The sequence below is a fragment of the Vallitalea maricola genome, assembly GCF_036985595.1.
Taxonomy (GTDB): domain Bacteria; phylum Bacillota; class Clostridia; order Lachnospirales; family Vallitaleaceae; genus Vallitalea; species Vallitalea maricola.
The window spans coordinates 1-57,671 of sequence record NZ_BTPU01000084.1 but is presented as its reverse complement, the minus strand read 5'-3'; the positions used below and the strand labels follow the sequence as shown (position 1 = coordinate 57,671).

At 29.2% G+C, this 57,671-nt stretch carries 59 protein-coding genes and 1 other annotated feature (1 of these 60 running past the window's edge); of the genes, 24 read left to right on the top strand and 35 right to left on the bottom strand.

Annotation, left to right across the window (positions count from 1 at the left end):
• Nucleotides 1–355 carry the 5' end (the start) of a family 20 glycosylhydrolase gene (locus AACQ14_RS20760; protein WP_339365491.1) on the bottom strand. Its footprint begins 1,550 nt before the window's first position, so the window shows 355 of its 1,905 coding nt (coding positions 1–355); it begins with the start codon at nt 353–355; its stop codon lies beyond the left edge, outside the window.
• Between the two features lie 340 nt (nt 356–695).
• Nucleotides 696–1,922: a tyrosine--tRNA ligase gene (gene tyrS / locus AACQ14_RS20755; RefSeq protein WP_339365490.1), complete on the bottom strand. Its 1,227-nt coding sequence runs from the start codon at nt 1,920–1,922 to the stop codon at nt 696–698.
• Between the two features lie 221 nt (nt 1,923–2,143).
• On the opposite strand from tyrS, the gene asnB reads away from it, so the two are divergent.
• From asnB to AACQ14_RS20730, 5 genes are all read left to right on the top strand, one after another.
• Nucleotides 2,144–3,985, top strand: coding sequence for an asparagine synthase (glutamine-hydrolyzing) (asnB, locus tag AACQ14_RS20750; RefSeq protein ID WP_339365489.1), 1,842 nt, complete (start codon nt 2,144–2,146; stop codon nt 3,983–3,985).
• 56 nt (nt 3,986–4,041) lie between these two features.
• Nucleotides 4,042–4,317 (top strand): hypothetical protein, encoded by a 276-nt coding sequence (locus AACQ14_RS20745; protein ID WP_113675011.1) that lies wholly within the window; start codon nt 4,042–4,044, stop codon nt 4,315–4,317.
• 193 nt (nt 4,318–4,510) lie between these two features.
• Complete coding sequence (locus tag AACQ14_RS20740; protein WP_339365488.1) at nt 4,511–6,364, top strand: TIGR03960 family B12-binding radical SAM protein; 1,854 nt, start codon at nt 4,511–4,513, stop codon at nt 6,362–6,364.
• Nucleotides 6,354–7,028 (top strand): TIGR03936 family radical SAM-associated protein, encoded by a 675-nt coding sequence (locus tag AACQ14_RS20735; RefSeq protein ID WP_339365487.1) that lies wholly within the window; start codon nt 6,354–6,356, stop codon nt 7,026–7,028. The genes AACQ14_RS20740 and AACQ14_RS20735 overlap by 11 nt, the downstream gene beginning before the upstream one ends.
• Nucleotides 7,029–7,038: 10 nt before the next feature.
• Entirely contained in the window at nt 7,039–8,229 is a 1,191-nt protein-coding gene (locus AACQ14_RS20730; protein WP_339365486.1) for a ribonuclease E/G, read from the top strand.
• A gap of 105 nt (nt 8,230–8,334) precedes the next feature.
• Here AACQ14_RS20730 and AACQ14_RS20725 read toward each other — a convergent pair whose 3' ends face one another.
• Complete coding sequence (locus AACQ14_RS20725; RefSeq protein WP_339365485.1) at nt 8,335–9,018, bottom strand: metal-dependent hydrolase; 684 nt, start codon at nt 9,016–9,018, stop codon at nt 8,335–8,337.
• Between the two features lie 152 nt (nt 9,019–9,170).
• Nucleotides 9,171–9,244, top strand: a sequence feature (ribosomal protein L21 leader region).
• Between the two features lie 10 nt (nt 9,245–9,254).
• On the opposite strand from AACQ14_RS20725, the gene rplU reads away from it, so the two are divergent.
• The 9 genes from rplU to AACQ14_RS20680 all read left to right on the top strand — a co-directional run bounded on the left by rplU (nt 9,255) and on the right by AACQ14_RS20680 (nt 16,032).
• Nucleotides 9,255–9,566: a 50S ribosomal protein L21 gene (gene rplU / locus AACQ14_RS20720; protein WP_113675016.1), complete on the top strand. Its 312-nt coding sequence runs from the start codon at nt 9,255–9,257 to the stop codon at nt 9,564–9,566.
• Nucleotides 9,567–9,574: 8 nt separating this feature from the next.
• Nucleotides 9,575–9,901, top strand: coding sequence for a ribosomal-processing cysteine protease Prp (locus AACQ14_RS20715; protein ID WP_339365484.1), 327 nt, complete (start codon nt 9,575–9,577; stop codon nt 9,899–9,901).
• A gap of 2 nt (nt 9,902–9,903) precedes the next feature.
• On the top strand, nt 9,904–10,188 hold the full coding sequence (gene rpmA / locus AACQ14_RS20710) for a 50S ribosomal protein L27 (RefSeq protein WP_113675018.1): 285 nt from the start codon (nt 9,904–9,906) through the stop codon (nt 10,186–10,188).
• A gap of 318 nt (nt 10,189–10,506) precedes the next feature.
• Nucleotides 10,507–11,784, top strand: a complete 1,278-nt coding sequence (gene obgE, locus AACQ14_RS20705; protein ID WP_339365493.1) for a GTPase ObgE — start codon at nt 10,507–10,509, stop codon at nt 11,782–11,784.
• 35 nt (nt 11,785–11,819) lie between these two features.
• The gene (yhbY, locus tag AACQ14_RS20700; protein ID WP_339365492.1) at nt 11,820–12,107 is read left to right on the top strand and encodes a ribosome assembly RNA-binding protein YhbY; all 288 of its coding nucleotides are present in this window, start codon (nt 11,820–11,822) and stop codon (nt 12,105–12,107) included.
• Between the two features lie 54 nt (nt 12,108–12,161).
• Nucleotides 12,162–13,880: a helix-hairpin-helix domain-containing protein gene (locus tag AACQ14_RS20695; protein ID WP_339365483.1), complete on the top strand. Its 1,719-nt coding sequence runs from the start codon at nt 12,162–12,164 to the stop codon at nt 13,878–13,880.
• A gap of 30 nt (nt 13,881–13,910) precedes the next feature.
• Nucleotides 13,911–14,522 carry a nicotinate-nucleotide adenylyltransferase gene (gene nadD / locus AACQ14_RS20690; protein ID WP_339365482.1) on the top strand — a complete coding sequence of 204 codons (612 nt, stop codon included), beginning with the start codon at nt 13,911–13,913 and terminating at the stop codon, nt 14,520–14,522.
• 40 nt (nt 14,523–14,562) lie between these two features.
• Nucleotides 14,563–15,531, top strand: a complete 969-nt coding sequence (gene yqeK, locus AACQ14_RS20685; RefSeq protein ID WP_339365481.1) for a bis(5'-nucleosyl)-tetraphosphatase (symmetrical) YqeK — start codon at nt 14,563–14,565, stop codon at nt 15,529–15,531.
• A 111-nt stretch (nt 15,532–15,642) separates the two neighbouring features.
• Nucleotides 15,643–16,032 (top strand): ACT domain-containing protein, encoded by a 390-nt coding sequence (locus AACQ14_RS20680; protein ID WP_339365480.1) that lies wholly within the window; start codon nt 15,643–15,645, stop codon nt 16,030–16,032.
• Nucleotides 16,033–16,177: 145 nt separating this feature from the next.
• Here the strand turns inward: AACQ14_RS20680 and lexA are convergent, their stop codons facing one another.
• Nucleotides 16,178–16,789: a transcriptional repressor LexA gene (lexA, locus tag AACQ14_RS20675; protein WP_339365479.1), complete on the bottom strand. Its 612-nt coding sequence runs from the start codon at nt 16,787–16,789 to the stop codon at nt 16,178–16,180.
• Between the two features lie 227 nt (nt 16,790–17,016).
• Here lexA and AACQ14_RS20670 point away from each other — a divergent pair, with 227 nt between their 5' ends.
• Nucleotides 17,017–17,313, top strand: a complete 297-nt coding sequence (locus tag AACQ14_RS20670; protein ID WP_339365478.1) for a LysM peptidoglycan-binding domain-containing protein — start codon at nt 17,017–17,019, stop codon at nt 17,311–17,313.
• A gap of 5 nt (nt 17,314–17,318) precedes the next feature.
• Here AACQ14_RS20670 and AACQ14_RS20665 read toward each other — a convergent pair whose 3' ends face one another.
• A complete protein-coding gene (locus tag AACQ14_RS20665) occupies nt 17,319–18,386 on the bottom strand; it encodes a tyrosine-type recombinase/integrase (RefSeq protein ID WP_339365477.1) in 1,068 nt (355 codons plus the stop codon).
• A 48-nt stretch (nt 18,387–18,434) separates the two neighbouring features.
• A complete protein-coding gene (locus AACQ14_RS20660) occupies nt 18,435–19,151 on the bottom strand; it encodes a tRNA lysidine(34) synthetase (RefSeq protein WP_339365476.1) in 717 nt (238 codons plus the stop codon).
• A gap of 518 nt (nt 19,152–19,669) precedes the next feature.
• Between AACQ14_RS20660 and AACQ14_RS20655 the strand changes: the two genes are divergently transcribed.
• Nucleotides 19,670–20,401, top strand: a complete 732-nt coding sequence (locus AACQ14_RS20655) for a class I SAM-dependent methyltransferase (RefSeq protein ID WP_339365475.1) — start codon at nt 19,670–19,672, stop codon at nt 20,399–20,401.
• Nucleotides 20,402–20,929: 528 nt separating this feature from the next.
• On the opposite strand, the gene AACQ14_RS20650 is transcribed toward AACQ14_RS20655, so the two are convergent.
• The 6 genes from AACQ14_RS20650 to AACQ14_RS20625 all read right to left on the bottom strand — a co-directional run bounded on the left by AACQ14_RS20650 (nt 20,930) and on the right by AACQ14_RS20625 (nt 24,991).
• Nucleotides 20,930–21,274, bottom strand: a complete 345-nt coding sequence (locus AACQ14_RS20650; RefSeq protein ID WP_339365474.1) for a four-helix bundle copper-binding protein — start codon at nt 21,272–21,274, stop codon at nt 20,930–20,932.
• A gap of 214 nt (nt 21,275–21,488) precedes the next feature.
• Nucleotides 21,489–22,859 carry a sensor histidine kinase gene (locus tag AACQ14_RS20645; protein ID WP_339365473.1) on the bottom strand — a complete coding sequence of 457 codons (1,371 nt, stop codon included), beginning with the start codon at nt 22,857–22,859 and terminating at the stop codon, nt 21,489–21,491.
• Complete coding sequence (locus AACQ14_RS20640) at nt 22,849–23,544, bottom strand: response regulator transcription factor (protein WP_339365472.1); 696 nt, start codon at nt 23,542–23,544, stop codon at nt 22,849–22,851. Before AACQ14_RS20640 ends, AACQ14_RS20645 begins: the two co-directional genes overlap by 11 nt.
• 107 nt (nt 23,545–23,651) lie before the next feature.
• Entirely contained in the window at nt 23,652–23,888 is a 237-nt protein-coding gene (locus tag AACQ14_RS20635; RefSeq protein WP_339365471.1) for an SHOCT domain-containing protein, read from the bottom strand.
• Between the two features lie 14 nt (nt 23,889–23,902).
• Nucleotides 23,903–24,076 (bottom strand): SHOCT domain-containing protein, encoded by a 174-nt coding sequence (locus tag AACQ14_RS20630; RefSeq protein WP_339365470.1) that lies wholly within the window; start codon nt 24,074–24,076, stop codon nt 23,903–23,905.
• 102 nt (nt 24,077–24,178) lie between these two features.
• On the bottom strand, nt 24,179–24,991 hold the full coding sequence (locus tag AACQ14_RS20625; RefSeq protein WP_339365469.1) for a hypothetical protein: 813 nt from the start codon (nt 24,989–24,991) through the stop codon (nt 24,179–24,181).
• Nucleotides 24,992–25,303: 312 nt separating this feature from the next.
• Between AACQ14_RS20625 and AACQ14_RS20620 the strand changes: the two genes are divergently transcribed.
• From AACQ14_RS20620 to AACQ14_RS20600, 5 genes are all read left to right on the top strand, one after another.
• A complete protein-coding gene (locus AACQ14_RS20620) occupies nt 25,304–25,777 on the top strand; it encodes a spore coat protein (RefSeq protein ID WP_339365468.1) in 474 nt (157 codons plus the stop codon).
• Between the two features lie 187 nt (nt 25,778–25,964).
• On the top strand, nt 25,965–26,663 hold the full coding sequence (locus AACQ14_RS20615) for a DUF421 domain-containing protein (protein WP_339365467.1): 699 nt from the start codon (nt 25,965–25,967) through the stop codon (nt 26,661–26,663).
• 1 nt (nt 26,664) lies between these two features.
• Nucleotides 26,665–27,390, top strand: coding sequence for a DUF421 domain-containing protein (locus AACQ14_RS20610; protein ID WP_339365466.1), 726 nt, complete (start codon nt 26,665–26,667; stop codon nt 27,388–27,390).
• A gap of 71 nt (nt 27,391–27,461) precedes the next feature.
• Nucleotides 27,462–27,662, top strand: coding sequence for a hypothetical protein (locus AACQ14_RS20605; protein ID WP_339365465.1), 201 nt, complete (start codon nt 27,462–27,464; stop codon nt 27,660–27,662).
• Between the two features lie 34 nt (nt 27,663–27,696).
• On the top strand, nt 27,697–27,885 hold the full coding sequence (locus tag AACQ14_RS20600; protein WP_339365464.1) for a hypothetical protein: 189 nt from the start codon (nt 27,697–27,699) through the stop codon (nt 27,883–27,885).
• Nucleotides 27,886–28,178: 293 nt separating this feature from the next.
• Here AACQ14_RS20600 and AACQ14_RS20595 read toward each other — a convergent pair whose 3' ends face one another.
• The 8 genes from AACQ14_RS20595 to AACQ14_RS20560 all read right to left on the bottom strand — a co-directional run bounded on the left by AACQ14_RS20595 (nt 28,179) and on the right by AACQ14_RS20560 (nt 36,575).
• Nucleotides 28,179–28,952 carry an ABC transporter ATP-binding protein gene (locus tag AACQ14_RS20595; protein ID WP_339365463.1) on the bottom strand — a complete coding sequence of 258 codons (774 nt, stop codon included), beginning with the start codon at nt 28,950–28,952 and terminating at the stop codon, nt 28,179–28,181.
• A complete protein-coding gene (locus AACQ14_RS20590) occupies nt 28,952–29,986 on the bottom strand; it encodes a FecCD family ABC transporter permease (protein ID WP_339365462.1) in 1,035 nt (344 codons plus the stop codon). The genes AACQ14_RS20595 and AACQ14_RS20590 overlap by 1 nt, the downstream gene beginning before the upstream one ends.
• A gap of 4 nt (nt 29,987–29,990) precedes the next feature.
• Nucleotides 29,991–31,055, bottom strand: a complete 1,065-nt coding sequence (locus AACQ14_RS20585; RefSeq protein ID WP_339365461.1) for an ABC transporter substrate-binding protein — start codon at nt 31,053–31,055, stop codon at nt 29,991–29,993.
• A gap of 20 nt (nt 31,056–31,075) precedes the next feature.
• Nucleotides 31,076–31,525 carry a MarR family winged helix-turn-helix transcriptional regulator gene (locus tag AACQ14_RS20580; protein ID WP_339365460.1) on the bottom strand — a complete coding sequence of 150 codons (450 nt, stop codon included), beginning with the start codon at nt 31,523–31,525 and terminating at the stop codon, nt 31,076–31,078.
• 28 nt (nt 31,526–31,553) lie between these two features.
• Nucleotides 31,554–32,549, bottom strand: coding sequence for a methyltransferase (locus AACQ14_RS20575; RefSeq protein ID WP_339365459.1), 996 nt, complete (start codon nt 32,547–32,549; stop codon nt 31,554–31,556).
• 311 nt (nt 32,550–32,860) lie between these two features.
• Entirely contained in the window at nt 32,861–33,304 is a 444-nt protein-coding gene (locus tag AACQ14_RS20570) for a MarR family winged helix-turn-helix transcriptional regulator (protein ID WP_339365458.1), read from the bottom strand.
• A gap of 20 nt (nt 33,305–33,324) precedes the next feature.
• Nucleotides 33,325–34,146: an EFR1 family ferrodoxin gene (locus tag AACQ14_RS20565; protein ID WP_339365457.1), complete on the bottom strand. Its 822-nt coding sequence runs from the start codon at nt 34,144–34,146 to the stop codon at nt 33,325–33,327.
• Nucleotides 34,147–34,475: 329 nt separating this feature from the next.
• Entirely contained in the window at nt 34,476–36,575 is a 2,100-nt protein-coding gene (locus AACQ14_RS20560; RefSeq protein WP_339365456.1) for a choice-of-anchor J domain-containing protein, read from the bottom strand.
• A 317-nt stretch (nt 36,576–36,892) separates the two neighbouring features.
• Between AACQ14_RS20560 and AACQ14_RS20555 the strand changes: the two genes are divergently transcribed.
• Nucleotides 36,893–37,024 carry a hypothetical protein gene (locus AACQ14_RS20555; RefSeq protein ID WP_339365455.1) on the top strand — a complete coding sequence of 44 codons (132 nt, stop codon included), beginning with the start codon at nt 36,893–36,895 and terminating at the stop codon, nt 37,022–37,024.
• Between the two features lie 105 nt (nt 37,025–37,129).
• On the opposite strand, the gene AACQ14_RS20550 is transcribed toward AACQ14_RS20555, so the two are convergent.
• The 7 genes from AACQ14_RS20550 to AACQ14_RS20520 form a co-directional block, all read right to left on the bottom strand.
• On the bottom strand, nt 37,130–38,410 hold the full coding sequence (locus AACQ14_RS20550; RefSeq protein WP_339365454.1) for a dihydroorotase: 1,281 nt from the start codon (nt 38,408–38,410) through the stop codon (nt 37,130–37,132).
• Nucleotides 38,403–39,335, bottom strand: coding sequence for an aspartate carbamoyltransferase catalytic subunit (locus AACQ14_RS20545; protein ID WP_339365453.1), 933 nt, complete (start codon nt 39,333–39,335; stop codon nt 38,403–38,405). Before AACQ14_RS20545 ends, AACQ14_RS20550 begins: the two co-directional genes overlap by 8 nt.
• A 99-nt stretch (nt 39,336–39,434) precedes the next feature.
• The gene (locus AACQ14_RS20540) at nt 39,435–41,051 is read right to left on the bottom strand and encodes a glycosyl hydrolase family 18 protein (protein WP_339365452.1); all 1,617 of its coding nucleotides are present in this window, start codon (nt 41,049–41,051) and stop codon (nt 39,435–39,437) included.
• Nucleotides 41,052–41,254: 203 nt separating this feature from the next.
• Entirely contained in the window at nt 41,255–42,544 is a 1,290-nt protein-coding gene (locus tag AACQ14_RS20535; protein ID WP_339365451.1) for a uracil-xanthine permease family protein, read from the bottom strand.
• A 99-nt stretch (nt 42,545–42,643) separates the two neighbouring features.
• Nucleotides 42,644–43,162, bottom strand: coding sequence for a bifunctional pyr operon transcriptional regulator/uracil phosphoribosyltransferase PyrR (gene pyrR, locus AACQ14_RS20530; protein ID WP_339365450.1), 519 nt, complete (start codon nt 43,160–43,162; stop codon nt 42,644–42,646).
• 261 nt (nt 43,163–43,423) lie between these two features.
• On the bottom strand, nt 43,424–44,167 hold the full coding sequence (locus tag AACQ14_RS20525; protein WP_339365449.1) for an acyl-[acyl-carrier-protein] thioesterase: 744 nt from the start codon (nt 44,165–44,167) through the stop codon (nt 43,424–43,426).
• Nucleotides 44,168–44,326: 159 nt separating this feature from the next.
• Nucleotides 44,327–45,505, bottom strand: a complete 1,179-nt coding sequence (locus tag AACQ14_RS20520) for a MalY/PatB family protein (protein ID WP_339365448.1) — start codon at nt 45,503–45,505, stop codon at nt 44,327–44,329.
• Between the two features lie 194 nt (nt 45,506–45,699).
• Between AACQ14_RS20520 and AACQ14_RS20515 the strand changes: the two genes are divergently transcribed.
• The gene (locus tag AACQ14_RS20515) at nt 45,700–45,846 is read left to right on the top strand and encodes a hypothetical protein (protein ID WP_339365447.1); all 147 of its coding nucleotides are present in this window, start codon (nt 45,700–45,702) and stop codon (nt 45,844–45,846) included.
• Nucleotides 45,847–45,994: 148 nt separating this feature from the next.
• Here the strand turns inward: AACQ14_RS20515 and AACQ14_RS20510 are convergent, their stop codons facing one another.
• Complete coding sequence (locus tag AACQ14_RS20510) at nt 45,995–46,948, bottom strand: alpha/beta fold hydrolase (protein WP_339365446.1); 954 nt, start codon at nt 46,946–46,948, stop codon at nt 45,995–45,997.
• Between the two features lie 177 nt (nt 46,949–47,125).
• On the opposite strand from AACQ14_RS20510, the gene AACQ14_RS20505 reads away from it, so the two are divergent.
• Nucleotides 47,126–48,442 (top strand): helix-turn-helix domain-containing protein, encoded by a 1,317-nt coding sequence (locus tag AACQ14_RS20505; protein ID WP_339365445.1) that lies wholly within the window; start codon nt 47,126–47,128, stop codon nt 48,440–48,442.
• A 5-nt stretch (nt 48,443–48,447) separates the two neighbouring features.
• Here the strand turns inward: AACQ14_RS20505 and AACQ14_RS20500 are convergent, their stop codons facing one another.
• The 7 genes from AACQ14_RS20500 to AACQ14_RS20470 form a co-directional block, all read right to left on the bottom strand.
• Nucleotides 48,448–50,739 (bottom strand): DNA gyrase/topoisomerase IV subunit A, encoded by a 2,292-nt coding sequence (locus AACQ14_RS20500; protein ID WP_339365444.1) that lies wholly within the window; start codon nt 50,737–50,739, stop codon nt 48,448–48,450.
• Nucleotides 50,740–50,755: 16 nt separating this feature from the next.
• Nucleotides 50,756–52,732 carry a DNA gyrase/topoisomerase IV subunit B gene (locus AACQ14_RS20495; protein WP_339365443.1) on the bottom strand — a complete coding sequence of 659 codons (1,977 nt, stop codon included), beginning with the start codon at nt 52,730–52,732 and terminating at the stop codon, nt 50,756–50,758.
• 208 nt (nt 52,733–52,940) lie between these two features.
• The gene (locus AACQ14_RS20490; RefSeq protein ID WP_339365442.1) at nt 52,941–53,129 is read right to left on the bottom strand and encodes an H-type small acid-soluble spore protein; all 189 of its coding nucleotides are present in this window, start codon (nt 53,127–53,129) and stop codon (nt 52,941–52,943) included.
• 82 nt (nt 53,130–53,211) lie between these two features.
• Nucleotides 53,212–53,592: a ribosomal maturation YjgA family protein gene (locus AACQ14_RS20485; RefSeq protein WP_339365441.1), complete on the bottom strand. Its 381-nt coding sequence runs from the start codon at nt 53,590–53,592 to the stop codon at nt 53,212–53,214.
• A 264-nt stretch (nt 53,593–53,856) separates the two neighbouring features.
• Nucleotides 53,857–56,211 (bottom strand): bifunctional glutamate--cysteine ligase GshA/glutathione synthetase GshB, encoded by a 2,355-nt coding sequence (gene gshAB / locus AACQ14_RS20480; protein ID WP_339365440.1) that lies wholly within the window; start codon nt 56,209–56,211, stop codon nt 53,857–53,859.
• A gap of 192 nt (nt 56,212–56,403) precedes the next feature.
• A complete protein-coding gene (locus tag AACQ14_RS20475) occupies nt 56,404–57,108 on the bottom strand; it encodes a permease (protein WP_339365439.1) in 705 nt (234 codons plus the stop codon).
• Nucleotides 57,105–57,581, bottom strand: coding sequence for a permease (locus AACQ14_RS20470; protein ID WP_113675061.1), 477 nt, complete (start codon nt 57,579–57,581; stop codon nt 57,105–57,107). Before AACQ14_RS20470 ends, AACQ14_RS20475 begins: the two co-directional genes overlap by 4 nt.
• Nucleotides 57,582–57,671: the final 90 nt, after the last annotated feature.

The following is a 57,671-nucleotide window of genomic DNA, read 5'->3' as shown; positions in this document are numbered from 1 at the left end:
TACCAATATTAGTGTCTTGACAATCTAGAGTGATATATATGTCTGAATCAGTTGGATTATTAGTAGTTAGTATAGATAAATCCAAATCATTATTGATAAGCTTTATTTCATCTTTAAATGAGGTCATTCTAGTTAATAATTCAGTTTCATAATTTGGATCAATACATATACGTGATTGTGGAATAAGGGTAAATAGACCTGTACTTCCAATCCATTCTCGTAGTGCAGGAATTACATTAGGTTGAGGAGTGGTATTGTTCGCTGATGTTGGTAGTGAATTAAATAGAGAAAAAACTAGTAATAGAATTAATAATAAGTAGGTATAACGTCTGGAAATTTTTTTGGAAAATCTCATATTATAATACCTCCATATGATTTTATATACAAAAACTGTTTTACAAAATGATCATAAGAATAAAAGTGGAGTATCATTTTGGTAGTAAAACAATTTTTGATTTTTTGTATAAATAAAGCATTAGCATTACATATATGTACAACATGGGTACATAATATATAAAGCTAATGCCTATAAATCATAGTAACACGCTTAGATATAATTTTTTATCTGTAACTATAAATATATATCATAATTATTTATAATTCTAAATATTAAGGTCTATATAATAAATCTACTATATTATTAAGTTAGTGTCAAGAATTTTGTGTAAACAATTACTTGAACTTTTAGTAGAGTATTAGATTTTAAATTGGTGGAAACCTTTTTTACCTTTTTTAATTAATAAGGTTCCATCTTCTTTGAAATCTTCCACTGTAATCATTCTATCTATACCATCAACTTTAATATCATTCACCCTAACGCCACCTTGTTGAACCATACGACGTCCTTCAGAACGAGTAGGTACAAGTTTAGCTTTTATAAGGGCTGATATAATATCCATTCCTTCACCTTGAAATTCATCTTTCATGACTTCAGTAGTAGGGATGGAACCGCTCTTGGCACCGCCAGTAAATAATGATTTTGCTGCTTCCATAGCTTGTTTTGCAATTTCTTCGCCATGAACTATTTTAGTGATCTCAAAAGCAAGAACTTCTTTGGCTTTATTTATTTCTGCGTCTTTTAATGCACCTAGACGTCTAACTTCATCCATAGGTAAAAATGTAAGAAGGCTAAGACATTCTTGAACTTTTGCATCTTCTACATTTCTCCAATATTGATAGAACTCATAAGGTGTTGTTTTTGCTTTATCCAACCATACTGCACCTTTTTCAGTTTTACCCATTTTTTTACCTTCACTTGTAGTAAGAAGTTTGAAAGTCATTCCAAATGCAGGTTTTTGCTCTTTACGTCTTATTAACTCAACACCACCTAGAATATTAGACCATTGATCGTTACCGCCTAATTGAAGTGAACAGTTATATTTTCTATTAAGTGCCAAAAAGTCATAAGACTGCATTAACATATAATTGAATTCCAAGAAAGTTAGTCCTTTTTCCATTCTGGATTTATAACATTCAGCAGTTAACATTCTATTAACTGAAAAATTAACCCCGATTTCACGTAAGAAATCAACATAGTTAAGATCAAGAAGCCAATCAGCATTATTAACCATGATTGCTTTATCATCTTCAAAATCGATGAACTTGGATAATTGTTCTTTGAATCTTTCTGCATTGCTATTGATTTGTTCCTTAGTCATCATTTTACGCATATCAGATTTACCAGTTGGGTCACCAACCATTGTTGTTCCACCGCCAATTAGAATAATTGGTCTATGTCCAGCTCTTTGCATATGAGCCATTGCCATTACTGGTAAAAAGTGACCTACAGTTAAACTATCAGCAGTTGGATCGAATCCTATATAAAATGTGACTTTCTCATTCTCTAACAATTCTTTTATTTCTTTTTCATGGGTTGTTTGTTCAATAAACCCTCTTTCCATTAACACATCGTATGCGCTCATTACGAACCTCCTAATGTTTCTTTTTTCAATATTTATAATCCTATCATAAGTTATGTCATGATTCAAGTATTTTTAGAATACACTATAACTCATAAAAGCTGTACTTTTGCATATATATAGATAAGGAAAGTCAAACAAGTTATTAAGAAGATAAAAATAATATTTTATTATAGTTTTATTATTGAATCTAGATAAGTATTGTGGTAAAAGGAGATGATTAGATGTGTGGAATTGCTGGATGGGTTAATTATAATAAGAATATTAGTGAGAAAAGAAGCGTTATTCATAACATGACAAACCAATTGGTTCATAGAGGGCCAGATGAATATGGTTTCTATTATAAAACCAATGTCTTGTTAGGTCATAGAAGATTAGTGGTTATTGATCCTGATGGTGGTAAACAGCCAATGACTAAAAAAATAGGAGAACATGAATATACTATTATTTATAATGGAGAGATATATAATACAAAAGAATTAAGAGAAAAACTATCTCAAAAAGGATATAAGTTCGAATCTAATTGTGACACTGAAGTGGTTTTAGTTTCCTATATAGAATGGGGTGAAGATTGTACTACATACCTTAATGGAATATTTGCTTTTGGTATATGGGAAGAAAAGTCAAAATCCCTGTTCCTAGCAAGAGACAGGTTAGGTGTAAAACCTTTATTCTATGCTTATATCAATGGATCATTCATATTTGGCTCTGAAATAAAAGCATTATTAGAATTTCCTGGATTAGAACCTGTAATTGATGAAAATGGGCTATTAGAGCTGTTTAGTCTTGGACCAAGTAGAGTACTTGGCAGTGGTGTGTTTAAAAATATTTATGAATTGAAACCTAGCGAATTTATTATTTTAACTTCAAAGAATCTATATAAGCATATATATTGGAAGCCAATAACTAGTTATCATACAGAAAATGATGAAGATACTTTTGAACATACAGCATATTTAGTTGAAGATTCAATAAAGAAACAACTTATTTCAGATGTACCTATATGTACATTTTTATCTGGAGGACTTGATTCTAGTGGTATTTCATCTATAGCCTCTGAGTATTTTAAGAATCAATCTAAAAGGCTCACTACGTATTCTATAGATTATGAAGACAACGACAAATATTTTGTAGCCTCTGATTTTCAACCAAGTAATGATAATATCTGGGTAAAGCGTGTCAATGGATACATTGGCTCCCAACATAAAAAAATCACTATAAATAACAAGACGCTGGTGAAAGCGCTACAAGATGCTGTAATAGCATATGATCTACCTGGTATGGCTGATATTGATTCTTCACTTATGTTATTCTGTGAGAAGGTAAAAAGTAATCATACAGTGGCATTATCTGGAGAATGTGCTGATGAGATATTTGGGGGATATCCTTGGTTCAGGAAACAGGAAGATGTATATTATGATGGTTTCCCATGGAACAGATACATAAATGAAAGAAAATCCTTCCTATCAAAAGAATTAAACAAGTTAAAATTAGAGGAATTTGCCAATACTAAGTATATGGACACTATCAAAGATATTGATTTTTTAGATAATGAAACAGAGCATGAGAAAAGAATCAAGAAACTTACATATATTAATCTGAAATGGTTTATGCTAACATTATTAACACGTAAGGACAGGATGAGTATGTATAAAAGCCTAGAAGTCAGAGTACCATATGCTGATCATAGAATCGTAGAATATACTTGGAACATACCTTGGCGAATTAAGAACCATAATAATATAGAAAAAGGTTTACTAAGAAAAGTTCTTAGCTCATATTTGCCAGAAGATGTAACCTACAGGAAGAAATCACCTTATCCTAAAACTTATAATCCTGAATATAGTAATTCAGTAAAATCATTACTAAAAAATATATTAGATGATAAAAATAGTCCTATTCATAATCTAATTGATACTAAAAATGTATATAATCTAATTAATAATGATGGAGAAACATTTATAACACCATGGTTTGGACAATTGATGAAAGAACCACAGTTCATTGCTTACCTGATTCAACTTAACTATTGGCTTGAACACTATAAGATAAAAATTGATTATTAAACGGATTTTAAGATGATTAGTTAATTTGGTTGATATGTGAAGGGAATGAGATATAAATGAAAAAAAAGAATGTCAGAAGAAGGAACAACAGATATAATTCAAGAAATCGAAAAAAAGAAGACACCTATTCAAGTAAACTAGCTATAAAGATTTTTATATCTTTCGTAATACTATTATCAACACTTTATCTAAAAAAATATGAAATAAAAATCGGTGAATTTGATGTAAACAGTATTTATGAAGTATTATATTATAATGAAGACTTTGCTGAGTTATCAAATAAAGTGTTAAAAATCGGTGATGAAACTGCGGTCAAAGATTTTTTGAATTAATATTATAAGTGAAAATAAATATATAGTGGGGCTGCCTTAAAATACATTTATAATAGCTATTAATCATAGATGTATTCTTAAGCAGTCCTTTTATATTTAAATTATAGTTGTTATATTTCGGGTTTTATTATATTATTATATAAGTTAAATAAACTAATATAATACTCATAGATTAAAGGAGTTAACCAATAAAATGGATAAAAAGTTAAAACTTACAGATGATATTTTACTTAGTGTGGAAAAACCTGCAAGATATTTAGGTAATGAAATTAATGTTGTAGGTAAAGATATTAATGATATAGATATTAGATTTGCTTTATGTTTTCCTGATGTCTATGAAATAGGTATGTCCCATGTTGGATTATCTATACTTTATGATTTCCTTAATAAAAGGGAAGATACTTTTTGTGAACGTGTATTTTCTCCTTGGGATGACCTTGAAAAAATAATGAGAGAAAAAAATATTGATCTTTTCAGTTTGGAATCACAAGATGATATAAAAGCTTTTGATTTTCTAGGATTCACAGTTCAATATGAAATGAGTTATACTAACATATTAAATACCATAGATTTGTCAGGTATGGCAGTGTACAGTAAGGATAGATCAGAAGATGACCCTATTGTATGTGCTGGTGGTCCATGTACTTATAACCCTGAACCTATAGCAGATTTTATAGACTTTTTCTATATTGGAGAGGCAGAGACTACATTACCAGAAATCCTTGATCTATATAAGATTCATAAGAACAATGGAGGTACTAAAGAAGAATTCTTGATTAAGCTGTTAGATATAGAAGGGGTATATGTTCCAAAATTCTATGAAGTCACTTACAAAGAAAATGGTGAAATCAAAGAATTTAAACCTAATCATAAAAATGCTAAGGTTAAGATTAAAAAGCAAATAGTGATGGATTTAACTAATGCACCTTATCCAAGCAAACCTTTAGTTCCACTTATTCAGACGGTTCATGATAGAGTAGTCTTAGAATTATTTAGAGGATGTGCTAGAGGATGCAGGTTCTGTCAAGCAGGTATGATATATCGTCCTCTAAGAGAAAAAGATGTAAATGTTCTTAAGAAACAAGCTACTGAATTAATTAAAAATACAGGACATGATGAAATATCACTTATTTCATTAAGTTCAAGTGATTATACAGGTTTAGAAGAATTAACTAATTATTTGATAGATGAATTTGGTAATGATAAGCATGTCAATCTATCTTTGCCATCACTTAGAATTGATAAATTCTCATTAGATATTATGAGCAAAGTACAAGAGTTAAGAAAAAGCAGTATTACCTTTGCTCCTGAAGCAGGCTCACAAAGATTAAGAGATGTAATAAACAAAGGTATCACAGAAGAAGATATATTGTCAGGTTCTTCACAGGCATTTAAAGGTGGTTGGACAAGAGTTAAGCTATATTTTATGCTTGGACTTCCAACTGAAAATTATGAAGATATAGAAGCTATTGCAAAACTTGGACAAGATATAGTAGAAGAGTATTATAAATTGCCAAAAGAAGTTAGAAAAAGAAAACCACAAATAGTTGTGAGTACATCATTTTTTGTTCCAAAAGCTTTCACACCATTTCAATGGACAGCACAGGATACTTATGATACTTTTATGGAAAAGCAAACATTTCTCAATAAGAAAATAAATAAAAAGAGTATCAAATATAATTGTCATGATGCAAAAACTAGCATGTTAGAAGGTGTAATGGCTAGAGGTGATAGGAAAATATCAAAAGTCATATACAGCGCATGGAAAAATGGTGCTACATTCGATGCTTGGTCAGAATTCTTCAGATTTGAGAACTGGGAGAATGCTTTTGAAGAAAATGATATAGATCCGTTATTTTACTCTTCAAGAGAAAGAGATTTTGAAGAAATCTTACCTTGGGACTTTATAGATACAGGAGTTACAAAAGAATTTTTATATAGAGAATACTCACGTGCCAAAGAAGGAATCGTTAGTAAAAATTGTATTGATTCTTGTATGAATTGTGGAGCTAAGAGTTTTGGTGGAGGTATTTGCTATGTTGATTAGAATAAAATTTTCAAAAGAAGGTACAATTAAATTTATTGGACATTTGGATTTGATAAGAAACTTTCAAAGAGTATTCAAGAAAGCTGAATTTCCAATTGCATATTCAGAAGGGTTTAACCCACATCCAATTATGTCTATAGGAGCACCGCTTTCTGTAGGTATAACCAGTGAGGCGGAATACTTGGATGTTAAGATTAAGGAAGACATTGATATAAATTATCAAATTAAGAATCTTGATTTACATGCACCAGAGGGAATTAAAATTCTTGATATTACTGTACTCCCTGAGAATGCTAAAAGTGCTATGGCATTAATTGATGCTGCTAAATATAAAATTACAGTAAATAATATTACTATTACTGAGGACATGATAAATAACCTAATGTCCAAGAATAATATAATTATTACTAAAAAGAATAAAAAAAATGTTCTAAAAGAAATTGATATAAAACCAGGAATATTTAATATTGCTTTGGGAGAAGATGGTGATGTATTATTACTAATCGCTACTGGTAGTAGAATGAATGTTAAACCTGAAATCGTGTTGGATAATCTATGTAAGGTTAATGATATAGAATACAATAAGTTTGATTTCAAAATTCACAGACAGGAAATATATTATATCAGTGACAATAAGTTTCTTCCCTTGGATAAGATATTATAGGAGTGTTAAAATGCCATATAAATTAGTTGTTGCAAAAGATAAAGATATTGTATACAGTGCATTATTGGATGAAAATAGAAGATTAATAGAGCTTGGTATAAATGAAGAAGAAAGTAATGATCTTATTGGCAAAATATATATAGGTAAAGTCGTCAATGTAATAAAAGGTATGAATGCAGCATTCATCAATATTGGACGAAGCAAAAATGCTTATATGTCCCTTGATAACAGTTCAGATATATTTTATACCAAGAGTAATGCATCTAATAAGCTCTCTAATGGTGATGAGATAATGGTTCAAATAATAAAAGAAGAACATGGTAGTAAGGGATGTGTTGTATCACCAAATATATCTCTTACAGGTCGTTATGTGGTGCTTACTAAAGGGAAAAATTTCATTGGATTATCAGGTAAGATAAAGGGAGGAAATGAAAGGAAACGTCTTAAGGATATTTTAGAAAAACACGTTACGGAATCTTATGGTTTTATTATTAGAACTAATGCCTATCAAATACAAGAAGAGCTTATTGAAAATGAAGTGGAAGAACTAATTACAAGATATAATTCTATCATAGATACTGCTAAGTATAGAACATGTTATACTGAAATATATAAAGGTATTAACTCGGTACTGAAATTTGTTAGAGATATGTACGATATTGATATAGTCGAATATATTATTGACGATAAAGAATTATATCAAGAAGTTAGGTCTTATTTTGAAAAAACTAATCCAGAACTGATGGATAAAATAAGATTCTATGAAGATGAAAATCTTTCTTTAATGAATCTATATGGATTGAATGATAAGATTAGAAAAGCTTTGTGCGAAAGAGTTTGGTTAAAATCTGGAGGTTGTATCGTTATTCAGCCTACTGAAGCATTGGTTTCTATTGATGTAAATACAGCCAAATTCACTGGTAAAAAGAATCTTGAAGAAACTATATTCAAGACCAATATTGAAGCTGCAAAAGAAATAGCCCATCAAATAAGACTTAGAAACTTATCAGGTATAATTGTTGTAGATTTCATTGACATGAAAAACAAAGAGCATAATAAACAGCTTTTGAGAGAACTAAGTTCATATGTTAAAAAAGATAGAAACAAAGTTTTTGTGGTAGGAATGACTGGATTAGGTCTTGTTGAGATGACAAGAAAGAAAACCAATAAACCTCTGTATCAACAATTAGTAAATAAATAAGATAAACTCTGTTTAGATATCACTAAACAGAGTTCTAATTTTTTTACTGGATATGCAGATTATAAACCAGCCTTATTTATATTCAGTCAATGGATATTCTTGGGTCTATATTTTAATGACTTGGTTAATATCCATTACTTTGACTTTACAAGAAGCTGATTCTTGAAATTTATATGGATCTGCCTTAATAGGTGGAAAAGTATTATAGTGCATCGGTATAGCCAAATCAGGTTTTATGAAGTCTACTGCTTTACAAGCATCAGGTATATCCATTGTAAAATTACCCCCTATGGGTAACAAAGCTGCATTGACATGTTCATCTTCTAACAGTTTCATATCTAGTGTCAGTCCTGTGTCACCTGCATGATAGATTTTGATACCATTGTAGTTAATTAAAAATCCACATGGATTCCCTGCATAAATGATGTCTTGGTCAGTTGTGATAACACAGGAACCATGAAGAGCATTAGTCATTTTGATGGGTACACCATCTATTACTGCACTTCCTCCAATATGCATAGTATGTACAGATATATTATTGTTGTTAAATAATAAATAGTTGCCTAATTCAAAATTGGTAATGATAGTTGCTTTAGTCTTGATAGCTAGTTCCACAGCATCACCTAAATGGTCTCCATGACCATGGGTTACAAATATATGATTAAGATTATTAAAGTCATCAACTGTAGCTGTACATTGTGGATTATCTGTTATAAATGGGTCAATAATGGCACTGTAATTCCCAGCTTCCATATAAAAAGCAGAATGACCTAGATACTTAATATTCATACTAATCGCTCCTTTACTTAATTTTTAATAATATCTCCAAAATTTATTTTACCATAAAAATGTATTTATGACCTAAAATAATATAATTTTCCAGTTTTAAGCTTAAAACCGTAAAAATCCTTGACATTTGTAGTGAATTATGGTAAAGTTTTTGAGTGGTATAGCCGCACGAAGAGGTTATAAGATTTCTTAGGAAACACCGAATTCGGCGAGTCTTGATAAAAGGAGGTGCCAAAATGTACGCAATTATTGAAACTGGTGGAAAGCAATATAAAGTTGCTGAAGGTGATTCAATTAGAATCGAAAAATTAGGAGTAGCTGCTGGCGAAACTGTAACATTTGACAAAGTTTTAATGATATCTAATGACAATGGTTTAACTGTTGGTAATCCAACTGTTAGCAATGCTACTGTAACTGCAACTGTTGAAGCAGAAGGCAAAAACAAAAAAGTTATAGTTTACAAGTACAAAGCTAAAAAAGGTTATCATAAAAAACAAGGTCATAGACAACCATTTACTGAAGTTAAAATCGAAAAGATTAACGGGTAATTATTATTATGATTACTGTTAATGTATTTACGAGTAACGAGATAATAAACGGTTTTGAATTAAGTGGTCACGCAGGTTATTCTGAATATGGTAAAGATATAGTATGTGCTGCACTGTCAGTATTGACTATAAATGCTATTAACTCAATTGAGAATTTTACAGATGATTTATATGATTGTTCTACAGATGAACAGATAGGATATATATCATTTAAAATATTGGATAAAGTCAGTGATGAATCTCATTTATTGCTGAAATCAATGATATTAGGTATAGAATCAATGATAGAAGAATACGGTAGTGATTATATAACTCTTGATATCAAGGAGGTGTAAGCATGTTAAGAATGAACCTTCAATTCTTTGCTCATAAAAAAGGAGTTGGTTCTACTAAGAACGGTAGAGACTCTGAGTCAAAGAGATTAGGCGCTAAAAAAGCTGATGGACAAACTGTAAAAGCTGGAAACATTTTATATAGACAACGTGGAACTAAAATTCATCCAGGTGAAAATGTAGGTAGAGGTGGCGATGACACTTTATTTGCATTAGTTGATGGAGTAGTTAAGTTTGAAAGAAAAGGCAGAGACAAGAAGCAAGTTTCTGTATATCCAAAAGCTCAATAAGTTTACTGAAAAGTTTCAAATGGTTTCATTTGAAACTTTTTTTTATGGTTTTATAAGGAAAATATATTGAACTTATTGAGAATGCTTAATAGATGTTTGAATTAAATATATAATAACAAGTTTTTTAGAATAGGTATATAGACAGTATAATTAATAAATACTATAATTAAAGGTAATTTAGTCTACAAAGTTAAATATCACTTTAAATTATAGTAATTTTATAATATAATACACATAGATTAATAAGTATTAAACTAAAATAAGATTAATAATTAAGACTCAATTAATTTTCCTAATGGGAAAGGATAGATGCAAATGATATTTGTAGATCAAGCTAAGATATATATAAAATCAGGTGATGGCGGTAACGGCTGTGTAAGTTTCAGAAGAGAAAAATATGTACCTAACGGTGGACCTGATGGAGGAGACGGTGGTAAGGGTGGAGACATTATCTTTCAAGTGGATAATGATCTAAATACACTATATGATTTTAGACATAAAAAACATTTCAAAGCCCGTAACGGAGAACCTGGCAAAGGTAATAGAATGCACGGCAAGAATTCTGATGATCTAATAATAAATGTACCACTTGGTACTATTATAAGAGAAGCTGAAACAGGAAAAGTAATTATTGATATGGCTCATCCTGGTATGGAAGAAATTTTGTTGAAAGGTGGTCGTGGCGGTAAAGGAAATCAGCATTATGCCACTCCAACCATGCAGATACCTAAGTATGCCCAACCTGGTAAATCAGGCAGGGACCTTTGGGTTGTTTTAGAATTAAAAACAATTGCTGATGTTGGTCTTGTAGGTTTTCCTAATGTTGGTAAATCAACTTTTCTATCAAGAGTAACTAATGCTAGGCCTAAAATTGCTAATTATCATTTTACAACACTAAACCCAAATCTAGGAGTTGTCGATATAAGTGATGGAAAAGGTTTTGTTATAGCAGATATTCCAGGTCTTATTGAAGGTGCTTCAGAAGGTGTTGGACTAGGTCATGAATTTTTAAAACATATTGAACGTACCAAAATCATTGTTCATATAGTGGATGTAGCTTCAACAGAAGGAAGAAATCCTGTAGAAGATATTAATAAGATAAATTATGAACTAGAAACATTCAATCCAGAGTTAGTTAAAAGACCAATGGTAATAGCTGCCAACAAAATTGATGTAATGCAAGATGATAAATATTTATTGGAATTAAAAGATGAATTTGAAGATAAAGGAATTAAAGTCTACCCTATTTCTGCAGTTACAGGTCAGGGAGTGAAAGAGTTATTATACCATATTCATGATCTATTAAAAGGTTTAGATGATGAAACATTGGTCTATGAACAAGAGTATTTCATTGATAGTGAAGAAATTAAGGAAGATGCATTTACTGTAGAGGTATTAGAAGATAATACTTTCCTAGTAGAAGGACCTAAAATAGAAAAAATGCTAGGATACACTAATCTTGAAACTGAAAAAGGGTTTGCTTTCTTCCAAAAGTTCTTAAGAGAAAATGGTATAATCGAGGAATTAGAACGCCTTGGTATAGAAGAAGGGGATACTGTTAAGATGTATTACCTTGAATTCGATTTTTATAAGTAGAAGAGAAATTACAAAAGGAGAATATGATGGAAAGAATAACAAGTAAACAAAGAGCCTATCTAAGACGATTGGCCAATGATATAGAACCAATATTCCAGGTAGGTAAGTCAGGGGTAACTCCTGAAATAACAGAAGCCATATCTGATGCATTAGAAGCTAGAGAGTTAATTAAAATTAATGTACTGAAGAATTGTTTATACACACCAAAGGATATATGTTATGTTTTAGCAGAAAGAACCAGATCAAGTGTAGTACAGCAGATTGGAAGAAAGATTATACTATATAGAGAATCTAAGGAAAACGCTAAGATTATATTGCCATAACAATTATGGTACAGCTGATTTTATACTAATGATTAAAAGAAACGAGGGGTTTACATGAAAAAATATTTAAGATTTATTTCGATAACAATGATGTTGTTAATAATAATTAATTTAAGTAATTTTTCTAGTTTAGCAAGACCGATAACCTTCAATGATATGGACATAACTCTTGCAAAAGTTGTGGAAGTAATTAGTGGTGAGGCCATCAAAGTAATTGAAGAAGATAGTAATTCTAACAAAACTGTTAAACTTATTAAAATGATAGGTATTGATACTGATTCTTCTACTGAAGCTATGGAATATACTTATAACCGTTTATTAGGTAAACGAGTTATGCTGTTGCCAGATTCTAAGGATTCAACATTTGACAAGTTAGAGGGTTGGAGTTATAAATATGTTTATTTGCTATCAAGTAAATCTCTAAGTGAAGAATTATTGGAACTGGGATTAGCTAATTTGAATGATTCATATAATCAAGCTGAGCAGTATAGTGATTTAGATAAAGCCATGCTAAAAGCAAAAGAAGAGAAAAAAGGTATTTGGGAAAATTATAATAACAAAAACGCTACTATAGGAGTTAACATCAATACTGCTACTTATACAGATTTAGTAGATGTATTGGAGGATACTACTAGTTCAATGGCATATTCTATTGTTAATTATAGAAAATATAATCCATTCAATTCTGTTGAGGAGATTAAGTTTTGCAACACAGCCTTTACAAAAGAATGGTTTGATAAAAATAGAAACAAGATGTCTGTTATCAGTAATATCAGTACAGCATCATTTGAAGAGTTAAAATCATTGTTTAATGATACTGAATTAGGCGATAAGATGGCAAAGAATATTGTAGAATATAGATTGTATAACCTAATTAATAGCCTATATGAAGTTAGAAGAATACCTGGTATGTATCATAACTATTCAAAGATAGAAGAATTCATAGCTTTGAAACCAGTTAATGACTATGTGGAAAAAGAAATTAAAGTAGTTAATCTTAATACTGCTTCCATCAAGCAGATTAGAAGAACTTGCTTTTTCTCAGTAAATAGAGCTGACCAAATAGTAAAAGAAAGAAATAATCAAAAATATATTATTAAATCTTTAGGTGAATTAGAGAAAAAAGGTTATATAAGCAGATACGAGATCAATCGCTATAGCGACAATTTTTCCTTGCTTACCAATATTAATACTGCTAAAGAATATGAATTGGAATCTTTATTTGGTTTTATTGATATAAAGGAAGAAACAAGAGACAATATTGTCAAGAGTATAGTTGATAATAGACCATATACAGCCAAAAGTGAAGTTAAAAGTATTATGACTTCAGCTTATTATGATAAGTTAAAACTTTATATATATGCTGTGGATTCTGAAATTCCTGAGTATATTAATATTAACATCACTGATAGATATAATGCAGTTGAATTATTTAATATGAACGAAAAAGAAGCTGAAAAATATCTTAAAAATAGGATTAGATATACATTCAGTAAAAATATCAATTTTGATTATGCTGATTACGTTTCTGACTTTTCCCTATTTACTAATCTAAATACTGCATCAAGATATGAATTAGAAAATATCTATGGAAGAGTATGGAAAGATAGTAAATATCAATATGTTAGAATACCAAAAGAAATTATTGATGATATAATAAGCTTTAGAGAAGATCAACCATTCTGTTCTTTGGATGAAGTTTCAGAGATATTCACTGAACATAAACAAAAGACTATATATAATAATATAAAAGATTACCTAGTGTTTTATTAAATACAGCTAATCTGATAGAAGGGTTTATTTATGAATAATGAATCAATCGGTATTATGGGAGGAACATTCGATCCCATACACTACGGTCATTTGATATTGGCTCAGTACGTATTAGATGAAATGGGTTTAAAAAAAATAATGTTTATACCTTCAGGTATATCTTATCTAAAATCAAACAAAGGAACATCTGATAAAAAGCATAGGTTAAATATGACTAAGCTTGGTATAATTACTAATAAAAAATTTGAAGTATCAACTATAGAAATTGATAGAGAAGGTAATACTTATACCGTTGATACTATTGAGGAATTAAATGAAAAATGCCCCCATAACACCTATTATTTTATAATAGGTGGGGATTCTTTATTTGATCTAGTAAAATGGAAGGACTATAAAAGATTATTCGAGACCTGTAATTTTGTTGTTGCTAATAGAGGTTCGACTTATACTGATGAACAACTACAACAGGAAATTCATAGGTTAAAAAGCAAATATGATGCTAAAATTTATCTGATTCGTATTCCAGATATTGAGATTTCTTCATCAGAGATAAGAAGAAGGGTAAAAAATAAACTATCAATTAAATATTTATTACCTGAAGATGTTGAAAAATATATTGATGATAATGAACTCTATATATAGTTTGCTTGTAACATTTTTATTGTAAAGAAGGGATAAATACATGCAAAATAAATATAATATTACTGGAATTAGAAATCACCTGCAAAAACAGCTTAGTGAAAATAGATATGAACATACATTGGGAGTAGAAAAAACAGCAGTTTCTTTAGCTAAGCTGTATAATGTAGATATTGAAAAAGCTAAAATAGCGGCTTTGTTACATGATTGTGCAAAAAACTTATCTGACGATAAGAAATTGGAGTTATGTGATAAATATAATATTGAAGTAACAGAAGAACAGAAAAAGAATCTTGACTTAATTCATGCTGAAATAGGTTCTATAATGGCTAAATATGAATATGAAATTCATGATGAAGGCATTCTTAATGCAATTACCTATCATACTACTGGTAAATCCAATATGTCCAATCTTGAAAAGATTATTTATGTATCTGATTACATAGAACCTGGAAGAACAAAAGCACCTAATCTAGATGAAATAAGAAGAGTAGTTATGAAAAATCTGGATAAAGCATTATTTATGATTTTATCTGATACAATCAATTATTTAAAAACAAGTAAAAAGTATATAGTACCTACTACTATGGAAGCTTATGAGTACTATAAAAATATTTTGAATACTACAGGAGAGATAAATATGGAAAAGAATACAGACAATTCAATGGATTTATTAAAAACTGCATTGAAGGCTTTAGATGACAAACTTGCAGAGGATATACAAGTGCTTGATATAAGAGACTTAACAGTCATAGCAGATTATTTTATAATAGCTCATGGTAATAATAAGAGTCATATAAAAGCTCTTATTGATAGAACAGATGAAGTTTTATCTAAGAATGGTTATGAACCTAAACAAGTAGAAGGTTATAACTCAGCTAGTTGGATATTATTAGATTATGGTAATATTATTATCCATATCTTTAGTAAAGAAGATAGATTATTCTATGATCTTGAAAGAATATGGAGTGATGGAAAAAAAATAGATGTTAAGAGTTTAATCGAAGAATAACTTTATTAGTTCAATAGGATGATAAAAAAATAAAAAAGACCCACAGTTTTTTTTATTTTTTACATATTTTTTAGATTATGCAATGTTAATTGAGAAAGGATGAGGGGGAAGATGTCACAAAAAATATTAACAATGAAATTATTAAAAGAAAAGTATGGAGTTTGTAGATTAGATAAAACTGATGAAATTCCTAACTGGGCAAAAAAGAGTGACTTTTTTTCTATAACAAAAACATTAGATGAATTATCAATTGTATGTTCTCAAAATAGTATTCCCAAGAATATAAAGTGCGAAAAAGATTGGAGAATGTTAAAAATTGAAGGTACGTTAGATTTTTCTCTAATTGGAATCCTTGCTACAATTAGTACAGTATTAGCTCAAAAAGAAATAAGTATATTTGCTCTTTCTACCTATGATACAGACTATATTCTTATTAAAGATAATAATATAGATAATGCTATAGAAGCACTGATTAATGAAAACTATAAAATTATAAATTAAAGAAGTAATATAAAATATATATTTTTTTTATATTATGCATTAGGTATAACCAAAACTAAAATTTTAGTATTTTAAAAACATTTATTAGGCCACTTTACATAAATTGTAAAGTGGCCTTCTAGTGATAGTTTGCAACTACTTTTTCTTAGAATCTTCGAAAAAGACCTATTACTTTACCAAGAATTGTAACATTATCAACAATTATTGGATTCATTGCACTGTTTTCAGGCTGCAATCTAATGTGGCCAGATTCTCTAAAAAATCTTTTGACAGTCACAGAATCCTCAATTAGAGCAACGACAATATCTCTATCTATAGCTTGATTTTGTTGTTGTACCAAAATTAAATCCCCATCATAAATTCCTGCTTCAATCATACTGCTGCCATTAACATTTAGCATAAAAGTTTGTTTATTAGGTATAAACTCAGCAGGTATAGGAAAATATTCTTCTATATTTTCTACTGCTAATAATGGTTCTCCAGCTGCAACTCTACCAACGATAGGTACACTTACCAATTCTCTTCTTGTAGGTGAAAAGGATTCATCAATAATTTCTATTGCTCTAGGTTTGGTTGGATCTCGCCTAATGATTCCTTTTTTCTCTAATCTCTCAAGATGACCATGTACTGTTGACGTTGATTTCAAGCCTACAGCATCACATATTTCTCTTACGGCTGGTGGATATCCTTTATTTAAAATTTCACTTTTTATAAAATTAAGTATCTTGATTTGCTTTTCGCTCAAGTCATTACTCATAATAATTCACCCCTATAATATTATTTACCAGTTATATGTATTGTAATTACATGCAAGTAAAATCTTTATTACTAAAAATACTGCATACATTTATTAACAATTATAGCATATTAACCTAATAATATCAAACAAATGTTCGGATAATTAAAAAATATTATCTTGTTCTATTGACACAGAACATTTGTTCGGGTATAATTAATGCAAACAAATGTTCGGGGTGATGATAAATGTATAGAAACAAAAGATTTTATGTCTTGGTAATATGTATGTGTGTATCGCTTTTTATTGTTTGTGGTTTTTTATTAGGATCAAATTATGTTAAAGGGTTAGAAATTAAACCTAACAAGACTTATGTGTCTATCAAGATTGAGAAAAATGATACTTTATGGTCCATTTCAAGGGAAAATATGAATAAAAAGTATTATAACACTAATGAGTATATAAAAGAGTTAAAACACATAAATAACTTGTCTAGTGATATAATACTTCATGGAGATTATATTATTATTCCTATTATTAATTAAACGAACTAATCTTTTCTTAATTTAATAACTTTTGCTGCTTGTCTTCGTCTTGCATCTTCTATTTGTGCATAATGCTTTTTTGTTGTATTTACATCCTTATGACCTAGAACATCAGCAACAAGGTATATATCACCAGTTTCTCTATATAGATTGGTTCCATAGGTACTTCTAAGCTTATGAGGGGAGATATTTTTCAAGTTAGTTACAAGCTTAGAGTATTTCTTTACTAAATTTTGCACAGATCTGACACTTAATCTTTTATGTTGTAATGAAAGAAATAGTGCTTCTTCATGACCTGAAACAGGTATAATATGTTTTCTATTATCCAAATATACCATTAATGCATTTTCAACCTCATCTCCAAAATATATAATTACTTCATTACCACCTTTTCTTACAATCCTAATACCATTAACGTTAAAATCAATATCAGAAATGTTAAGACCAACGCATTCAGAAACACGTATACCAGTTCCAAGTAATAACGTCATCAATGCTAAATCTCTGTCTTTTGTTAGTTTATGATATTTTTTTTGAGATTGTGTTAGCTTATCACCAGATTCAACTTCATCTAATAATCTAGCTACTTCATCAATTTCTAAACGTATTATATTTTTATTATGTATCTTAGGTAGATCAACCAGCAAAGCAGGGTTGTTAGTTATTTTTTGCTTTTTATAAAAATATGTAAAAAAAGATCTTAGGCTTGCAAGCTTTCTGGATTTACCTCTTTCAGTATTTTTATGTTCAATAATATGACCTTTTTTATCTTCCTTTTTATAATAACTTAGGTATTCTAGATACATTTCGATATCATCTGGTGTTATATATGAGAGTTCTTTTAGTTCTATGGCGGCTATATCTTTATCTTTGAAATCCTTGTGGTACTCAAGTATAAATTCAAAAAATAGTCTAAGATCATATGCGTAAGCAATCCTAGTTTTAGACGAAGTAGTCTGTTCTATGCCTCTAAAAAATTCAAATGTAAAAGAGGGTAGAGAGTACATAATTTCTCTTAATATAACAGAGTTTTTAATATTTTGTTGTTCATGGTAATCATTATTTTTTATCATTAGTATACACCTCATTTGCTTACATTCTTTAATGCCCTATTATAAATGTTAGAATTTCCAACCTTTGATATCTGAGCTTTCAATAGCTCTATATAGTCTTTGTACCAAACCAGGGTTCTCTTTTTCTAAATTGGAGAGAAGATTTTTCATATATTCACGCTTAGTATTTCCATCAGCAGGACAAGGGCTCTTTACAACAGGTAGATTATATTTATTTTTAAATCCTATTAAATCTTTTTCAGCAACATACATGAAAGGTCTAATAGAGTATAATTTCATCCTGTCAAGGAATGTTACTGGAGAAAATGTATAGAATCTACCTTCAAAAAACAATGACATCATCATAGTTTCAACAATATCCTCTTTATGATGACCTAGAGCAATTTTATTACATCCTAACTTATCTGCCATTTCATTTAACGCACCTTTACGCATTTTAGCACATAATGAACAGGGATTTTTTTCCTTTCTTTCGTTGAATATTATTTCACCAATGTCAGTATCAACAATTGTATAATTTATATCTAATTCTTTACATAGATTTTTGACTCCGGTTAAATCAAAATTATCAAACCCAAGAGATACAGTAATTGCTTCAACTTCAAATTTCTTTGGATAAAATCTCTGTAAGCCTTTTAGAGCATAGAGTAGTGCTAAGCTATCTTTTCCTCCTGAAACACCTATCGCTATTTTATCTCCATCATCTATCATATTATAAGTATCTACAGCTTTTCTAGTATGGCTAAGTAGTTGTTGTAATTTCATTATATATAAACCTTTCTTATTCGTAGTATAGTTTTAACACACATTAATAAATTGTAATATATTAATATTGGATTAGTTATAATAATTAACTGCATATATTTGGCATATATTTAATTATCATAATCTAGCAATATAAAACATTTTTGAATATAAGTATAATATATATTAATAGGAGTTAATGTATATTATAATAGAGCATAACTTAGTATATTATAACATAAAACAAATTGGTTAAATAGTGGTTAATATTAATAATTTATGATAGAATAGTTTATTTGTATAGAGTGTAAAGTCGTATTCATCAGCTGGCTTCAAAAAGGAAAAACCTGTTTCACTTTCTTGTATTTTTGACGCCAATTCATTTTTATAATTATCTCTTTAACGGTAAAGTGAAGTAACGCATCTAATACGTAACCCCTTCCTTTTTGAGACTAATGTTATTGCAACTACACATATATAACTTCAATAAGTCTAAAATATTGTGGACAGATGAGTATATTTCAAAACAATTACTTGAAATGCATATAAATCCAGATATTAATATTGCAAGCAGAAAAGAAGAAAGTATTGATAAAACAATATACTGGATATTAAAACAACTAGGTAAAAATGATGGTGAGATTTTAGATTTAGGATGTGGTCCAGGACTATATACAGAAAAACTTGCAAAAAAAGGATATACGGTTACTGGTGTAGATTTTTCAGAGAACTCAATAGAATACGCAAAAAATAGAGCAAAGCAAGATAATTTAGATGTGAATTATATTTGTAAAGATTATTTAGACTTAGATTTCAAAGAAAAATTCGATTTAATCATTATGATTTACTGTGATTTTGGAGTCTTATCTATAGAAGAAAGAGAAGTGTTTTTTAAAAATGTTTATAATGCATTAAAACCAGGTGGAATTTTTATCTTTGATACTCTAAATAAATATACAATTGATAATCTGAAGTTTCAAAGAAATTGGGAATTTTCTCAAGGCGGATTCTGGCAGGATAAACCATATTTATGTTTATCACAATCAAGTCATTTTCAGGAAAATAAAGCAATATTAGATCAAATTATAATTATCGATGAAGAAAATAATTATAAAATATATCGTTTTTGGAATCACTATTTTGATGAAGACGATATTAATAATATTTTTGAAAGACTAGATTTCAAAAAAGTTGAAAATCGCCAAAACATATTAGAAGATGATGGACTGTATAATGATAAAGGTGTTACTTTTTATAAAGCTACAAAATAAAATATACGTAAATATAAAGATAGATTTACTATGGAAGAGGAAAAAACACCATATGTAATCAATGTCATTTAGTTAAGCAATTTAAGAAGAGTTTTATACTTGAGATAGTATAAGGCTCTATTTTTTTCTGTAAGATTTTATAAAATCTTGACAAATCACTAAAAATGTAGCGAAGCCCCTTAAATATATAACTCAACTTTCCAATCACAAAAAGATATATTATTTACGTTGGGGAATAGTTTGATAACTAATTGGATTGTTAATATTTTCACGTATACTATAGATTTTGTTATAACATTTCGTTAAAGTTGTGTTTTGCGCATAGTTAAAAACATAAATATTATCATACATATTATATATTTTTTAGCGTCTTGCTATTTCACTTTTATTTAATAAACTTCTCTGTATCTTGAGTATTGATATTTATTATATTAATAAAGCTTGCATAATAAGTAAGAAAAACTCTATCCTATTAAGCAAGCTTATTAATTAATAAGTTTTCAAATATGTTTTTTGATTGTTAAGAAACTACTCAGCCATTTTTCTACATTCTTCTGCACATTTGCGGCACTCTTTTGCACATTTTTGACAATGGTCATCTTTAAACATTTCGCATTCTTGTGCACACTTATCGCAAATAGTAGCACATAATTTGCAGTGAGCTTTTGCATATTGAGCATCCATTGACATATGTGCAGCTGACATTTGACACATTTGCGCACATTCTACAAGTATGCTAATACAATTTTTTCTTGCACCTACATCAGATTCATTTAGACATGCCTTAAAGCATTCATAACAAGCTTGAGTACATTTGTTACATTCATCAATACATAATTGATATTTATCTGTGTTTGTAGTTGCTATACCCATTTAATTACCTCCAAAAATAGATTATATTTACTTATACCTATACCTAAATTATTATTAGTAGAAATAACATTTTTTATACTAAAATTAGATTAGTTCTTTTATTTTAAATTATAGAATAGTTTCCATAAATAAACCAAATAAACCCAAATTATGAATCGCTTTTATATTGTCTCTTATGTGGGTTAGGTTAGAATAGATTTAGTATACCCTTTTCCTATTCATCTGTATTGGATAATATAGGTATTTCTATAATAAAACTTGTGCCACCCTCTTCTCTAGATTTGACATAAATCTTGCCTCCTATTGCTTTTATATTACGTTTAGCTATATATAATCCAAGACCTTCTCCTTGAATAGAAGTTGTTGAAGCGCTTCTATAATATGCATCAAAGATTTTCTCAATATCTCTGTAATTGATTCCAATACCCGTATCACTCACCGATATAATAACTGTGTCTTGTGATTTCATTTCAATAGAAACTTCAACTTGTCCTCCTTGGTTTGTGAATTTATATGCATTAGTTAAAAGATTATATATTGTTTGCGATAACATTGATTTATCATTTGTTATCTCTAAATTTTCCATTCCTTTTAGCAGTAAAGCAATGCCTTTTTTTTGAAATTGTAATGTAAAACCTTTAAGGATTTTATTTAGTTCATTAATTAAATCAAATCTTTCATTTTTAATTTGAACATCTTCATCACTATATTCTATAACGTCATTTATGTTAGCTAAGATTCCAGATAAGTTATTTATTTCATTTAAACAGCTTTCTAGTTCATCATCATTCATTTTGACAATACCGTCTAAAGCACCTTCAAAGTGAGTTTTGAGAATAGTTATAGGGGTTCTTACTTCATGTGATAACTGATCCACTTTTTCTTGTCTAACTTGCTTTTGTAATTTCAGTTTTGAAGATAAATTTTCTAGACTAGTTTGTATATCTCTAATTTCAAGCACTTTTGAATGCTTAATGCGATTTTCAGAATCTACTTCTATTCTTTTTGCATACATTGCTGTCATTCTCAAATCTTTCGTCATTTTAGTACTTACGAAGGCAGTAATAAATATTGCTAGAATTAGTACTAAGATACCAGATATAGCATTCGAAAAAATTAGTGATTTTTTAAATAGTTTTACAGTTTCCGAATTCTGTATAGAATTGCTTCTCGTAATAAAAAGCATTCCAATTATTTCATTATCTGCTTTCAAATTAAAATAATCTTCTTCGGTTTCAATTTTATTCCCCATCATCATACTATTGCCCATCATATTATTATGCATAAAGAACATTTCATCTCGTGTTACTAATACCACGACTCCATCACGATTAACGATAGTGATTTGAACAATTGGATCAGAAATATAATTATTTAGTTCTTTTTTTAATGAGTATGAGTTAGACGATTCAGTTAGAATATTAATTGCATAATTTTTAATATTATCAACTTTTGAATCGTATTGCTCTGTAACATATCCTTTAAAGTAATTATCAATATAACTACTTGATATTATAGAATTCATTATTATAGCAAAAAAAATCATTAAAATAATAATCCAGATGAACTGCTTTCTAATGGTCAATTTTACCACCTCCAAAGACATAACCTGCACCGTATTTAGTCTTTAAAAATTGAGGGTTGCGTGTATCATTTTCAATCTTCTGTCTAATTTTTTTTATATAGGAATCAATATTTCTATCAAAGCCATCATAATCATACCCAAATGCTTTCATAATCAGCTGCTCTCTAGTTAATAAACGTCCTATATTACTAAAGAAAACATTAAGAAGCAAATATTCTTTTGTAGTAATTTCAATCTCCTTCCCCTTTTTAACAAGTTTGTGTTGTTTTGTATCTAGTTGTAGAGGACCTACTACTAGAATCTCTTTTTCTTCTAATTTATGATATGAACGTTTTAATATAACTTGTACTCTTTTAACTAACTCTCTTGGACTAAATGGTTTTGGTACATAGTCATCGGCACCTAAATTAAAACCCTTAAGACGATCCACTTCCTCTTGTTTAGCAGTTAGCATAATTACTGGTAATTCAGATATTAGCCTAATTTCTTTTAGAACCTCAAAACCACTAATACCTGGCATCATTACATCAAGTATTATTAAGTTAGGTTGATAATCATGAAATATAGAAAGTCCTTCAAAACCATCCTTTGCCAAAAAAACTTCATAGTCCTCATTAATAAGGTATTTTCCAACTATATCTCTAATTTTTTTTTCATCTTCAATTATCAGAATCTTGTATGCCATATAACTCACCTCTATAGTTTGATTAGTCAGTTTAACCGATAGTATAACATAACTAAACATTACAAAAATAGACCATTGTGATCTATTTTTGTAGTTAATAATAAATTTTATTTTTCTAAAACTCGTCTTCTTTCATTATATTCTTCTTGACTTATTTCACCAGATACATATTTCATGTTGAGTCGCTCTAAAGATTGATTGGACTTCTTGTGATTTGTTCTAAATAACTTATAAATTAAATATATTGCAAGAAGTATAATAATTAGAGTAATTCCCATTACCCAAGGGTTGCCAAAATTACTAAAACAATTATAACCGTTATAATAACGTCTACTGAACATCATATAAATACCCTCCTCTATTTATTAATTGTTTCTTTCATTTTTAGATAAGTTTCATCGTCTATCTCTCCATTTACATATCTATCTACTAATTTGGATTCTGCATTACTAATATTTGTAAATATTGATTCTTTTCCTTTGAAAAAGTAATAGATAATTAAACCAATTACAAACCAGCCTATTAACATCATATTTAATCATCCTTTCATTTTTTATAATATAAAATAACTATTAATTGCTGCAGATTATGAAATGTATTTTGTTAAAGTTAAAAATCTTATAAGAATTAATATTTATTTATAATGAGTTGATATAACCTCAATTAAATTCCCATGCCATTTATGATACCAAACTTCACCTGTATAATAATTAACACTTACCATTCCAACAGTTTCATCATCGTTAATAACATGGAATGTATAATAGCCATAGAATTCATGACCACCACTTTCAACTGTCAAATTAGAATCACTATTTTTGGCTAAATAATTAGTTGCTTTTTCTAAAGCTGTTTTTTCATCAATTCTCTTATCATTTTCAAAATTCGTGATGAAATCATAACCTCCCATCATGCCCATCATGCCATAACCATTACTTCCATGCATACCATATTTAGTATTCCACATCATGTTAGGACCATATTCAGGAAAAACATATCCTGTTACAGGATCAACTAATAATTCCATAGCCCCTTTCCCAGTATCTTCTTCAACTATTGAAAAATAGTACTCAGTATTAGAATAAACAAATATATCTTCAATTTTTAAGTTAGTATCATAGTCAGATATATATTTTTTAACATTATCTTCAAGAATTTCCATCGGCATAAGCTTACTCACATCATAGTCCTTAGACTGTATATTACCATTTCTATTTCCGCACACTCGACTGTTATTATAATCACCCATCATGCCATAACCATAATTATCACTTCTGTCATCATTATAACCACCCATCATACCGTAGCTTGAAATATCATTTCTATCATTGTTATCCCAACTTCTAGTACTCATTGCTAAACTTTTTGTATTAAATGTATACGCACTGAACCCTATCAAAACGAGTACAATCAATATACTTAATACCATCACTATCTTTCTTTTCATCTTAATTCCTCCTTGGTTTCTGTGATAGATACATTATAAGATTCAATTATGGCAGAAATATGATTAATGCTTTATTAAGATTTCCTTGAGGAATAAAAAAAGATTTGGTTCACTAAGGAATAGCTCTTTGATTCTAAAGCAAATGACTGATTATAATGCTTATAGCAAGAATCATTAATAATATTCTTATATCCTTTTTTTATTTTCTATCACTTTCTAAAATTCATATTGTTTTGTAATAAACTTACACAAATTATATATAATGCATATTTTTCAACTTATTGCTAAAACTACTCATAGGGAGGTGAAAATATGGGAATACAATTAACTCAAAAAGAAAGAATGCTTTTGGAAGATCAAAAGAAACAAGAAGATATTTGCGTCAAAAAATATAAAAGCTTTGCTGAACATGCTCAGGACAGTGAATTAAAAGAACTATTTAACAGGCTTGCATCAGAGGAACAACATCACTATGATATGGTTAATCAAATGCTTCAAGGCCAAGAACCTGATATGAGTCATAGTCAACAAGGTCAGCAGCCTCAATCAGCTGATAATCAAAACCAAGGTTTCCAAGGTGCAATGAGTAACCAAGGTGATGAAGTTCTTTGTAGTGATTTATTAGCAACTGAAAAATATGTGTCTGGCACTTATGATACAGCTGTTTTTGAAGCTGCTAATCCTATAGTAAGACAAGCAATCCAACATATCCAAAAAGATGAACAACAACATGGCCAGGATCTTTTTAACTATATGAATAGCCATGGTATGTATAATATTAAATAACCAGTCAAGTTTTCTTTTTATAAAAAATAACTGTTTGTAGTACAGTTATTTTTTATAAAATAAGAAAGTATAAATAAACTTCTAAATTTTAGCTGTAAGAACATATTTTTTTAGTTAGTTAATAATACTTTTAACACTATTTGGGGTAATTTATTTACCCATTCAAAAGAAATGGGGATGTAAATTGATGGATTGGAATACTTTCTGGGAGGGCGGAAAAACATTAAATACGCTTGAAGTATTTTTTAGAGTAACCCTTCTATATTTGACAATATTTACTATGACAAGAATATTAGGTCATCGCCAAGTTGGTATTGTGTCTGCTTTTAATTTTATAACACATGCTGGAATGGCTCACGTTGCCACTTCACGTATGGTGAATCCAAAATCATCATTAGTTGTAGCTATTGTCATTATTCTTATTTCTTATGGGTTAACTCTATTTCTATCTTGGATTGATTATAAGTTTCCTAAATTAGTAGGTAATTCACCTATACATTTAATGGAAAATGGTATTCTCTTAAGAAAGAATTTAAAAAAAGCATATATAACCATTGATGATTTGTTAGGTCAATTGAGATTAAAGGAAGCGAATAGCCTATCAAATGTTTCTGAAGTTGTTCTTGAACCCATGGGTGAAATAAGTGTTATAAAAAAGGGGAATGCGTTACAGATAATGCGAGGCCAATTAAAAATGTCTTCTCAGCCAACAGGTGTATCCTTGCTTATGATTTATGAAGGACATATTATTAGGCAACATATAGAAGCTATGAATTTAGACGAAAGTTGGTTAATACATGAAATTGAAAAAAAAGGATTTAACATTAAGAATGTCATGGTAGCTACATTAGAACCTTCAGGAAATATTCATGTGAGTGTGATGTAATATGAACCAATTAATTCAATATTTTCAACCTACGGAGCATCTTAGTCTTTTAGGTTTTATTATAAGAACTATTGTTTCGATGGTATTTATTTACTTTATGACCAGATTTCTTATGAAGAGAGCCGCTGGCCAATTTACATCCTTTGATTTTGTTTTCCTATGGATGCTAGGTGCATTAGCTGTTGCCCCTTTATTAGATGGCAAAATAGAATTTTCAACTACTATTTTGGCTACTGCATCATTATATTTTTGGCACTTTATAATCTCTTTTATAAGAGTAAAAAGTCGATTTCTAGCCCTAATTCTATCTGGGAAACCCATCATATTGATGGATAAAGGAATAATTATCGAAAAAAACATGCGTCGTACTTTTTTTAACAATGAATTATTATTATCGGAACTAAGATTAATACACTGTTATGATCTTAATGAACTTGAACAAGTAACATTAGAATTAAATGGGCATCTAAGTATAGTAAAAAAATCTCATTATAGTGTACCTACTGCAAAAGATTTTCAGATTCCAGTGCAGCCATCTACATTACCTACCATACTCATTAATAGAGGTGAAGTTTTATATAAAAACTTAATGCTTTTAGATCTAACAGAAAATTGGCTAATTAAAGAATTTCAAAAATATGGTATTGATGATTTATCCAATATCTATCTTGCAACAATTAATTCCAATGGGAAAATCTATTATTCAACGATGGTTATTCCAAGTTAGGTATGATATATTATTCATTAAAAAATAACCGATAATTATTGATCATCATATTGAAAAGGAGGATAAAATACATGTTAGTAGAACAAGAAATTCTAAATAATTCATTAAAAGACTTATTGTTTCGAGAAGAACTTCTAGCTAAAAAATATTCTGAATTAAAGAATGATATTACTGAACCACAACTTCAACAAATGATTCAAACCATGGAACAATCTTCTCGAAATAGATATAAACTAATCACTGAAAAAATGAACACATTGGGAATTAGTTAATTTAGAAAAACTAACTAAAAGAAGGATGATTATTGTGAAGAATATTGATAAACTTCAAGATGTTCTTGAAATGGAGATAACAGATTTTATGCATTATAATGAATATCTGGTACGTATAAATAAGCCAGAAATTAGGCAGTTACTTACACAATTACGTGATGAACATATGATGGAAATTACTGAACTTCAGCAGCAAATCCATGTTTTAATGGGTAATCAATAAAGATGACTTTTCGCTATAAATTATAATTTTTAGTATTAATATTAATAAAGCTTGCAAAATAGTTGTAGTAAAAAATCTATCTATTCTATTAAGCAAGCTTATAGCTTGCTTAATCAATACAACATTATTAGCCATAATTATTGCTCCAACTCCTACCACACTTACAAACTGTTGAATAATCCTACGGCTAGTATTCCAATAATACCTAGTACAGCAAGTTCAACGAATAACTTGCCCATGTTAAGTTCCAATAACACTTTTCTGTTTTCACTCATATAAACTTTCTCCTATCATTAAGTTCCTAAAAATACAAAAGATGGTACGTTTTTATCTTTATAATGCAAATCGATAAGCTTAGAATTAACATAAAAATATTCTTTCATTGTTTTTTCTGTCATTATGCTACTGATATCTCCACAGGTGTATTTATCCTTGCTTAATACTAAGCACTTATTTGCTATTTTCATAACATTATTAGGATAATGAGAATTAATTATAGTACTTATCTCCTTCTTTTTTGCCAATTTACTTATTGTATGTAATACCTTGAATTGATTATAAAAATCCAAATGGGATTCTGGTTCATCTAATATCAATAATTTTGGAAATGATGATAAGGCTTTGGCTATGAATACCATTTGTAGTTGTCCACCGCTTAATTCATTACAATATGAATTCCTTATGTGATAGATTCCTAATTCATTTAGAATGCTGTCTACTATATCATAATCCTCTTTTTTGGGCGATTGAAAATAATTATGGGTTCCATTTCTTCCAAATACAACTAGATCCTTTACTAAATATGAAAAAGGTAACTTCCTTGCTTGAGGTACATAACCAATGTCTTTAATGCGATTAGCATTAATTGTATTTTGTCCATTGAAGATACAAGTTCCTTTATCCCATTTTAAAATTCCAGCAATACATTTCAATAAAGTAGTCTTACCTATTCCATTACATCCCATGATTGCAAGAATCTCTCCTTCTTTAATGGAAAAACTGATATTTTTAAGTATTGGTTCATTTGGTTTATAAGAATAATAGCAATTCTTTAATTTTAAGAGCATTATATTTCACCTCTCTTATACATAAATAAAAAAGCAAAAATTGGAGCACCTATTAAAGCGGTCAATATACCTATAGGAATCTCGGAGGAACTAATATTCCTTGCTAAACAATCAACAATTATTAGAAAAACTGCTCCAGCAAAACCTGATAATGGTATTAGATAACCATGATTATAGCCAATTATCTTTCTACATATATGAGGAATTACTAAACCTATCCATCCAATAATACCTGCTACTGTCACTGTAGAAGAAACCATTACAGTACATAATATGATAATGATCCATCTCAGTCTCTTAGGATTAATCCCCATAGTAAATGCTTCATCATCACCTAAAGATAATATGTTAATCTTCCATCTAAGCATTGTTAAACCAATTAGCCCAATCAAAACAGGTATTATTATAATCTTAATTTGGTCATAAGAAGCATTAGAAAAGCTACCCATAAGCCAAAAAGTAATAGCTGGCAATTTTTCCTCTGTATCTGCAACATATTTTGTTATAGATATTAACGATGTAAATACAGAAGAAACTATGATTCCACTTAATATAATTGATAGAATCGAATGATCTTTTCTGCTTTTGGAAAATAAAAATACTAAACACATACTGGCAATTCCAAATAGAAAAGACAATAATTGTATGGTAATCAAATTGTTTGCTGTTAATATAATACCAAGTGCTGCACCAAATCCAGCACCGGATGAAACACCAAGTACGTCAGGACTAACTAATGGGTTTTGTAATAATCCTTGCATACAAGTTCCTGCTATAGCAATACAAGCACCTACTATTCCAGCTAGAATAATACGCGGTATTCTTATATCCCATATTATGTAAGATGAAATTTGTAATTCATCAGGTAAACTGCTGTTATTAATTTTGGCACTGAATATCTTAAAAATATCAATCGCAGATACATCATAACGACCTATCAATAAAGATATAACACTCACTATTATCAATAATATTACTACTATAAAAACTACATTCTTAAAAGATGCCGTATTGCTTTTTTCTTTTATTATCATTGTGTTATTTTCCTTTTACTTTTTTAGGTTTCAATATATCTTCAACTAATTCATCCTTTAATTCTATATCATATATTCTATTGTAATATCCTTTTAAGTAAGTAATAAAATCCTCTTTACTTAATGAATCAGGATAAGCTTTTGAAATAAGCCATAAAGGCATTATTGGAGAATCTGCACTTGGTGCTCCCCATGAATACGCTGCTTGTGGAATGTCAAAAATAGCTTTGTTTTTATGTGCCTGAATCAATGACCAATCTTGATTTGCTGCTTGATTATTGATAATAGATGCTGCAGGCATACCTAAAAATATAAAAACAATGTCAGGATTCCATTCATAGATTTGTTCCATACTTACTTCTTTACATCCTTCTATATCCTTAGCTACATTTACTATTCCTGCTTTATTGAAGAAATTATCTCCGTATGAGTTATTCCCACTTACGGTTATTTTTCCATTGATATAACTAAAAATATAGAGTCCTTTTTTCTTAGTAGAGTTATCTTTCAATAGTTCATTGACTTTATTATTGGATGTTTTCCACTCTTTTTCTATAGTGTTTTCACTAGTAACATTGAAAGCCTTTTCTAAATGTTTTTCCCATTCAATTGTCATAACTTCCGGGTCTCTATTTTTGCTAAACATCATATCAACAGATTCTACATCTAATTTGTCTAACTCATTCTTTTGGTTATCACCATAATAGAAAATGATATCAGGTGACAATTTTAATAGTTCTTCTGTATTAACAACAAATTCATTATTTATAAAAGAAGTGTTAATATTTTTAAAATCTGGATATAATTCATTTAAAACTTTTTCATTAGCTGTACTGAATGCTCTTGAATTAATGCCTACTACTTTACTATCTTTTGGCGATGCACTAAGATAAATTGAAAATATAGGTGGAGAAATTATAGTAACTCTAGTAACACCTTTGTCTTCTGTCCCTGCTTCTATATTATCTTTATTGACAGGTGTAGATACTTTATTAGCTGAACAGCCTGTTACGTGTATTAATACCAAACTTAATATTATAATAATGGTTCTCATTCTCAATGAGTTCATAAAAAAACCTCCTCTATTTATTAAAAATGATTATCTATTAAATTATTTGAGTATTTAAGAAATTTTTGAATCAAGTGCAATTCTTCATTGTTAAGACTATCTAGGAAGTCAAATAAAGCTTTATCAAAATCATTATGATATTGCTCGTGAAATTTATAAGCTTTTTCACCTTCTCTAGTTAAATATAATTTAGTTTTTTTCTTATCTTCTTCATCATTGACTTTTTTTATCAATGCTCTTTTTTCTAATTTTAATACTGTTTTATAGACAACAGCTCTAGTTATACCAAATTTTCTAGCCATTTCTGAGCTATAAATGCCAGGATTATCTCCAATCATTTTAATCATATGTATTTCGCCTCGATAAAATTTCATGTTTTCACTACCAAAATCTAAAACATTTGTTCTACCATTAGCTACTTTTTCTGTCATTGAAATAAAAGATTCTAAAACTTTGTTCTTGGCATTCATTTAACTTCTCCTTTTGCTCTTATAATGTTTATTTTTGGTAAACTTTTATGCTATGGTTACCACTTTTATCTTGTTTATATAATCTAAACCCACTAGCCATCATTGCATCTTGAATAACCTTATCAGGCAAAAGTAAGTCCAGACCATCCAAATGACTTGAGAGCCATCCTAATATCGTTTCAGAGGGTTCTAGATAATCTTCGCTGAATCCATGGGTAATTAAATATATTATACCATTTTTATTAAGAGCATCATATAGCTTTTTAATAAAATTATTTAAATGGTCTTTTGCAAAATCTATAATGCCTGAAGCAATTATTATATCATAACCATTTCCTATGTCATCCTTAATGAAATCTCCTTTTTGTACTGTTATTCTTGAATTTAGATTATTCTTAGAAACTAGATATTCTGCTACTACTGAAACTTTAGGTTCCTCAAAAATGACACCTTTTGCATTAGGGAAGGCTTTACATAATTCTATTCCCATAGCTCCTGAGCCACCACCTAGATCTAATATCTTACTAGGTTCAGTATCCTGATATATTTTATTCATAAGATTTATTAATGGTTCTATTCTCCATAGATAAATTTCAGGTATACATACCTTTGCTAATTTAGTGAAATCATAGACTTTCTGTCCTTGATTATGGTCGGCGATAATCTTATCTGGACCAAATTTTACCCTGTTCTCAATATTATCTAATGACATCATTTCATTTCTGAATAATATTGCATCTCCAATATAATATTCACTTGATTTTGATAGATAGAATTTCCCCTCCTCTGTATTGACATACTGATCCTGATGCTTTTCAATTAAATGTATTGATACTAGAGCATTCAGTAATAATTTCAAATTTCTTGGATTATACTTAGTTTTGTCAGCGATCTCTTCAATTGAAATTCTATTATCTAAACAAGAAAAAATGTCTAGTTTTAATGCTGAAAAAAATAATTGTGACTCTCTATGGTCAGTAACCATCTTGTAATATGTATTTGCCGTTAATTTTTTGTTATTCATTTTTCCACTCCTTTTTGTAATCCTAGCATACATTACTATAGTAGTATATAATTAAATGCATTGTATGTCAAGCATACAATGCATTTAAAATTATTATTTATCAAAACCTGTTATATAGATTTATTCATAAGTTCCTTTTTCAACTAGCTTTCCATCATTCAGAACAATAATTTGATCAGAACTTTTTATAGTAGTAGCATCAGGTTTTCCAAGTTTAATATTATTAAGGATTGTATCATTAAATAAATATACTTTCTAAAAAACTATATTTATATTCTTAAGAAGACTGTCACAACTATTTTTATTTAAAATTATGAAATTCTAGGTAAATGTTTTTCACATATACCAATAAGACCCAAGATACCCTCAACCTGTTCCTTGCTTAACCCCTTTAGATACTCTATTACTTTATCATTAAGTTCCTTATGAAATAATTCGTGATTTTTATAAGCTGTCTTACCTTTTTCAGTCAGTTTGAAAAGAACTTCTTTTTTGTTTGAGTCTCTCTTGTATTTTAATATTAATCCCTTTTTAATCAATTTTTCTGCTACTTGTGTTACTGCTCCATTTGTGATATCTAACTTTTTTGACAGTGTAGAAGCGTTGATATCTCCAACACCTATAGCATCAATAAAATGTATTTCTGAATGATAAAGTAACTGGTCAGTACCAAAGTTTTTTGGTTTTCTGTCATTATAATTTATTCTATATTGTACAGCGGACATTCTCTCAATTATTTCAATGTAATCTTGCATTTTGTCACCTCTAATTTATTTTAAATATATATTTTGCTTATCATTTTATTGATTCCATCTCTTGTTGTCTTATGGAATTCTAACTTTTGTTCCCAAGTATGGGATATATCGTTAGTATGTAAAACTTGTTCTGGACAATTAGCTATACATCTAAAGCATGCAATACAAGAATTAACATCAGCAATACCTTTTTGGGCATCCATGGCTTTTGTTGGACAGATGTTTTCACATAATCCACACATTGAACAGGTATCAGAATCTCTTGCAGGAAGTTTAGTAATTACATGAAAACGATATTTTTCAGCTTGGTCTAATTGCTCAGAACTATATAGTGGTTTAGTATATTCTATAGGTATATAAGGTTCATTATTGATAAATTTATTTATTGTTTTAACTGTATATTCTTTTGCTACGTTATAATCTGATTTATTAGGACGATTTTCTGCAGCAAGCCATCCACTGTAATTAAAAGTATGAGCACTTACAAATTCAGCTGATGAAACTAACTTGAAATTCTTTTCATCTAATAATTGTTTTATATAGTAATGTGCTGGATCCTTTCCGAATCCACCATATGTAAAGAATATAGAGCACTTTTTACCTTCACCATCCATTCTTTGTAACCATTCTCTACATATCCTGGGAGCTCTCATAGAATAAATAGGGAATCCAAAAAAGATACCATCATATTCACTGATTATTAAATCTCTTTGTCTACTTGAATAAGAAGTAATATCTAAACTAATAACATTTACATCAAGTTCTTTTAGTTTGTTTTTGATTACAGTTGCTATTTTTTTAGTGTTGCCGGTTGCCGAAAAAAATGCAATCAATAATTTCAAAATTCATTCCTCCTTCAAATTACTAAATAATATATTTTAGTAACTAAAACATTATCACCGTTATTGGAATTTGTCAATATATTTTAGTTGCTAAAATATATTTCTAAAATATATTTCATAGAGGATTTATGCTATTTTTAACCCTTATAATATATGTTCAATATATGAACATATATTTAAATATTAAGTATTGTCCTATATATACCTTGTATTATATAAAAAATCATAAATATCATTTAATAATTAACGTGTATGAAGCCTACCAACACTATTGCTTGTTGATAGGCTTCATTTGATAATAATACTTACTTATGAAAAAATATTATTCATTATCTTGTTTTGATTCCATTAAATAATTTACTGTAAATAATTTCATATGTGAAATCAACTGCTCCTTTTTTACCGATTGGTGCAGCATACCATACTATCATGTAAGTTGTACCATGTTGGAAGAAACAATTTAATTTTACAGAATCTTGCTCAGTTATATTGAATGGATCAAGGTTATGAATATTATATGATTCAAAGTGGAATATATCACCTTCATTACCAAATGATTTCTTGTTAATAAATGTAACACAATATTCTACTTTTAGATCTAATATTTCATCAATACTATTAAAACCTTCTAAAGAATTACAATCATGGTTATAACCTATTTCTTCAATCTGAACATTATCTATGAACCAACCTGATTCATTAGAAGCTGAATCTGTCATATAACGGAATGCAACTAATATCTCTTGACCAGCATATGGAGTTAAATCAAATTCTTCACTACCCCAAGCTGTATCTTGTCTTGAGAATCCAGGAAGATTTTCATATATTTGTGGTGCTTGTGAATTATAAGGGAATGTATCTGTATCAATAGTATTATCATTAGCTAGACTTGTCCAAGTCTGTCCTTCATCTGTTGAAACTTGAACCATACAAGCATCCCATAAAGGTTCAGCATCTACAAATGTGTCAAATTTCAATAATGGATTAACCGCATTAGATAAATCTGCTCTAAAGATTAATTGATTATCTATATTATCACCATTGTTACCCCAAAGTACTGTTCCTCTATTTTCTTTTGGGTCTTCCATTGCTTTCCAAGGATTTGGCATGAATTCAACACCATCAAATTTGATATTACGTATTCTCTTAGAATTATCTAATACTTTGTAATCAGCTCCCCAAGCAGGTACTCCATCTTTATCATACTCAAGTGCTGATTCAAAATTAACATTAACATCTATACTATCAAAATTATAAATATCACCACCAAAAAGGTCGGTATCTATCGCAGCAGCTATAGTAAATCTTCTAAATAATTCTTCAAAATCTATACCTGTATTAAATTGATTAAGAACTTCATTAGTACTTTCGATACCATGTGTTTCATTTTTAGCTAATGCTTGTATGAAATCCTGTCCGAAATGATCGTTCATATATAAAACGAATAAATAAGCTTGACCGTAGTCTGCTAACGTTTCTGGTCCTGTTGGAGCATCAACATGCTCATCCCATTCTATCAATGAATTCTCAGGATAATCCAAGAAAGCATTTACATGGCTCATTGGATGCATTTCAAAGCATAAGAATTCTGCAAAGTCAGACATACCTTCATTTAACCAAGTTGTTTCAGATGAATCATTATCATCATGAATTAAATGTTGGAATTCATGAGCTGTAGTTGGTAACCAATTACTATCTAATCTATGTTCCCAATCTTTTGCTGATATATTGATTATATTTCTATCAGTATATTCTTCATACATAGGTGAGTAGAATCCACCAATAATCAAAGGATATGTTTGATCGTAGTAATTCACATCTCTAAAGTTATCAACTAAAAGAATAACTCTTTCAACTCCATCTTGAGATACATAATAATCAGCTGGTAAGCCAACTTGTCCAGGAAGAGTTGCATTTATTCCAGTATGTGAATCATGCATTCCAAAGAAATCAGTATCTGCAGGATATACAGTTTCATCAAATACATCTTTCATATGATCAGCTTGAGCTTGAGTTATTACAGGGGCTTCTCTATCATCGATGTAATCTAAATTATCTGCTATCCATATTTCTACATTATTTCCAACACTTCTTAATGTATAAGTTTTAAGATAATATCCATTTTGTTCATCATATGATAGAAAATGCTTAGTTCCACCATTGAATGTAAAATTAGGATCATCAGCTTCTAGGGCAAATAAGCGAGTTTCTGCTAGATTCACAGTTCTTGCAAATTCTTTAATTTGATTAGCAACTTTTTGCTTATACTCATTATCTTTCTCGAATTCTCTAAGTTTTGGTCCGATGTCCATAAGATCTCCATATCTTGAAGTATCCCAACCATCTTCTGCATATACTTCGGGTACATTAAAAGCGAAAGTTAGACAAAATACAAGTGCCAATAATGATGTTAATACTTTTTTCTTCATAAAAAAACCTCCCTGTTTTTTGTTAGATAACCTGTATAAATATTCATATATCTATGATATTTCTTTCAATATTCAGACATGCCATCCACATTACTAGTATATAACATTTTATTGATTATTTCTACAATAATTGTTATGTTTTTGTTAATTAAAACAATTGTAAATAATCGCTATTATTAATAGTATTGTATTGGTATTTTAATCATATTTTAATATTCAGAATTAAATATATACAATATTAATTTAACTGTATAATAATAACAAAACTGTTTTATACTATTTATGTTTGATAATATTACATTTAGGAGGTAGCTATTATGAGATCATCTGGTCAAGAAAATGGTGAAAAAATCGAAAGAACTATAAAGAATAATGGTAAATATGATAATGATACCAACATTAAGAAAGAAAAATATGATAAAGAGTCTAAAGATAATAATATAAGGTAATTAATCCAATATATTATATAAAAAACTTGATATCTGTTACTAGGTTAAATTAAAAGCATTATATAATCTTGGATACTAATGATTATATAATGCTTCTAGTTTTACTTAATCTTCATTATAATTGTAATGTTTTCCTTGAATGATAGTATTTGTTATATCTACGTGAGTTTCATATCCATCATATACGGAGTATTTTGCTTTTGACAAAAACTTTTTGGAATTAATCACATCTTTGCTATTTACATCAATCATAACTAGATCAGCATCGTATCCAGGAGTGATTTTACCTTTATTAATACCCAATACGTTAGCAGGATTATATGACATTTTATTAACTAATTCTTGTAATGTCAAAATACCGTTTTGAACCAAATAAGTATATGATAGTTTAAATGCTGTTTCAAATGTTGACATGCCAAAGGAAGCAATATCAAATTCCAATAATTTTGAATCAATTGTGTTAGGTTTATGATCAGAACTGATTACATCAATTGCACCGTCTTTCAATCCGCTAATTATACCCTCAATATCTTCCTTAGTTCTAAGAGGAGGACTGATTTTAGCAAAGGTATTATAGTTATCTACATTGGATTCATCCAATATAAAGTATCTAGGAGAAGTTTCCGCTGTAATACTAATCCCTTTATCTTTTGCGAGTCTAATTAATTCAACAGACTCTTTTGATGAAACATGTGTGACGTGTAAGTTAATACCATACTCTTTAGCCAAAAATATGTTTCTTGCTAGATGAATTGTCTCTGCTACTACAGGAAAACCTTTTAATCCAAGCTTTGTAGCCATATAGCCTTCATTGATACCACTTTTATTGGAAATACTAGTATCTTCACAATGCATTATTATGGGCATATCAAACATACTTGCATAGCGAAATATTTTTTTTACAACGCTATTATCTTGTATTGGAACATCACCATCTGATAATGCTACTATACCTGATAGCTGCATTTCACCATATTCAGTAAGTTCTGTCCCTCTACATTCTTTTGTCAAGCTTCCATAAGGAAATAAATGTGTAACTGCATCAATTTCTGATTTTGTTTTTATATATTCAACTACTGTTTTATTATCTATACTTGGTAATGTATTAGGACTACAAGTTATACTTGTAAATCCGCCTCTCGCAGCACTTAATGAAGCTGTTACAAGGCTTTCTCTATATTCATAGCCCGGCTCACATATATCACAATGCATATCAATAAGTCCTGGAATAATAATCTTATCTGTAGCATCTATAGTGTAATAACCATCTATATTAATGTTAGGCATCACTTCACTTATTTTACCACCATCTATTAATATATCTGTATTCAACAATGTTCCTTCAGATGTAACAATTTTTCCATTTTTTATAAGTAAGTTATACATTAAAATTCACCCCGCACTTAGATAATACATGAAATAATGCCATTCTAACAGCGACTCCATTAATTTGCTGCCTATTTATTATAGAATTATCTCCATCTATAACCTCTGAAGAGATTTCTATGCCTCTATTTATAGGTCCTGGGTGCATAACAATTACATCTTTCTTAGCATATTGCAAGCGATTGACATCTAATTTAAATAACCTCATATATTCATTTATTGATGGTAACAGATTATCTTCTTGTCTTTCATTTTGAATTTTGAGGGTCATGATTACATCTGCATCAATTATTGCTTCTGTAGTATTATTGTGAACTTCTACATTATCTCCAATGTTACTAGGTATAAGTGTAGGTGGTCCAGCGATTCTTACTTTTGCACCAAGTTTAGTTAGTCCCCATATGTTACTTCTTGCTACTCGATTGTGCATGATGTCTCCTATTATGGCCACCTTCAATCCATGAAATTTATTTTTGATCTCATAGATTGATAGCAAATCCACTAATGACTGGCTAGGATTTTCATTTCTGCCATCACCTGCATTAATTACAGAAGCATTTACATACTTAGTAAGGTAATGTGGTCCTCCAGACAAAGGATGTCTTATGACAATGAAATCAGCTCCAATCTGGTCTACTGATCTGCCAAGATCCTTCAGTGATTCACCTCTATATAATTCCTTAGATGTAGTGAGATTAATAACTTTAGCATTTAAATTTTGAGCTGCAAGTTCAAAAGATAACCTGGAACGAGATTGTTCTTCGTAATATAATGTTGCAACTGTTTTTCCTTTCAATAAAGGGGTTGTAGTGAATTTATTGGATTCTATAGTATATTTCATTTTTTGTGCTGAGTTGAGTATATAGTGAATCTCATCACATGATAAGGATTTCAAATCTAGAAAATGTTTAATATTAAGTAACATTTTGGTACCTCCAAGGGTGATTAATAAAATATATTGTATACCACTATTTGAATTAAATCAATAGCAAACATAAATATTAACATAACTATTACCAGAATATTACTCTATATAAATTGAGATCCTATTAAGAACACAAGCCATTTGAGCCCTTGTTACAGTATCTCTAGGTCTGAATGTATTCTCATCATATCCTTTTAATATACCAGCAGAATTCAATGCTATTATAGCCTCATATGACCAACTATCCGGACTTATATCCCTAAAGTTGTTATCTGTCTTTTGTTTATCAATATTTGTTTCTAATAGATTGTATAGCATTTTAGCCAGTTCTTCTCTAGTTATTGTACTGTCTGCATCAAAGATTTTTTTATCTTTGCCATTTATTATGTTATATTTATAAGCAGTTTCTATTTCTGATTTTGCCCAGTATGAATCTGGCACATCAACAAAATATGAGGAGGTAGAATCTAAATCAATATCAAGTGCTCTAATAAGAGTAACTGCCGCTTGTGCCCTAGTTAAACTATTATCAGGACAAAATAGTGTGGTGGATGTACCTAACATCCAATCTTTTTCATAGATAGTAGATATGTCTTTTTTTGCCCAATGATTAGATATATCCCTAAAATAATTGCCGTTTAACCAGGATATGTAATATTTCCATATTTCTTTGTTTTCTTGACCTAAACTCCAGCTCCCTGTACCTTTTAGATTATACTTACTTACTAGTTTCAATTTCTCTTTGATAGTATAGTCATCGTCATACCATATTTCATAATTACCTTCAGTCACTGGTACACCCCAGCTATATAGATTCTTCTTTTCATCAGAAGTATTAACGGTAAATGTAGCTTTCATGCTTTTGGATTCTTTATCATAGATGATGCTTCCATTATAATATGCTACCAAAGATTCAATAGTTCCAGCAGTAACTCCTTTTCCAAGAATCTTATTATCTTTATCAGAATCGTCCATATCATTTATATTCCATATTCTTCCGTAAAAAGGTATACCTAATACTATTTTTTCTGATGGTACACCTATATTAATAGCATATTCAATAGAATTCTCTACGAATGACATACTTGCTACTGGCCCTGGTTTACTTCCTCTATAACTTTCATCATAAGCCATTATCATTAGATAATCTGCATAAGCAGCTAATGTTTTATAATCATACATACCTTGCCACCCTTTAGATGAACCATAAGGGTTAGCTGCTACGGATATAGATAACTCTTTATTACTATCAAGCTTTTCTCTTAGCAAACAGATAAATTTTGTAAATTGTTCTCTGCTTTGTTCATTCAACCCTTCAATATCAACGTTAATTCCATCAAAATTATAGGTTTCTATTATTTGATTAATTTCAGTTGTTACATTTTCCATATCTGCTAATGCAAGTTCGCCAGCTTCTCTATTCCAGTGATTACTTAAAAAAGGAGTAACCTTCATACCTTTATCATGAATGGTCTTTATGAAATCAGTATCAATGTTATTTGTTTCAATATGTCCCTCACTATTTATGTCTATGTAATTAGGTGATACACTGTCCAGAGATTCTTCAGTATCATTAACATAGTTTATGTAGGATTTAGGGCTACCGAAATGTAAGTATGACATATTGAATCTATCTGTAGTGTAGACAGATGTTGTTGTAACTGTTAATAATGCAGTAAATAAAATTATACCCAAAACTATTTTAATAATTTTCATTAGTTAATTAGATTCCTTTCTGTAATTTTCATTGGTATCATATTAAAAATTAAGTTCAATATATATATGAATATTTTAACAGATTTTTAGTAGTTTTTGTCTAAGAAAATTTAACCATAATAAAAATATTCCATTTTATATAATAATTTTCTTCTGAATCTAAAAAAGCCCCCATAAAGGGACTCTTGATAATCTATGTTCAATCATATACCTTTTGGTAAAACAAGGTTTAAAATGACTCCAATAAGAGCTGCTATAGCTAATCCTGATATTGTCAATGAATTAACTAGAGGAAAACTATCAACACCAATACCAACAACTAAAACAATTGCAGATATCAATAAGTTTCTACTGTGAGTAAAATCAAGATTAGAAGAAATTAATATTCTAACACCTACACTTGCTATCATACCAAATAATATGATACTTATACCACCCATAACTGGTCCAGGTATAGTTCTTATAACTGCTCCGAATTTACCGATCATACTTAAAAATATAGCTATTACTGCTGCAATTCTTAAGATAGCAGGATTATATACTTTTGTTACAGCTAAAACACCAGTATTCTCACTATATGTAGTATTAGCAGGAGCTCCCACTAAACCAGCAAATACAGTTGCCACACCATCACCTAGCATAGTTCTATGGATACCAGGATCTTCTAAGAAGTTCTTACCAACAACAGCTCCATTAGTAGTTATATCTCCTATATGTTCAATAAATACGACTAGGGCAATTGGGGCTATAGCTATGATTCCTGACATTGTGAAAGATGGTAATGTTAATATCTGTTCTGTTATATGAGAATCACTAACAGAGAACCATGCTGCATTAGTTATCGCGGTTGTATCTAATAATCTAAAAGGGATACATAATAAATAACCGATTGTTACTGATATTAGTATAGGTACCATCTTGAAAAAGCCTTTAGCGAATATTGATACAACAACCATTGTTAATACAACTATTGTTGCAATGAATGCATGTGTACCGTTAAATGCTCTATCACCATTATCATTAATTACTGGGAAGAATGCACTGTTAGTTGCAACAGTACATAATCTAAGTCCTATTACAATAATCATTGGTCCAGTTACAATTGGCGGAAATAATTTTTTGATTTTATCTACTCCCACAAAGTAAATTATGATAGCCATAGTTACATATACTAAACCAGCTACTATAATTCCTCCTTTTACTAGAGAAAGATTATGTAAATATTCTGCTCTTGGCATCTTAGATACATCATCCAGCTGATTAGGATTGAGAGTTAAAGAAATTGCTCCTATAAATGCAAAACTTGAACCTAAGAAAACAGGTACTTTTCCTTTTGCACATAAGTGAAATAAAAGTGTTCCTACACCAGCTGCAAATAAGGCAATAGCTGGGTCAAGTCCTGTTAAAATTGGTACTAAGACTGTTGCTCCGAACATTGCTAAAACATGCTGTAAACCTAAAATTAGTTTTTTGCCTGTTGATATGTTCTCCATAATAAAATTTACCTCCTATTTTGAAATAGATATAAGTTATATTTAGCTAGAAAACTAGACTACTTGATATTTGGTACACACTTTTTAATATGGAAATCTTTAAATTATTTGAACAGTATCTTCGCCATCAACTTCTAATAACTTAACACGAACTACTTCATTCTTTGATGTAGGTATGTTCTTGCCTATATAATCAGGTGTTAAAGGTAATTCTCTGTGACCTCTATCTATTAATGATGCAAATTGAATCTTATTAGGTCTACCTGTATCTATCACTGCTTCAATAGCAGATCTACAAGTTCTACCTGTATAGATGACATCATCAACTAATATAACATCTTTACCTGATACATCAAAATCTAAAGGATTGTTTATTACAGGTTGAGGAGTTTTCTTTTGTAAATCATCTCTATAGAAAGTAATGTCAATTGTTCCTACAGGAACTTCTACTCCTTCAAATGTTTTGATTTTGTGCGCAATCCTGTTCGCCAAAGGAACACCTCTAGTTTTAATACCTAGAATAACAACATTCTCTACACCTTTATTTTTTTCAATAATTTCGTGAGATATACGTGTTAGCGCCCTTCCAATAGCTTTGTCGTCCATTAATACTTTCATAAGTTCACCTCAAAATATTAATATTTTTATAGCTTGCAAATAACATATTATAAAAATCCGACATATGATAGTCAAATTTTTACATTAAAAAAGGCTTCAAGATACATTCAAGAAGCCATAGTTTACATAACTATGTTACGGTAAAACTTCTTACTAGCATCTCTGTACTAATTTAAAGAAATCTTATTATTTAATTCTATAATAATCTATCACATTTTTTGATAAATGTCTACTCTTTTTTTATTTTATTATGTTTATCTTTTATTTCTTGTTGGTCCATTTGATTAATGCTTGAAAATATTTCTTTCTATTGTCTCTATCTACACCTTCAACATAATAATTATCTGCTTCTTTATTGTAGCCTTTATGTAGTTCAATAGTTTGTCCATATTTACATTGGCTCAAAAAATTTATTTGTAGAATTTTAGGTTGTTGATTTAGATAATATTTTTCACAAAAACTATCTAAAACCATTTCAACATATCTAACGTTGTTGACATGGTTATTAATATCAATGTCACAGTAACTGATATTTTTATCAAACACATGTTCTTTATTACCAACATCAAATATCTTACCCGGTACTTCTTTTACAGCATGTTCGTTTTCTAAATTTTCTATTGTTCCATTAAGTATTTTAGGACGTTGTGGCCTCATCTTTTTCCAATCAACTATTACCCAATTAGTTGTAACATTAGCTATTACTTTATCAGATGAATATACTTTGAAATCCCTTAACACAAATATTTTGTCAGTACCTTTAGTCCATGTTTTAACTGTAACCGTATCACCTAATTTGGGGTATTCTAATACATCAATATAGGCTCTGGATAAAATCCAAAATAGTCCCTCTTCTGTCATTTCTTTTACGCCATAACTTTGACTGTGGGCATGGTTTATAGCACATTCCTGCATATAATTAAATATAGTACTCATCTTAATCCTATTTTCAAAATCAACTGCATAAGTTCCTAATCTAAAAGATTCTGTTCCTATTTTACTCATATATCTTATCACCCTTATAATTAAAAATTGTTAATCTTATAACATATTGTTTATTATATCACTATCCAATTACAATGTCTAAAAATAATTTTTCTAGGTGATATTTGATATAAAAGGTATTAAAATATACTTTTAGATTCTTAAAATCTATTATAAACTTTAATTATTAATGGCTGAACATATTCTATCTAAAGCTTCTTTTAATATTGCACGTGGACATGCAAAATTGACTCTCATAAATCCTGAACCATTATCTCCAAACCAGTTTCCGCTATCCAGAGCAACTTTAGCTTGATGAAATATCAGATCTTCAAGTTTTTTATTATCTTTTTCTATTAACCTAAAATCCAACCATGCCAAATATGTTGCTTGTGGGCGTATTAATCTTACATCTTTCATATTATTAATTAGGTAGTTCTCCATAAAATTAAGATTGTCCTCTAAATAAAGCAATAATTGTTCTAGCCAGTCTTCACCTTCATTATAAGCAGCTTTTAGTGCAGCTATACTCATGGGATTATGTCCTGATATAGAGTTTTTAATTAAAATGTGCTTATATTTATCTCTAATCTCTTTGCTTCTAATTATTATATGAGATGTTTCTAGTCCAGGTATATTAAATGTTTTGCTAGGAGCAGTACAAATTATTGAGTTATCAGCAAACTCTTCGTTAATGTTAGCAAAAACTGTATGTTCATTATTTCCTAGAATCAAATCATTATGGATTTCATCAGAAACAACTAGAACATTATTCTCTATGCATATTTTTCCAATCTTCACTAATTCTTCTTTTGTCCATACCCTACCAACTGGATTATGTGGGCTGCACAAAATGAATATTTTAACTTTCTCATCTTTTGCTTTTTCTTCAAAATCTTTGAAATCAATATTATATTTTTCACCGTCATATATTAAAGGGTTGTCCACTACTTTGCAATCATTATTTATGATGGATTTCTTGAAAGGATAGTATACAGGGGTTTGAATAATCACTTTATCACCAGTTGAACAAAAGGCTTGTATTATGTAATTTATAGCTGGAACAATGCCTGGTGTATATACTATGCTATCTTTTTCTACATTCCAATTATGTCTTTTCTTTTGCCAGTTAATAACTGAAGCATAATATTCATCTAACCTAACACTATAACCATATATACCGTGTTTAGCTCTTTCAACTATTGTATCAATTATTGGTTGGGGAGTTTTGAAGTCCATGTCTGCAACCCAGAGTGGCAACATATCTTCTTCTCCAAAATACTCTTTTAGCTTTTCTGGCTCCCACTTTAGAGAATTAGTTCCTTTTCTATCTATTATAGTATCAAAGTTATATTTCATATGAATCTCCTCCTTTTGAAACTTTAAAACAATATGAGTAGCGTTAATAATTATTAATATACTTATACTTTGACCTTATCATACTATTAAAAGTTATTCAAGAATTAACTGATAAATTTACTAAGCTTAAAAATTTGGAATAAAACTATTGAAGATAACAATACTATAACTATAACATTGAAAGGGTTGATTACATGAAGAAACAAGAAAATAACCAAGAGATAAAAGATAAGCTTCAAAAAAATGATAAATATTCTACTGAATTCGGTAAATCAGAAATGCTGGAATATGAGCATAGAAGCAAACAGATTGATAGAGATGAAGAAAATACAGCATACTAGCAGTAGCCATAATTAATATTATAGGACTGTTCATAATTCTTTTCATTAACCTCATCTATAGTAGAATTATTCTATTCAGAATTATGAACAGTACTTTATTTATATGTATTACTCCCCTGCATCAATTAAGTGTTTAAGTGTTTTGTGGCTACTTCTTATCAATGGTCTCATGTAATATTTCTAATAATACTTGATAAAATTTATTGGGTTCATCCAACTCCGGAAAGTGTGCAGAGTTTTCAAACCAAATACATTTCTTTGTAGGGCATACTAATGTTTCACAATATTTTTCAGTCAATATTTGTGGTGCTACATAATCATATCTTCCCATACAGAAATATACAGGTACTTTAATATCTTTGATAGTTTTGAAAAAATTTATACCATTTTCATATATATCAGCAAATAAATGATTAACTGAAAATTCTTGTCCCTTCATAATGATATCCAATTCTTCTCTAGTACAATTATTAGAAATATACTCAAACACTCTAAAGTTCTTTTCAATGTATCCTAATATACTTAACCACTTTCTCTCTATGCCTATATTATTAATAATATCTTTATATGGTGGACTTCCTATTTCTGATAATTCTTTTATAGCTTCAGTATTATTAAGTTTTTTTGCTTCATTAAAGATAAGGTTATAGGAGACTTTTTCATTTTGAATAGTATCAACTATTTGTCCTGTACTAATATATCCATAGAACTTATCTGGGAATCTATGTACAGACATAAGCCCATATACACTACCAATTGATTGAGCTGATAAGAACAACTTGTTTTTCTGGTATGTATTCAGTAAATAATCTACTACTTCCATTAAATCAAATATAAAATGCTCTAAATTCATTGTATCTATTGGAATATCTTCACTATATGATTTTCCTGCTCCCCTTTGATCCCAATTTACAACTAAAAAATCCTGTTCAATATTTTCCTGAAAACAATCTGATATACAACTATAAGGTATACCAGGTCCTCCGTGTATAAATAAAATTATAGGATTCTGTGGATTACCTCTAACCATTATATGCTGCTTTATACCGCCTATACTAACCATTTCTGATACATCAATTATTTTTTTAGAATGTAAATTCATTTTTTTATACCTCCTTAGATTATGGTTTAATTAAATTTAACTTAATTGATAGTATTATAGTATATTAGGCAAACATTGTCAACTTTTAAGTTTAATATAATTTAACTTATTTAATTTCATGTATTGATTGTTTAACGAAATTATACTATAATAAATTAATACTGGGAGGTAATTTGAATGTATACAACAATAGGAAATAAAATTAAACAAGTTAGAAAAGAATTACATATAACTCAAACTCAATTAGCTGGACAAGATATGACCAAAAGTATGATTAGTCAAATAGAAAATGGTATGGCTACCCCTTCCATGAAAAATCTTATAAAGATTGCTGATAGATTAAATAAACCAGTTTCTTTTTTTCTAGAAGAAAATATTGACAATAACACATTACCCATTAAAAAAATACAAGCTAAAATGAATGAAATTACTATACTAATAGATAATCTTGAATATAATGAAGCTGTAGAAGAATTAAAGGATCTCCTTTCAACCTATAACTTTTATAATCATGGTAAATTACATGGTGACATTTTATTTAAATTAGGTGAATGTTTAGGAGAGCTGAACTTATTCGACGAGAGCGAAAAACACCTTGACAAAGCTATAAAAATCTATGATGAAAACCAATTATACTCTGATTCAGCAATGGCATACATGGAGAAAATGAATAAATATCTAAATGATTTCAATTATGAAGCATGTTTATCTATTCTTAAAAATGCTATGGATAAGTACAATTCAACAATAATTAAAGATTATTTATTTGAATTAAGATTTTTGTTTGTTGAAGCAATGATTTATTCGGGTTTGGGTAACTTTGATTATGCAATTAAAAAGCTTGAAAATGCTGTATCACTTTCTGCTCAAAACCACATATATTATAATTCAGATACAATATATCAAACTTTGGCATGTATTAATCTTATATGCAAGAACTATAGCTCATTTCTATATAATATTAAAAAAGCAGAACAATTTTCACTTTTTACAGAAGATACTTTTAGATTATCCCTTATATACCTTAATTATGCTGAATATGAAATTATAAATCATAATCCAGATAAAGCCCTAGATTATCTTAATCAAATTAAAGACCCCCGTAAGGATTTGAAAGTATTCTATACTCTGGAAAAAGCTAAAGTAGCTTATCTCTTACAAGATTATGATGAATCTCTAGCTTTGTTTGAAAGCATAAACTATAAGGAAATAGATGTTAGAAAACTACATAAATATGATTATCTATTTATGTGGTCTGCAAAAATATATCACGGTCTTACTCTGATGAAAATAGGTAAATTAGAAGAAGCATTGAAGCAAATGAATATAGGAATTTCCAAATTTGAAGTTTTCAGAAATTCCATTTATCATATATTTGCTTATAAAAGTATAAGTGAACTTTATAATCTATTACATGACTACAAAACTGCATTCAAATATTTAAAATCGGCTAATGATATGGAAGAATCTTTAGAAGGATTACCTTATAGATAAGATCATTACTCCTTCTGAAGGAATCCAATTATATTTTTGCTGCTTGGAATGATTTGTTTACCTTTTGAATTCCTCTTATGAATACCTATAGCAGATATGTTTTTCTTATTAATTTGACCATCAACATTTACCTGTATGGTTTTCTGCTCTGAATCAATAAATGCAATATCAATTATATGGTCATTGTTGCCCAGTTTTATTAGATTAACTCCTTTAGCATTCCTTTTTTGGTTAGGTATTTCATCGGTACTTATAATTAGTGCATATCCATTAGCTGTAATAGTTATTAATTTGTCTTCTTTATTCAGCTTAATTATCTTAATGACACTGTCATTGTCATTTAATTTGGTTGCAGCTATTTTAGACCGGGAACTATTGAATTCTACAGTCTCTACATGTTTGATTAGACCATATTTTGTTACAAATAATAATTTATCATTGTCAAGTAGTTTATCAATCATTATTATGTGATCTTCATTTATACTTGTTAAAACACTTATAGCAGTTCCTTTATTACTTAATTTAGTTTTTGGTATATCATCAACTTTTATTTTATATAGATATCCTTCTTCATCAAATAGTGAAATTTTATCTTTGGTAGTAGCATCAATTACACATTTCATTTCTGACAGTATTTTCTCTTTATTCTTCTCAAAAATATTAGGATCTACTGTCTTGATATAATTTTTATCATCAATAAGTACATAAACAGCTTCTACTATATCTTCTTCTTTTACATTAAGAGTCTCCAGGTTTTTCAATTGGGTTTTACGATTGGTACTGTATTTATCAGAAATTCTTTGTAGTTCAACTATTATAGTTTTATTTAATTCTTTCTTGTTTCCTAATATTTTTTCATATCGTTTAATTTTTCTCATGATTTCTCTATATTGTTTTTCTACTTCTAATTTCTCTAGACCCACTAATTTGTATAATCTCATTTCCAGTATAATTGTTGCTTGTCTTTCTGTATAATCAAATTTCTTAGCTAGATTTTCACTTTTTTTAGTTCTAAAATTGATATCTGTAGTATCTCCAGTCATCAAACATTTTTTTACTGCTTTTGCATTTTTGGCTCCTCTAATCGCTTCAATAATAATATCAATTTCATCATAAGCCCTGAGCAGTCCTTCTGTTCCTTCTTTTTTGTCCAACTCTTTATTTAGAAGGAATTGGTATCGTTTAGTATAGATTTCCTGCTGGAATTCAACAAATTTTTGTAAGCTTGATTTCAAGTTGAACAAATATGGTTTTTGCTTATGTAATGCAAGCATATTAACACTAAAATTATCTTCTAATTTTGTTTTACTATATAATTTATTAACTAAGATATCAGGGTCTACATCTTTTTTGGTTTCAATAATTATTTCTATTTCTCCTCTAGAACTTTCATCTCTAATATCTTGTATGCCACTTATTTTCTTATTCTTCACTAATTCCGCTAGGTTTTCTATCAGGCTTGATTTATTACCAATAAGAGTATATGGAATTTCTTTTATAATGATATGATGTTTTCCGTTACTATTCTTTTTAATATCTATTTTAGCTCTAATTTTGATTTTGCCTTTACCCGTTGTGTATATATCTTCTAGCTGATTTTTATTAGCTATTACTCCCCCAGTAGGAAAATCTGGACCTTTAATATGGGTCATTAACTCTTTTATTGTAATATCTTCATTTTGAATATATGCAATAGTACCATCAATGATTTCACCTAGATTATGTGTTGGAAAATTAGTTGACATCCCTACAGCAATACCAGTCATACCATTTACTAAAGCATTAGGAAACTTGGCTGGTAGAACAGTTGGTTCCATCAATGTTTCATCAAAATTGGTTTTCATCTCGACTATATCTTTATCTATATCCTCTAACAGCTCCAGAGAAATAGGCTTTAATCTAGCTTCTGTATACCTCATAGCCGCTGCTCCGTCACCATCAATTGAACCAAAGTTACCATGTCCATCAATCAATTCTTGTTTATAAGTAAAATCCTGTGCCATTCTAACCATTGAGTTATATATAGAACCATCCCCATGTGGATGGTATTTACCCATGGTATCTCCCACTATACGTGCACATTTACGGTAAGGTTTATCTGGTGTTATATTAAGATCTTTCATAGCATACAATGTTCTTCTCTGAACAGGTTTCAGACCATCTCTTATGTCTGGTAAAGCTCTAGCTGCGATAACACTCATTGCATAATCTATATATGATTGTTTCATTTCATCTTCATAATCAGCAATTACAATATTTTGATTTGCAAGATCTGGTAGTTTAATGTTTTTCTTCATTATTAGTTTCCTTTCTCTATGAGTCTATATTGGCATTCTCTGCTTCAGCATTAATAAATTCTCTTCTAGGAGGTACTTTTTCGCCCATTAATAATGCTGTTGTTTCTTCTGCTTGAATAATATTTTCTATTTGTACTTTTTTTAGAGTTCTAGTCTCAGGATTCATGGTTGTATCCCATAACTGCTCTGCATTCATTTCACCTAGACCTTTATATCGTTGAACTTCTATATTTCTTCTACTCATTTTTTTCAGTATTTTCTCTAATTCTCTATCATTATAAGCATAAACTTCTTGCTTTGATGATTTTACCTTATATAGAGGGGGCATAGCCAAATATATTTTTCCGTTGATAATTAGATCGGGCATATGCTTATAGAAAAAGGTCAATAATAAAGTTGATATATGTGCTCCATCAACATCACCGTCTGTCATTATTATGATCTTATCATATTTTAACTTGTCTATATTGAAATCCTCACTGGATTTATTACCGAATAAACCATCACCGAATCCAGTTCCCAATGCATTGATGATTGATACTATTTCTTTATTTTCAAGGATTTTACCCACTTTACTTCTTTCAGTGTTTAATACTTTTCCTTTTAATGGCAGAATAGCTTGATAACGTCTATCCCTGCCTTGTTTAGCAGAACCACCTGCAGAATCCCCTTCCACTAGGAATAATTCTGTTAATATACCTTTTTTTTCATTTAATGATAATCTACAAGAGGCAAGCTTACCGTTGGAAGATACTTTTGATTGATTCTTCAATATGTTGTTTCTAGCATTAGCTTCTGTTTTTCTAATGTTATGAGACCTAATAGCACTTTCAACAATTTTGGTAATTGTTTTTTCATTCCTATCACAGTATTGTTCTAATTGTGAAAAAGTTATATCCGAGACGATACCTTTTACTTCTGTATTTCCCAATTTAGTTTTTGTCTGTCCTTCAAATTGAGGTTCTGGCACCTTTACAGAAACAATAGACGTCAAACCATTTCTGACATCTTTACCGTCTAGTGTACCTTTTCCTTTGAAAATAGATAATTCTTTAGCGTATTTATTAACTATCCTGGTTAAAGCTAATTTGAACCCTGAAACGTGCATACCCTCTTCCTGAGTATTTATATTGTTACAAAAGGAAAATATATTCTCTGTAAAATCATTGGTGAATTGAAATGCAATCTCGACTATAATACCATCCTTGGTATCTGATAAATAGATTACATCATCATGTAGACTGTTTTTATTATCATTTATTTCTTTTATGAAACCTACAAGACCATCTTCTTCATGATATACTATTTCTTCTTTAACAGGTGATACATTATCTTTATAAACAATAGTTAAACCACTGTTAAGGAAAGCTATTTCTTTCAATCTTTTTTTTATTATATTAGGCTTGAATTTTACTGAATCAAATATTTCCTTATCAGGTATAAAAGTAATTTTTGTACCACGTTTTCTAGTTGTTTTAACAGGTATTAAAGCTCCGTTATCAAGAGCAGTTATTGCTTGTCCCCCATTTCTATATTTATCAATATATACTTTTCCACCTCTATATATTTCAACTGTAAACTTAGATGATAACGCATTAACAACAGAAGCACCTACTCCATGTAATCCTCCAGAATATTTATATGTATCTTGATCAAATTTACCCCCTGCATGGAGTACAGTAAATATTATCCTCTCAGTTGATATCCCATTTGGATAATCAGATTTTGGATAATCTTTTGTGTTATCATGTAAATCTATAGGTATACCGCTACCATTATCTTCAATACTTATAGAGTTATCCTCATTAAGTGTTATTGTTATTTGGTCACAAACACCTGCTAGATGTTCATCAATACTATTATCTAATATTTCCCATATAAGATGATGTAATCCTCTACTTCCCGTATTGCCAATATACATCCCTGGTCTTAATCTAACAGGCTCTAATCCTTCTAGTACCTTAATATTTTGTCCACTGTATTCTCTAGCCAATTATAAAACTCCTTTCAAAAACAATATTCCATATTATACTAATGACTAATATATCAAATAATCAACTAATTATCAATTTTTTTCTTATATATTAGGATATTTTAACCATTTTTTTAATTCTAAACAGGTATCAGCCTCTTATTATGCAGCTAAATGCGTAAAAATAAATGCAGAGCGGTAACCCTGCATAAATATGATATTCCAATTATTAATCTATAGTTCCTTCATGTAAATCATTAACACTTACAACTTGACTGTTTGATGGAGCATCCAATATTTCTATTTCAGCTGTTTGATCTTCTTGATTAACATTTTTAATCCATACAGAACATCCATTATAATTTACATCTATTACTCCTTTTGATTCTAATATTTCACTAGCCCTTCCAACATTCATATTATCATGCCTTTCCTATTTAATAATCTTATTATTAGACACTTAGGCAAAAATATGCATTATTAAAGAATTATTATATATATTAACTATATGATTCTTCCATCTTATTATCAATAAATTTTTTAATAAAATATCCTATTATAATACCTGCTAGATATGCTACAAGATCTGACCATAAAAATCCTTGTCCTAATAAAATATGACCTATGCTTGTTTTACGAAAGTTATCAATCCAAGGTCTATGATACAACTGGGTAATTTCAATTATATATGTAATAATTATACTTAAAATGAATATGAAAGAAGAATTTTTATTTAAGAATATAAACGCTAATATAAAGAATACCATCATCGCCCAAAAAATATCACCCATGAATAATGGAATTCCTTTAATTTCCCTAGATAATAAACCTAAAATTATAATTATGATAGTTGTTATTATGTATATTATTTTTTTCTTCATAGATTGTACCTCCTATGTATATTGGATTAAATGATTTAACATAAGCTGTTGATAATAGTCACTATGTAATGACTTATATAGATGATATTAATTGCATACATAAAATAATTATATATTTGATTGAAATTAGTGTCAATACATATTCCCGACTAATATATATATTTATATAAAAAATCGCAAAAAGCAATTGCATCTATTGTTTTTTGCGATTTTATTTATTTTATTATTGTTAATATGCGGATTTATAATTCAATAAAAATTTATTTAACTGTCATAAGTATGGAATCCTAATAAATCCAATATTTTTTCTCCTAATTCTCTATTTTCACCTATATATGGATAACAATGAATATGAATAGCAGGATTAAAATTCAATTCGATGATTCCGTAATTATTGAGAGCATCTCCTTTAATATCCTTAGTTATCAAGTCCACACCTACTATAGATGCATCTACTGCTTTTGCAGCTTCTACAGCTATTTCTTTTAAGGAATCAGAGATATCATCTGTATAATCAATACTATCTCCACCTGTACTTATATTAGAGTTCTCTCTAAGATATACTAACCTGTCTTTTTCTAGAATAGAATCAAAATCAAGTTCTTGTTGAGCTAAAAACATTTTTTCTGGGGTTCCAAGTTTAATTTTCTCAAGAGGTTTTCTATATCCTTTACCTCTTAAAGGGTCTGTATTCTTTTTGGAAACTAATTCTCTTATGGAACTACTACCATCTCCTATTACATTAGCAGGAACTCTCCTAAGGACTCCAACAACTTCATTATCAATCACAAAAACTCTATATTCTTTACCTTCAATGAATTCTTCCACTAGAACAGTATCATCTTTTTCAAATGCTAATTTTAGTGCTGTTTCATAATCTTGTTCAGTAAATATGTTCTTGAAAATAGTTATACCAATACCAAAATTAGTGGAGTTTGGTTTTATAACTATATTCATATCTTTGTACTTATAATAATCATCTAAGGCGTTTTCTATATTAGTGTATACATCTCCACCAGGTACTTTTATCCCTGATTTCTCAAGTATTTTTTTTGTTACTAATTTGTTTTCCATAATCAATACGGTACTATAAGTGTCTTTTGATGTTTTTGTTGCTTGTTTTACATATTCTTTTTTATCTTTATAAGATAGTTCAATAAAGTTCTCATTTCTATCTAAAATATCAACTTTGACTCCTCTTTTTATTGAATTAAGCATAAGAATTTGTGTGGATAGTTCCATATCTTCATATCCAATAAAATTAAACTCTTGGGATTTACTATTTTCTAGGTACGTGATTGCTTTATCTAAATGGAATTTTATGAAACCTTGCTGTTTTATCTCCTTAAATAATATACTTGAGTATAGTTTTTCATGTTCTAATATCATTTCTTCATATTTATCTATAATACCATTAAGGAAATCTTTTTTGGTATCAATTACTGTAACTATTCGTCTTAGAGTATTGATGATCTCTAGGGATAAAGCTTCTACAGATGTATCTTGACCATTAAAAACAATTTTCAGGTTTTCCATCCTGCCTTTATCAGCTACTTTTTGATTGTTCTTAATAGAATCATTGAACAATGTTTCATCCATATAGTCATCATCTAACATTGCTGCAAATATCATGAATAAGTGAATCAAATATAAATCGTCTATACTAAATCCTAACTTAAATAATGGATTAATATCCATTAAACGAAGTTCTAAATAATCAATCCCATGTTTCTCTAAAGCACTTAGATTCCCATTATTGCTCTTAGGACGTATTACACTATAATATTCTTTTGAACTAATTAAATCTCCAGATTCAATTAGCTTTCGAATTCCTTTTATATAATCATCTAGAGTATCTAGGGTAACATAATAATTATCAATATTATTGTAGCCGCATTTACCATTTCTGATAGATGCAGTAAAATTACATGGAGACTTATCTGATTTACCTTGTTTTGAACACCTTTTACAATAGTCAATATACGATTCATGAATAGCTGGACTACTTCCTAATAATCTAATAATGAACCAACTATATTTTGTAATGTTTCTAATCATTTTCATATATAATCTATCTTTAAATTCTCTGAATGTTACATCTGAAGATGTATTATCATATAATTTTTTTAATACACTATCTTTGAAAGAGAAATTATAATGTATCCCTGAAATCAATTGCTTTTTTCTGCCATATTTATCAGCTAAATATTCTCGATACAGATTGGCATTATCTTTGACAAGTATTTCATCTGTATTATAATTAGCTAAAGGTATATCTTTTTCAGCAGGTAATATGGGTGGCAGGCTTTGGGGCCATAATAATTCATTCTCTAAGCTTAATGATACTATATTCTGCAAAGTCTCAAGATAGTTGTACACCTCTTCTAATGAATCAACAGTTGGTGTTATCATCTCAACTTGACTTTCAGAAAAATCTGTAGTTATATATGGGTTTTCAGATTTATCACCAAAAACTTTCGGATGTGGTGTTATTGCTAGTTTCCCATCATAGTTTACACGTACATTTTCCTTTTCTATGCCAAAATTCCCAGATAATAAGTTCTTTCCCTGTTTATTAACTGTTATTAATTCTACCAATTCTTTGTTTAATTCAAGCATTATTTTCACTCCTTAATTAGGGGCATAAATAAAAGTAACTACTTTTTTGTCTAATACTTTTCCGTATACGCCTATTTATGTATATATCTATCTTTATATATTATACATATATATTAATTTATATGAAAGGTTTTTTTGCTAAAAATTTGTATATATTAATATACCGATTATAGGTAAAAGAAAAGTGGCTGTTTATTTAATTGCTCCCAAAGGACAACATGCTTTTAATTCTTCAATTTCATCTTTATTCATGGAATTTAATTGGGTCTTTTCAATAATGACCTCTTTATTTTTCATCATATAGATATTAGGATATTTCCTAGTACAATTCCCACATAATACACATATATGTTTATCTATAATAATCTCTCTATTGTCAGCCGATTCCAAGGTTTTCACATCATCTTTTTTAATCCATAACTTCATAATTTTAGCCATAATGATGATTGCTATTAGCGTTAATATCCATCTTACAATCATATAGTTGACACCCATGAATTTTGCTTCATTTATAAGCATTGGTATTTTAATTACTGCCCAAGAACTAAGTATTATAACAATATTATCAATACTAGCTCCTTTTTTTGTCAGGGTTTTGCATACTGGAAATGCTGCATATATAGGACCAGCCGATAAAGAACCAATAGCAAATGAAATCACTTTACCCCTTATTCCTGAACCGTTCCCAAAATTATCTACAATGACTTTAGTTGGAACCCACGTTTGAATGAGAGATGTCAATATAAATATTGGAGGCAGTATCTGAATCATCTCCAAGAAATAATACTTACTTTCTTTTAATGCTTTAATTCCCATTTCATTATTGATTGTGAATACACAGATATAACCAATAATAGCTATCAATAATATTTTATGTTTGGATAATTTCTTTATCATAATATTACCCCCAGACCTACAGCTATTAAAATGGCAAAGATAAAACTCACTACATTTCTTTTAACTGCAAATTTTCTACCAAAAGTTTTGCTTTCCAAAGGAAATGTTACAAAACCTACCATAGTCAATGTAGTCAAAAAAGCTGTCAAAGTGATTATACCTGCTCCGTTAGCCTTAAGTGACCCAATTAGAGGAAAAGCTACAAATGCGGGTATTAGTGTTATTGTGCCTACAAGAGCAGCACCTAATGTAGCTAAAAAACCGCTGCCGCTTCCTATTAGACTTTCAATCTTTTCAGGTGGTACAAGAGATAAAATAAGTCCAATCAATAATAATACACCTATTATATCGGATAGCATACCTTTCATCATACCTTTTGCACTTTTTATGGAATTCAATGTTTTTGATCTATCCTTGACTAGAGATATGATAAGAGCACCAATAGTAATAATAAATAGAATAACAGTAGTCATTCAGTGTTCACTCCCTTAATTATCAGATATAAGAAGTATAAAGGTTTTTATTATAAATTACCGTAATAAATATTACAGCTCTCTAGAATA

Bases quoted from the DNA above. Each gene is read 5' to 3' on its own strand.
- AACQ14_RS20575 (WP_339365459.1), bottom strand. From the start codon at position 32,549: ATGAATAACAAAAAATTAACGGCAAATACATATTACAAGATGGTTACT.
- tyrS (WP_339365490.1), bottom strand. From the start codon at position 1,922: ATGAGCGCATACGATGTGTTAATGGAAAGAGGGTTTATTGAACAAACA.
- nadD (WP_339365482.1), top strand. From the start codon at position 13,911: ATGAATAATGAATCAATCGGTATTATGGGAGGAACATTCGATCCCATA.
- rpmA (WP_113675018.1), top strand. From the start codon at position 9,904: ATGTTAAGAATGAACCTTCAATTCTTTGCTCATAAAAAAGGAGTTGGT.
- AACQ14_RS20550 (WP_339365454.1), bottom strand. From the start codon at position 38,410: ATGTATAACTTACTTATAAAAAATGGAAAAATTGTTACATCTGAAGGA.
- rplU (WP_113675016.1), top strand. From the start codon at position 9,255: ATGTACGCAATTATTGAAACTGGTGGAAAGCAATATAAAGTTGCTGAA.
- AACQ14_RS20670 (WP_339365478.1), top strand. From the start codon at position 17,017: ATGTATAGAAACAAAAGATTTTATGTCTTGGTAATATGTATGTGTGTA.
- AACQ14_RS20735 (WP_339365487.1), top strand. From the start codon at position 6,354: ATGTTGATTAGAATAAAATTTTCAAAAGAAGGTACAATTAAATTTATT.
- AACQ14_RS20680 (WP_339365480.1), top strand. From the start codon at position 15,643: ATGTCACAAAAAATATTAACAATGAAATTATTAAAAGAAAAGTATGGA.
- AACQ14_RS20590 (WP_339365462.1), bottom strand. From the start codon at position 29,986: ATGATAATAAAAGAAAAAAGCAATACGGCATCTTTTAAGAATGTAGTT.
- AACQ14_RS20545 (WP_339365453.1), bottom strand. From the start codon at position 39,335: ATGTTACTTAATATTAAACATTTTCTAGATTTGAAATCCTTATCATGT.
- AACQ14_RS20520 (WP_339365448.1), bottom strand. From the start codon at position 45,505: ATGAAATATAACTTTGATACTATAATAGATAGAAAAGGAACTAATTCT.
- AACQ14_RS20525 (WP_339365449.1), bottom strand. From the start codon at position 44,167: ATGAGTAAAATAGGAACAGAATCTTTTAGATTAGGAACTTATGCAGTT.
- AACQ14_RS20650 (WP_339365474.1), bottom strand. From the start codon at position 21,274: ATGGGTATAGCAACTACAAACACAGATAAATATCAATTATGTATTGAT.
- AACQ14_RS20515 (WP_339365447.1), top strand. From the start codon at position 45,700: ATGAAGAAACAAGAAAATAACCAAGAGATAAAAGATAAGCTTCAAAAA.
- AACQ14_RS20580 (WP_339365460.1), bottom strand. From the start codon at position 31,525: ATGAATGCCAAGAACAAAGTTTTAGAATCTTTTATTTCAATGACAGAA.
- AACQ14_RS20660 (WP_339365476.1), bottom strand. From the start codon at position 19,151: ATGAAATTACAACAACTACTTAGCCATACTAGAAAAGCTGTAGATACT.
- AACQ14_RS20505 (WP_339365445.1), top strand. From the start codon at position 47,126: ATGTATACAACAATAGGAAATAAAATTAAACAAGTTAGAAAAGAATTA.
- lexA (WP_339365479.1), bottom strand. From the start codon at position 16,789: ATGAGTAATGACTTGAGCGAAAAGCAAATCAAGATACTTAATTTTATA.
- AACQ14_RS20540 (WP_339365452.1), bottom strand. From the start codon at position 41,051: ATGAAAATTATTAAAATAGTTTTGGGTATAATTTTATTTACTGCATTA.
- AACQ14_RS20500 (WP_339365444.1), bottom strand. From the start codon at position 50,739: ATGAAGAAAAACATTAAACTACCAGATCTTGCAAATCAAAATATTGTA.
- AACQ14_RS20605 (WP_339365465.1), top strand. From the start codon at position 27,462: ATGTTAGTAGAACAAGAAATTCTAAATAATTCATTAAAAGACTTATTG.
- AACQ14_RS20610 (WP_339365466.1), top strand. From the start codon at position 26,665: ATGAACCAATTAATTCAATATTTTCAACCTACGGAGCATCTTAGTCTT.
- AACQ14_RS20630 (WP_339365470.1), bottom strand. From the start codon at position 24,076: ATGATGTTAATAGGCTGGTTTGTAATTGGTTTAATTATCTATTACTTT.
- AACQ14_RS20585 (WP_339365461.1), bottom strand. From the start codon at position 31,055: ATGAACTCATTGAGAATGAGAACCATTATTATAATATTAAGTTTGGTA.
- AACQ14_RS20595 (WP_339365463.1), bottom strand. From the start codon at position 28,952: ATGCTCTTAAAATTAAAGAATTGCTATTATTCTTATAAACCAAATGAA.
- AACQ14_RS20725 (WP_339365485.1), bottom strand. From the start codon at position 9,018: ATGAATATTAAGTATCTAGGTCATTCTGCTTTTTATATGGAAGCTGGG.
- AACQ14_RS20625 (WP_339365469.1), bottom strand. From the start codon at position 24,991: ATGAAAAGAAAGATAGTGATGGTATTAAGTATATTGATTGTACTCGTT.
- AACQ14_RS20510 (WP_339365446.1), bottom strand. From the start codon at position 46,948: ATGAATTTACATTCTAAAAAAATAATTGATGTATCAGAAATGGTTAGT.
- AACQ14_RS20490 (WP_339365442.1), bottom strand. From the start codon at position 53,129: ATGAATGTTGGAAGGGCTAGTGAAATATTAGAATCAAAAGGAGTAATA.
- AACQ14_RS20535 (WP_339365451.1), bottom strand. From the start codon at position 42,544: ATGGAGAACATATCAACAGGCAAAAAACTAATTTTAGGTTTACAGCAT.
- AACQ14_RS20555 (WP_339365455.1), top strand. From the start codon at position 36,893: ATGAGATCATCTGGTCAAGAAAATGGTGAAAAAATCGAAAGAACTATA.
- AACQ14_RS20485 (WP_339365441.1), bottom strand. From the start codon at position 53,592: ATGAAGAAAAAAATAATATACATAATAACAACTATCATAATTATAATT.
- AACQ14_RS20635 (WP_339365471.1), bottom strand. From the start codon at position 23,888: ATGATGTTCAGTAGACGTTATTATAACGGTTATAATTGTTTTAGTAAT.
- AACQ14_RS20740 (WP_339365488.1), top strand. From the start codon at position 4,511: ATGGATAAAAAGTTAAAACTTACAGATGATATTTTACTTAGTGTGGAA.
- AACQ14_RS20615 (WP_339365467.1), top strand. From the start codon at position 25,965: ATGGATTGGAATACTTTCTGGGAGGGCGGAAAAACATTAAATACGCTT.
- AACQ14_RS20730 (WP_339365486.1), top strand. From the start codon at position 7,039: ATGCCATATAAATTAGTTGTTGCAAAAGATAAAGATATTGTATACAGT.
- AACQ14_RS20715 (WP_339365484.1), top strand. From the start codon at position 9,575: ATGATTACTGTTAATGTATTTACGAGTAACGAGATAATAAACGGTTTT.
- AACQ14_RS20640 (WP_339365472.1), bottom strand. From the start codon at position 23,544: ATGGCATACAAGATTCTGATAATTGAAGATGAAAAAAAAATTAGAGAT.
- AACQ14_RS20655 (WP_339365475.1), top strand. From the start codon at position 19,670: ATGCATATAAATCCAGATATTAATATTGCAAGCAGAAAAGAAGAAAGT.
- pyrR (WP_339365450.1), bottom strand. From the start codon at position 43,162: ATGAAAGTATTAATGGACGACAAAGCTATTGGAAGGGCGCTAACACGT.
- AACQ14_RS20560 (WP_339365456.1), bottom strand. From the start codon at position 36,575: ATGAAGAAAAAAGTATTAACATCATTATTGGCACTTGTATTTTGTCTA.
- AACQ14_RS20620 (WP_339365468.1), top strand. From the start codon at position 25,304: ATGGGAATACAATTAACTCAAAAAGAAAGAATGCTTTTGGAAGATCAA.
- yqeK (WP_339365481.1), top strand. From the start codon at position 14,563: ATGCAAAATAAATATAATATTACTGGAATTAGAAATCACCTGCAAAAA.
- AACQ14_RS20470 (WP_113675061.1), bottom strand. From the start codon at position 57,581: ATGACTACTGTTATTCTATTTATTATTACTATTGGTGCTCTTATCATA.
- AACQ14_RS20665 (WP_339365477.1), bottom strand. From the start codon at position 18,386: ATGATAAAAAATAATGATTACCATGAACAACAAAATATTAAAAACTCT.
- asnB (WP_339365489.1), top strand. From the start codon at position 2,144: ATGTGTGGAATTGCTGGATGGGTTAATTATAATAAGAATATTAGTGAG.
- AACQ14_RS20745 (WP_113675011.1), top strand. From the start codon at position 4,042: ATGAAAAAAAAGAATGTCAGAAGAAGGAACAACAGATATAATTCAAGA.
- AACQ14_RS20570 (WP_339365458.1), bottom strand. From the start codon at position 33,304: ATGCAAGATTACATTGAAATAATTGAGAGAATGTCCGCTGTACAATAT.
- AACQ14_RS20695 (WP_339365483.1), top strand. From the start codon at position 12,162: ATGAAAAAATATTTAAGATTTATTTCGATAACAATGATGTTGTTAATA.
- gshAB (WP_339365440.1), bottom strand. From the start codon at position 56,211: ATGCTTGAATTAAACAAAGAATTGGTAGAATTAATAACAGTTAATAAA.
- AACQ14_RS20475 (WP_339365439.1), bottom strand. From the start codon at position 57,108: ATGATAAAGAAATTATCCAAACATAAAATATTATTGATAGCTATTATT.